Origin of the sequence: Streptomyces sp. ADI95-17 (assembly GCF_003846175.1) — a bacterium.
GTDB classification, from domain to species: domain Bacteria; phylum Actinomycetota; class Actinomycetes; order Streptomycetales; family Streptomycetaceae; genus Streptomyces; species Streptomyces sanglieri.
Map to the genome: position 1 here is coordinate 827,949 of NZ_ML123046.1, position 50,065 is coordinate 878,013.

Annotated in this window: 43 protein-coding genes, 4 pseudogenes and 1 riboswitch; of the genes and pseudogenes, 19 read left to right on the top strand and 28 right to left on the bottom strand. The window is 71.5% G+C overall.

Features of this window, described 5'->3' with window-relative positions:
• The first annotated feature begins 231 nt into the window (after positions 1-231).
• Both EES42_RS17470 and EES42_RS17475 read left to right on the top strand, forming a co-directional pair.
• A complete protein-coding gene (locus tag EES42_RS17470; RefSeq protein ID WP_093551072.1) occupies positions 232-459 on the top strand; it encodes an antitoxin in 228 nt (75 codons plus the stop codon).
• Entirely contained in the window at positions 456-827 is a 372-nt protein-coding gene (locus tag EES42_RS17475; protein WP_093551070.1) for a fic family toxin-antitoxin system, toxin component, read from the top strand. Before EES42_RS17470 ends, EES42_RS17475 begins: the two co-directional genes overlap by 4 nt.
• Before the next feature lie 76 nt (positions 828-903).
• Here the strand turns inward: EES42_RS17475 and EES42_RS17480 are convergent, their stop codons facing one another.
• From EES42_RS17480 to bioB, 4 genes are all read right to left on the bottom strand, one after another.
• Positions 904-1,581 carry a class I SAM-dependent methyltransferase gene (locus EES42_RS17480; protein ID WP_124719120.1) on the bottom strand — a complete coding sequence of 226 codons (678 nt, stop codon included), beginning with the start codon at positions 1,579-1,581 and terminating at the stop codon, positions 904-906.
• A gap of 78 nt (positions 1,582-1,659) precedes the next feature.
• Positions 1,660-2,349: a dethiobiotin synthase gene (bioD, locus tag EES42_RS17485; RefSeq protein ID WP_124719121.1), complete on the bottom strand. Its 690-nt coding sequence runs from the start codon at positions 2,347-2,349 to the stop codon at positions 1,660-1,662.
• A 1-nt stretch (position 2,350) separates the two neighbouring features.
• Entirely contained in the window at positions 2,351-3,655 is a 1,305-nt protein-coding gene (locus tag EES42_RS17490; protein ID WP_124719122.1) for an adenosylmethionine--8-amino-7-oxononanoate transaminase, read from the bottom strand.
• Positions 3,648-4,814 carry a biotin synthase BioB gene (gene bioB, locus EES42_RS17495; protein WP_124719123.1) on the bottom strand — a complete coding sequence of 389 codons (1,167 nt, stop codon included), beginning with the start codon at positions 4,812-4,814 and terminating at the stop codon, positions 3,648-3,650. The genes EES42_RS17490 and bioB overlap by 8 nt, the downstream gene beginning before the upstream one ends.
• A 142-nt stretch (positions 4,815-4,956) precedes the next feature.
• Between bioB and EES42_RS17500 the strand changes: the two genes are divergently transcribed.
• A complete protein-coding gene (locus EES42_RS17500; RefSeq protein WP_124719124.1) occupies positions 4,957-6,099 on the top strand; it encodes an 8-amino-7-oxononanoate synthase in 1,143 nt (380 codons plus the stop codon).
• On the opposite strand, the gene EES42_RS17505 is transcribed toward EES42_RS17500, so the two are convergent.
• Both EES42_RS17505 and EES42_RS17510 read right to left on the bottom strand, forming a co-directional pair.
• A complete protein-coding gene (locus tag EES42_RS17505; protein WP_124719125.1) occupies positions 6,092-6,298 on the bottom strand; it encodes a DUF397 domain-containing protein in 207 nt (68 codons plus the stop codon). The two genes, EES42_RS17500 and EES42_RS17505, sit on opposite strands and share 8 nt — an antisense overlap.
• A 24-nt stretch (positions 6,299-6,322) precedes the next feature.
• Complete coding sequence (locus EES42_RS17510) at positions 6,323-7,183, bottom strand: helix-turn-helix domain-containing protein (RefSeq protein ID WP_124719126.1); 861 nt, start codon at positions 7,181-7,183, stop codon at positions 6,323-6,325.
• 204 nt (positions 7,184-7,387) lie between these two features.
• Between EES42_RS17510 and EES42_RS17515 the strand changes: the two genes are divergently transcribed.
• Positions 7,388-7,819, top strand: a complete 432-nt coding sequence (locus EES42_RS17515; RefSeq protein WP_124719127.1) for an ATP-binding protein — start codon at positions 7,388-7,390, stop codon at positions 7,817-7,819.
• A 9-nt stretch (positions 7,820-7,828) separates the two neighbouring features.
• Here the strand turns inward: EES42_RS17515 and EES42_RS17520 are convergent, their stop codons facing one another.
• Positions 7,829-8,767 (bottom strand): LysR family transcriptional regulator, encoded by a 939-nt coding sequence (locus EES42_RS17520; RefSeq protein WP_124719128.1) that lies wholly within the window; start codon positions 8,765-8,767, stop codon positions 7,829-7,831.
• Positions 8,768-8,839: 72 nt separating this feature from the next.
• Here EES42_RS17520 and EES42_RS17525 point away from each other — a divergent pair, with 72 nt between their 5' ends.
• Positions 8,840-9,472 (top strand): LysE family translocator, encoded by a 633-nt coding sequence (locus EES42_RS17525; protein WP_124719129.1) that lies wholly within the window; start codon positions 8,840-8,842, stop codon positions 9,470-9,472.
• Between the two features lie 74 nt (positions 9,473-9,546).
• On the opposite strand, the gene EES42_RS17530 is transcribed toward EES42_RS17525, so the two are convergent.
• From EES42_RS17530 to EES42_RS17540, 3 genes are all read right to left on the bottom strand, one after another.
• The gene (locus EES42_RS17530; RefSeq protein ID WP_124719130.1) at positions 9,547-10,020 is read right to left on the bottom strand and encodes a C40 family peptidase; all 474 of its coding nucleotides are present in this window, start codon (positions 10,018-10,020) and stop codon (positions 9,547-9,549) included.
• A gap of 3 nt (positions 10,021-10,023) precedes the next feature.
• Positions 10,024-10,196: riboswitch (cyclic di-AMP (ydaO/yuaA leader) on the bottom strand.
• A 401-nt stretch (positions 10,197-10,597) separates the two neighbouring features.
• The gene (locus EES42_RS17535) at positions 10,598-10,906 is read right to left on the bottom strand and encodes a hypothetical protein (protein ID WP_124719131.1); all 309 of its coding nucleotides are present in this window, start codon (positions 10,904-10,906) and stop codon (positions 10,598-10,600) included.
• A 7-nt stretch (positions 10,907-10,913) separates the two neighbouring features.
• Positions 10,914-11,549, bottom strand: coding sequence for an ATP-dependent Clp protease proteolytic subunit (locus tag EES42_RS17540; protein WP_124719416.1), 636 nt, complete (start codon positions 11,547-11,549; stop codon positions 10,914-10,916).
• Between the two features lie 93 nt (positions 11,550-11,642).
• Between EES42_RS17540 and EES42_RS17545 the strand changes: the two genes are divergently transcribed.
• Entirely contained in the window at positions 11,643-11,927 is a 285-nt protein-coding gene (locus EES42_RS17545; RefSeq protein WP_124719132.1) for a type II toxin-antitoxin system Phd/YefM family antitoxin, read from the top strand.
• Between the two features lie 84 nt (positions 11,928-12,011).
• Here the strand turns inward: EES42_RS17545 and EES42_RS46175 are convergent.
• Positions 12,012-12,622, bottom strand: a pseudogene (locus tag EES42_RS46175) (ABC transporter permease); the annotation flags it as partial.
• 28 nt (positions 12,623-12,650) lie between these two features.
• On the opposite strand from EES42_RS46175, the pseudogene EES42_RS17560 reads away from it, so the two are divergent.
• The 7 genes and pseudogenes from EES42_RS17560 to EES42_RS17590 all read left to right on the top strand — a co-directional run bounded on the left by EES42_RS17560 (position 12,651) and on the right by EES42_RS17590 (position 17,974).
• Positions 12,651-13,271, top strand: a pseudogene (locus EES42_RS17560) (TetR/AcrR family transcriptional regulator).
• Positions 13,272-13,465: 194 nt separating this feature from the next.
• A complete protein-coding gene (locus EES42_RS17565; protein WP_124719135.1) occupies positions 13,466-13,768 on the top strand; it encodes an urease subunit gamma in 303 nt (100 codons plus the stop codon).
• 15 nt (positions 13,769-13,783) lie between these two features.
• Positions 13,784-14,095 (top strand): urease subunit beta, encoded by a 312-nt coding sequence (locus EES42_RS17570; protein ID WP_124719136.1) that lies wholly within the window; start codon positions 13,784-13,786, stop codon positions 14,093-14,095.
• Positions 14,088-15,809: an urease subunit alpha gene (locus tag EES42_RS17575; protein WP_124719137.1), complete on the top strand. Its 1,722-nt coding sequence runs from the start codon at positions 14,088-14,090 to the stop codon at positions 15,807-15,809. Before EES42_RS17570 ends, EES42_RS17575 begins: the two co-directional genes overlap by 8 nt.
• A 34-nt stretch (positions 15,810-15,843) precedes the next feature.
• Positions 15,844-16,506 carry an urease accessory protein UreF gene (locus EES42_RS17580; protein WP_124719138.1) on the top strand — a complete coding sequence of 221 codons (663 nt, stop codon included), beginning with the start codon at positions 15,844-15,846 and terminating at the stop codon, positions 16,504-16,506.
• A gap of 26 nt (positions 16,507-16,532) precedes the next feature.
• On the top strand, positions 16,533-17,210 hold the full coding sequence (ureG, locus tag EES42_RS17585) for an urease accessory protein UreG (protein WP_124719139.1): 678 nt from the start codon (positions 16,533-16,535) through the stop codon (positions 17,208-17,210).
• A complete protein-coding gene (locus EES42_RS17590; protein ID WP_124719140.1) occupies positions 17,207-17,974 on the top strand; it encodes an urease accessory protein UreD in 768 nt (255 codons plus the stop codon). The genes ureG and EES42_RS17590 overlap by 4 nt, the downstream gene beginning before the upstream one ends.
• Before the next feature lie 17 nt (positions 17,975-17,991).
• Here EES42_RS17590 and EES42_RS17595 read toward each other — a convergent pair whose 3' ends face one another.
• From EES42_RS17595 to gcvPA, 8 genes are all read right to left on the bottom strand, one after another.
• Complete coding sequence (locus EES42_RS17595; protein WP_206433490.1) at positions 17,992-19,041, bottom strand: NAD-dependent epimerase/dehydratase family protein; 1,050 nt, start codon at positions 19,039-19,041, stop codon at positions 17,992-17,994.
• Between the two features lie 64 nt (positions 19,042-19,105).
• Complete coding sequence (locus tag EES42_RS17600) at positions 19,106-19,825, bottom strand: lysophospholipid acyltransferase family protein (protein WP_124719141.1); 720 nt, start codon at positions 19,823-19,825, stop codon at positions 19,106-19,108.
• A gap of 70 nt (positions 19,826-19,895) precedes the next feature.
• Positions 19,896-21,113, bottom strand: a complete 1,218-nt coding sequence (locus EES42_RS17605) for a DUF4032 domain-containing protein (RefSeq protein WP_124719142.1) — start codon at positions 21,111-21,113, stop codon at positions 19,896-19,898.
• A gap of 104 nt (positions 21,114-21,217) precedes the next feature.
• Positions 21,218-21,859 (bottom strand): GntR family transcriptional regulator, encoded by a 642-nt coding sequence (locus tag EES42_RS17610; protein WP_124719143.1) that lies wholly within the window; start codon positions 21,857-21,859, stop codon positions 21,218-21,220.
• A gap of 49 nt (positions 21,860-21,908) precedes the next feature.
• Positions 21,909-22,655 carry an SDR family NAD(P)-dependent oxidoreductase gene (locus EES42_RS17615; protein WP_124719144.1) on the bottom strand — a complete coding sequence of 249 codons (747 nt, stop codon included), beginning with the start codon at positions 22,653-22,655 and terminating at the stop codon, positions 21,909-21,911.
• A gap of 43 nt (positions 22,656-22,698) precedes the next feature.
• Positions 22,699-23,844 carry an ATP-NAD kinase family protein gene (locus EES42_RS17620; RefSeq protein ID WP_124719145.1) on the bottom strand — a complete coding sequence of 382 codons (1,146 nt, stop codon included), beginning with the start codon at positions 23,842-23,844 and terminating at the stop codon, positions 22,699-22,701.
• Positions 23,841-25,439, bottom strand: coding sequence for an aminomethyl-transferring glycine dehydrogenase subunit GcvPB (gene gcvPB, locus EES42_RS17625; protein WP_241196429.1), 1,599 nt, complete (start codon positions 25,437-25,439; stop codon positions 23,841-23,843). The genes EES42_RS17620 and gcvPB overlap by 4 nt, the downstream gene beginning before the upstream one ends.
• Complete coding sequence (gene gcvPA / locus EES42_RS17630) at positions 25,436-26,827, bottom strand: aminomethyl-transferring glycine dehydrogenase subunit GcvPA (protein ID WP_124719146.1); 1,392 nt, start codon at positions 26,825-26,827, stop codon at positions 25,436-25,438. The genes gcvPB and gcvPA overlap by 4 nt, the downstream gene beginning before the upstream one ends.
• A gap of 225 nt (positions 26,828-27,052) precedes the next feature.
• Here gcvPA and EES42_RS17635 point away from each other — a divergent pair, with 225 nt between their 5' ends.
• From EES42_RS17635 to EES42_RS17655, 5 genes are read left to right on the top strand one after another with little or no spacing between them, the layout of a single operon-like run.
• The gene (locus EES42_RS17635; RefSeq protein WP_124719147.1) at positions 27,053-28,309 is read left to right on the top strand and encodes an ABC transporter substrate-binding protein; all 1,257 of its coding nucleotides are present in this window, start codon (positions 27,053-27,055) and stop codon (positions 28,307-28,309) included.
• A gap of 4 nt (positions 28,310-28,313) precedes the next feature.
• Positions 28,314-29,240 (top strand): carbohydrate ABC transporter permease, encoded by a 927-nt coding sequence (locus tag EES42_RS17640; protein WP_124719148.1) that lies wholly within the window; start codon positions 28,314-28,316, stop codon positions 29,238-29,240.
• Positions 29,237-30,094, top strand: a complete 858-nt coding sequence (locus EES42_RS17645; RefSeq protein WP_241196430.1) for a carbohydrate ABC transporter permease — start codon at positions 29,237-29,239, stop codon at positions 30,092-30,094. Before EES42_RS17640 ends, EES42_RS17645 begins: the two co-directional genes overlap by 4 nt.
• Positions 30,091-32,124 (top strand): beta-galactosidase, encoded by a 2,034-nt coding sequence (locus EES42_RS17650; RefSeq protein WP_124719149.1) that lies wholly within the window; start codon positions 30,091-30,093, stop codon positions 32,122-32,124. Before EES42_RS17645 ends, EES42_RS17650 begins: the two co-directional genes overlap by 4 nt.
• The gene (locus EES42_RS17655; protein ID WP_124719150.1) at positions 32,121-34,325 is read left to right on the top strand and encodes an MGH1-like glycoside hydrolase domain-containing protein; all 2,205 of its coding nucleotides are present in this window, start codon (positions 32,121-32,123) and stop codon (positions 34,323-34,325) included. Before EES42_RS17650 ends, EES42_RS17655 begins: the two co-directional genes overlap by 4 nt.
• A 148-nt stretch (positions 34,326-34,473) precedes the next feature.
• On the opposite strand, the gene EES42_RS17660 is transcribed toward EES42_RS17655, so the two are convergent.
• The 5 genes from EES42_RS17660 to EES42_RS17680 are packed head-to-tail and all read right to left on the bottom strand — an operon-like array spanning position 34,474 to position 44,598.
• Complete coding sequence (locus EES42_RS17660; RefSeq protein ID WP_124719151.1) at positions 34,474-38,538, bottom strand: hypothetical protein; 4,065 nt, start codon at positions 38,536-38,538, stop codon at positions 34,474-34,476.
• Between the two features lie 9 nt (positions 38,539-38,547).
• Positions 38,548-39,423 carry a carbohydrate ABC transporter permease gene (locus EES42_RS17665; RefSeq protein ID WP_241196431.1) on the bottom strand — a complete coding sequence of 292 codons (876 nt, stop codon included), beginning with the start codon at positions 39,421-39,423 and terminating at the stop codon, positions 38,548-38,550.
• Positions 39,420-40,382, bottom strand: a complete 963-nt coding sequence (locus EES42_RS17670) for a carbohydrate ABC transporter permease (RefSeq protein WP_241196432.1) — start codon at positions 40,380-40,382, stop codon at positions 39,420-39,422. Before EES42_RS17670 ends, EES42_RS17665 begins: the two co-directional genes overlap by 4 nt.
• Positions 40,379-41,686, bottom strand: coding sequence for an extracellular solute-binding protein (locus EES42_RS17675; protein ID WP_124719152.1), 1,308 nt, complete (start codon positions 41,684-41,686; stop codon positions 40,379-40,381). Before EES42_RS17675 ends, EES42_RS17670 begins: the two co-directional genes overlap by 4 nt.
• The gene (locus tag EES42_RS17680) at positions 41,683-44,598 is read right to left on the bottom strand and encodes an alpha-L-rhamnosidase (protein ID WP_206433491.1); all 2,916 of its coding nucleotides are present in this window, start codon (positions 44,596-44,598) and stop codon (positions 41,683-41,685) included. Before EES42_RS17680 ends, EES42_RS17675 begins: the two co-directional genes overlap by 4 nt.
• Before the next feature lie 315 nt (positions 44,599-44,913).
• Here EES42_RS17680 and EES42_RS17685 point away from each other — a divergent pair, with 315 nt between their 5' ends.
• Positions 44,914-46,512 (top strand): alkaline phosphatase D family protein, encoded by a 1,599-nt coding sequence (locus EES42_RS17685; protein WP_241196433.1) that lies wholly within the window; start codon positions 44,914-44,916, stop codon positions 46,510-46,512.
• A 146-nt stretch (positions 46,513-46,658) separates the two neighbouring features.
• Here EES42_RS17685 and EES42_RS17690 read toward each other — a convergent pair.
• The 4 genes and pseudogenes from EES42_RS17690 to EES42_RS17705 all read right to left on the bottom strand — a co-directional run.
• Positions 46,659-47,954 (bottom strand): annotated as a pseudogene (locus tag EES42_RS17690) (glycoside hydrolase family 6 protein); the annotation flags it as partial.
• 696 nt (positions 47,955-48,650) lie between these two features.
• Positions 48,651-48,809 (bottom strand): hypothetical protein, encoded by a 159-nt coding sequence (locus tag EES42_RS17695; RefSeq protein ID WP_107408259.1) that lies wholly within the window; start codon positions 48,807-48,809, stop codon positions 48,651-48,653.
• Between the two features lie 66 nt (positions 48,810-48,875).
• On the bottom strand, positions 48,876-49,826 hold the full coding sequence (locus EES42_RS17700; RefSeq protein WP_124719154.1) for a cytochrome c oxidase assembly protein: 951 nt from the start codon (positions 49,824-49,826) through the stop codon (positions 48,876-48,878).
• 111 nt (positions 49,827-49,937) lie between these two features.
• Positions 49,938-50,065, bottom strand: a pseudogene (locus EES42_RS17705) (6-phosphofructokinase); the annotation flags it as partial.

Here is a 50,065-nt window from a genome sequence, read left to right on the forward strand (position 1 = left end):
TCAATACGGAGCAATGTCCGAAATGAGATGATCTGGGCCATTTCTGTGCTGTTCGGGCGGGCCCCGCTCCTACTGCCCGGCCTAGGATGTGACGTGGCCCCTATGGGTGGCATCACATCCACAGCGCCATTTCGAGGGCCCCGGAGGGCATTCCGTGCCTGGGCGACCCGGATGTGCGGCGTCGGTGGGCTCCTCTTGCCGGTGCTAGCGCATGCGCGCTAGCGTGTTGATGTGCCCAAGACTCAGCTGAACGTGAGAGTGGACGAGGCGACCGCCGAGGCCGCGCGACAGCGCGCGCTGCAGAGGGGGATGAGCGTGAACCGCTACATAGAGGAGCTTGTGCGGCAGGACGCGGGGGAGGTCGGACATACCTTCGTCGAGGCCGCGGCCGACTTCATGAAGCAGTACGAGTCGGTGTTCGCCGAAGAGTTCGGCCCGGAGCGCAAAGGCACGCGTTGAACCTCCAGATCGACCTTTCCTGGCTGCTCATGGTGGCCGAGCACAAGACCCCCGGCGATCCGCAGGTGGTCGACTGGGGTGCGCTCGTGGCCGCCGTGGCCCGCCACGAGGCCGAGATCTTCGGCAGCCCCGTCTACAGCGACCCACATTCCCGGGCCGCCGCGCTCCTGCAGTTGCTGCTCCATGTCCCCGCGCTCGAACACTCCAACGCGATGTTCTCCTCGGCCGTCGCGTACGGCTACCTCGTCGCCTCCGGACTCAAGGTCATCACCTCGCCCGAGCAGGTGCGTGACCTGGCCCGGCTGGTGAAGGAGGGCAAGGCGGACGTCCGGGCCATCGCCGACGAACTCCGCCAGTGGAGCCTGTGACAGCCCCGCATCGAGCCGATGGGCCGGGTGCGGCACGCCGAGCCGATACGCCGGCGCGGCACGCCGAGCCGATACGTCAGCGCGGCACGTCCGGCCGGCGCGCCACCCCCAGCATGCAGGTCGACACGGGCAGCCGGATCCCGCACTCCGGCATCCTGACCCTGCGGTAAGCCTCCACCACGAATCCGGCTCTCTCGATGGCGGCCAGGGTGTCGCGCCCCGTATGACACCCGCCCGTCAGCAGCGGCCAGACCGTACGGTCCAGCACCCGCTGCGCGGCCGCCATGGCCCGGTCGTCGGCCAGCACATGCTCGAAGAAGCGCAGCTCACCACCGGGCCGCAGCACCCGCACGATCTCCGCGAGCGAACGCTCCACATCCCTTACGCTGCACAGCACCAGCGAGGCGACGGCCCCGTCGAAAGCCTCGCTCTTCACCGGCAGCGCCTCCGCCGCGCCCGGCACCACATCCACCGGGAGCCCGGCACGCAGCGCCGACCGCACCGCCAGCCGGCGCAGACTGCGCTCGGGTTCGATGGCCACCACCTCCGACACCGCGGGCGGGTAGTGCGCGAAATTCAGGCCATTGCCCGCACCTATCTCGATGACCCGCCCGGACAGGCCGGCCAACAGGTCCGAGCGCACCGCGGCCAGCCCCGCCCTGGTCTCCGCGACCACGCTCATCCGGGCGTAGAACCGGGCGAAGACGGGGTGGTGGACCGCGTCCCGTGGGATTCTCGTGCTGCGCAGACGCATGACGGGCCTCCTCGACCGGGCGCTCCGGCAGAAAGTACGGCTACCTAGATTCTCCCCCGTCCGGCGCGGCTCATCCGCTCATCCGGCCGACCGATTCCCACCCAGCTCCGCCGCGAGCCAACTCCGGGCCCGCACACGGAAGTCGGCGGGATCCAGGGCCCCCGCACCGGCCGGCACCGCACCCAGCAGCGGGGCGCCCGCAGCCACGGGCAGGTCCGCCAGATTGCAGCGCGCCGCGAGGTCCGGCTCGGCGGGCATGCTGCCCACCACCACACCGAGACACCCCAGTCCCCGAGCCCGCAGCGCCTCCGAGGTCAGCGCCGTGGTGTTGAGCGTGCCCAGACCGGCGGGCGTCACCACCAGCACCGGCGCGTCCAGCAGCCGGGCGGCGTCGGCGAGGGTCGAGCCCTCGTCGTCGAACCGTACGAGCAGGCCGCCCGCACCCTCGATCAGCACCAGGTCGTGCTCGGTCGCCAGCTTCTGCGCAGCGTCGGCGATCTCGTACGGTCGCACCGGCGGAAGACCCGCCCTGTGGGCGGCCGTGGCGGGCGCCAACGGCTCGGGGAACCGGGCCAGTTCGACCGCGGTGACATGGCCGCCCGCCAGCCGCGCCACCTCGGCGGCATCACCGGGCTCGCCGGGGGCCAGCCCTGTCTGCGCCGGCTTGAGCACCGCGACGCGGAGGTCCGAGCGCGCCGCCGCCACGGCCGCGGTCACGATCGTCTTGCCGATCTCCGTGCCTGTTCCCGTCACTACCAGAACCGTCATCTCAGCCCTCTCGCGCAGCCGCGCACACGGCGCGGCAGATCCGTGCCACATCCTCGTCACCGGTCACATACGGCGGCATCGTGTAGACGAGGTCGCGGAACGGCCGCAGCCACACCCCTTCCCGTACCGCCGCCCGGGTCGCTGCCGCCATGTCCACCTCATGATCGAGCTGTACGACACCGATCGCGCCCAGCACCCGCACATCCCGCACCCCGGGCAGTCCGGACGCCGGGGCGAGGCCTTCCCGAAGCCCGGTGCCGATCCGCTTCACCTCCCGCTGCCAGTCCTGGCCGAGCAGCAGATCGACGGAGGCGCACGCCACCGCGGCGGCGAGCGGATTGCCCATGAACGTCGGTCCGTGCGCGAGCACCGGCACCTCGCCGCTGGAGATGCCCTCCGCCACCCGGGAGGTGCACAGCGTCGCCGCCATCGTCAGATAGCCGCCGGTCAGCGCCTTGCCCACGCACATGACATCGGGGGAGACGCCCGCATGCCCGGCGGCGAACAACTCTCCGGTACGGCCGAAGCCCGTGGCGATCTCGTCGAACACCAGCAGCACCTCGTGCTCGTCGCACGCCTCGCGCAGCACCCGCAGATACGCGGGGGAGTGGAACCGCATCCCGCCCGCGCCCTGTACCACCGGCTCCACGATCACCGCGGCCAGCCGGTCGGCGTGCTCGGCGATCAGCTCCCGCAGATGCCGTACGTAGGCGGCGTCCGGCTCCGCGTCGAAACCGGCCGGCGGCTCGTCGGCGAAGACCTGGCGTGGCAGCACCCCCGACCACAGCTCGTGCATGCCGCCCTCGGGGTCGCACACCGACATCGGCTGCCAGGTGTCCCCGTGATAGCCGCCGCGCCAGGTCAGCAGCCGCTGCTTGGCGGGCCGCCCGGCCGAGCGCCAGTACTGCAGGCACATCTTGACCGCGACCTCGACGGCGACCGACCCCGAGTCGGAGAGAAAGACATGCCGCAGCGGCTCCGGGGTGATCTCGACCAGCCGGGTGGCCAGCCGCACGGCGGGCTCATGGGTGAGCCCGCCGAACATCACATGGCTCATCCGGCCCAGCTGATCACGGGCCGCCTCGTTGAGCACCGGATGGTTGTAGCCGTGCACCGCCGACCACCAGGACGACATGCCGTCGATCAACTCGCCCTGCCCGTGGGCCGGTTCGGCCAGCTTCAGCCGTACCCCGGACGCGGACTCCACGACCAGCGGCTCCTGACGGCCCGGCATCGGGCCGTACGGATGCCAGACGTGGGCCCGGTCCAGGGACCGCAGCTCGGCCGGGGAGAGAGCCTCAGGCATTGGGGGCGAGGTCCGTTCCCGCGCCGCGACGGCGGACCGCCACCAGGTCCGTGCGGGCGGCCGGCACCTCCGGTGACCCGGGCGCGGCCTCCCCGGGCGCCTCTCCGCACGGGGCGCAGCCGCCGTCGTGCGAACCGCAGCCGCCGCCGGACTCCGCACGGTGCGCGGGCAGCGTCGTCGTGCCCGCCCCCTCCACCTCGAAACCGGCGTCCGCGATCATGTCCAGATCCGCCTGACCCGCCTGACCCTCGCTGGTCAGGTAGTCGCCCAGGAAGATCGAGTTGACCAGATTCAGGGCCAGCGGCTGCATCGAGCGCAGATGCACCTCGCGCCCGCCCGCGAGCCGTACCTCCACATCCGGGCAGACGAAGCGGACCATCGCCAGAATCCGCAGACAGCGCTGCGGGGTGAGGTTCCACTCCTTGGCCAGCGGCGTTCCCTCGAACGGGATCAGGAAGTTCACCGGCACCGAGTCCGGGTCCAGTTCGCGCAGCGAGAAGACGACATCGACCAGGTCGGCGTCGCTCTCGCCCATGCCGGCGATCAGTCCCGAGCACGCCGAGAGCCCGGCGGCCTGCGCCTGGTGCACCGTCTCGACCCGGTCCGCATAGGTGTGCGTGGTGGTGATGTCCCCGTACGTCCCCTCGGACGTGTTGAGGTTGTGGTTGTACGCGTCGGCACCCGCCGACCGCAGCCGGTCGGCCTGCCCGTCGGAGAGCAGACCGAGGCAGGCGCACACCTCGACGCCCTCGTTCTGTTCCTTGATCGCCTCGATGGTCTCCGACACCCGGTCGACATCGCGGTCCGTCGGACCGCGGCCGCTCGCCACCAGACACACCCGCTTGGCCCCGCCCGCGACCCCGGCGGCGGCGGCCTTCGACGCCTCATCCGGTTTCAGCCAGGTGTACTTCAGGATCTCGGCCTTGGAGCCGAGCCGCTGTGAGCAGTACGAGCAGTCCTCGGGGCAGAGGCCCGACTTGAGGTTGACCAGATAGTTCAGCTTCACGCGCCGCCCGAACCACTGACGGCGTACCTTTCCGGCCGCGGCCACCACTTCGAGCAGATCGTCGTCGGAGGTCGCCAGTACGGCGAGGGCTTCTTCGCGGGTCGGCAGCTCGCGCCGCAGCCCCTTGTCCACCAGCGTGTTCAGGAGGTCCATGGCCAAGATCCTGGCCTACCGCACGGCTCCCAGCCAAGGAGGAACCGGACAACAGAGCCCGCCGAGGGTGTGTGTATTGCCACACCATGACCTGTTGCAAGCGCGGTTAGGGTCTGTGAGCTGCCTACAAAAGGGACCGCTCATGCCCTTCGACCCGTTCGACTGGATCGACGCCGAGGCGCGCCGCCGCGCGGACGCCGGACTCGTCCGTACCCTGCGCCCCCGGCCCGCCGCGTCCGGACTTCTGGACCTCGCGAGCAACGACTATCTGGGCCTGACGCGGCACCCCGACGTCACCGCCGCCGCGGCCGGGGCCGCGCGCGAGTGGGGTGCGGGCGCGACCGGGTCCCGGCTGGTCACCGGCTCCACCGCACTGCATGCCGAACTTGAGAGCGAGCTGGCCGAATTCTGCGGTTTCGAGGCGGCCCTGGTGCTGTCCTCCGGCTACGCGGCCAACCTGGCGGCCGTCACGGCGCTCACCGGCCATGGCTCGCTGATCGTCTCCGACGCGGGCAACCACGCCTCGATCGTGGACGGCTGCCGGCTCTCCCGCGCCGGAACCGCCGTCGTTCCGCACGCCGACCCCGAGGCCGTGCGCAAGGCCTTGCAGGCGCACCCGGGCCGGGCGCTGGCCGTCACCGACTCGGTCTTCTCGGTCGACGGCGACGCGGCACCGCTGCCCGAACTGGCCGACGTCTGCCGGTCCGAGGGCGCCGCACTGCTCGTCGACGACGCGCACGGCCTGGGCGTGCTGGGGGACGGCGGCCGAGGAGCGCTCGCCGCCACCGGTCTCGCGGGCGACGCGGACATCGTCACCACGCTCACCCTCTCCAAGTCCCTGGGCAGCCAGGGCGGAGCGGTCCTGGGACCGGCCCGGGTCATCGAACACCTCGTCAACACGGCCCGTACGTTCATCTTCGACACCGGCCTCGCGCCGGCCGCGGCGGGCGCCGCGCTGGGAAGCCTGCGGCTGCTGCGCCGCGAACCGGAGCGGGCCGGCCGGGCCCGCGCGGTCGCCGCGGCACTGTACGAGCAGCTCACCGGGGCCGGCCTGGCCGCCGTACGGCCGGACGCGGCCGTGGTCTCGGTGCGTGCCCCCTCGGCGGACGCGGCGGTGCGCTGGGCGGCCGACTGCCGCGCCGCCGGAATCGTGGTGGGCTGCTTCCGCCCCCCGTCCGTGCCGGACGGGGTGTCCCGGCTGCGGCTCACCGCACGGGCCGACCTGACCGAGGAGCAGATCGCCACCGCGGTGTCCGTGGTGCGGCGGACCGCCCCCGTCAGCTGACCGGACCCCGGCGCAGGCCGGCGACGAACGAGGTCCAGGCCGCCGCGGTGAACCTCAGCGGCGGCCTGGACACGTCCTTGGAGTCCCGCACGGCCAGCCGCTCGTCACCGAACGGCGCGGCCTCCACACAGTTGTTCATACCCGTGCTGCGGCTGCTGCGCCGCCACCGTAAGTCCTGCTGTGCGAGGCAATCCGACATGAGGCCCCCTCGGGCGGTCCGAAGTCACCGACCGTCGCGGTCGATCGCGGCGATCAGATCCAACGAGTGCTCCGGCGACAGCGCGTGAGCCTGCATCGTGCGGAAGGCCGTGCTGTACGCCTCAAGGTCTTCTTTCCGCTCCAGGTAGAGGCTACTCGTCAAATGGTCGAGAACGATCACATCCAGATCAGAAGTGCTCGGAAATGAGAAGATAACGAAAGGCCCGGTGAGCCCGGCATAGCCGCCCATCGAGAAGGGCAGCAACTGAAGTTGCACGTGGGGCAGTTGGGCCACTCGGGCCAGATGGCGCAGCTGTTCCCGCATCACCCGGCACCCGCCGACCTGGCGCCGCAGCACGGCCTCGTCGAGCACCGCGCTCAGCCGCAGCGGCGGATCGGTCCGCAGCACCCCCTGCCTGGCCAGCCGCACCTCCACCAGCGAGTCCAGCTGGCCGGCCGGCAGCCCGTCCAGTGACGCCCGCGTCACCGCACGCGCGTAGTCGGCCGTCTGCAACAGCCCCGGCACCACCGAGGTCTCCAGCGTGCGCGCGGTCCGCGCCTGGGACTCCAGACTGATGAAGTCGCGGTACTGGGGCGGGATCAGACCGCGATAGGCGTGCCACCAGCCGCTGCCGCCACCGCCCGCCGAACCCGCGAGCGTCGCCAGGAGATCCCGCAGCCGGGTGTCGTCCACGCCGTACGTGTCCAGCAGCCGGGTCACATCGGCCGGCTGCACCCCGCTCACCCCGGTCTCGATCCGGCTCACCTTCGACTGGTGCCAGCCGAGCATCCGCGCCGCGTCCCGACTGGTCAGTCCCGACGCGTGGCGCAGACTCCGGAGTTCCTCCCCGAGCTTGCGGCGTCGAACCGCAGGGCCGTGCTGCATCCGCGGCCTCCCTCCCTCTTCTGCCGAGCGGACAGTGTGCCGCCCACATCCGGTCTTGCGTGGCAGGGTTCACCGCTTCGAGCGACAGATATATGCATATCTTGGTGGATCGCCATCACAGAGGGCAGCATCAGTGGCAATCTGGCGCGAAGCGCAACCTGTACCGATCGCGGGTCGGTACGGGTGGGAAAGGGACGGCTCGCCATGGCAGACCATCAGGAAGCAAACGTCACTCTGCCGAGCGAGCCGGTCTCGGTCTCGGCAGCCCGCAGGTACGTGGCCCGGGTGCTCACCGAATGGGGCCTGGCCACCGACACCGATTTCGCCGACAGCATCCAGCTCATCGTCTCGGAGCTCGCGACCAACGCCGTCCAGCACACCTTCGGGCAGTCGCCCACATTCACCGTGGAACTCCGGCTGGAGCGGGAGGAGCAGCTGCACCTCGGGGTGACGGACAGTCACCCCCGCTGGCCCCGGCGACTGCCCGCCGCCGTCCAGCAGGACAACGGACGCGGCATGGTGATCATCCGCTGTCTGGCCAAGGAGTGCGGCGGCCGGCTCACCGTCACCCCCACCGCCGACGGCGGCAAGACGGTGTGGATCGCGCTGCCGTGGAGCATCCCCATGCAGAGCTGACCGACGCGTTCACCCGGCCTCGCCGCCCGGCCGCTGCGCCGACCCCGCCCGCCCGAACCCGCTGCGCAACAGGGCCTGGAGCGTCGCCGCGGCGGCGCTCGCCCGGTCACCGCGGTGCACCACCGAGATCGTCCGCCGGAAGGAAGGGGGATCCAGCCGCCGGACCGACAGCGGCGTCGGCGACATCGCGGCGACCATCTCCGGGACGACCGCCATCCCGATACCCGCACTGACCAGCGCGCACACCAGCGCGTAGCCGGGCGACTCGCAGACCACGGCGGGCGTCGCCCCGGCCTCGGCCAACGCCTGCTCGACCCCGCGGCGCGGCGGATGCGTGGGCGCGCTGCTGATCAGCGGCCGCCCCGCCAGTTCCGTCACCGGCAGTCTCCCGCTGCCCTCGGCGAGCATCTGCCCGACCGCAGTGATCAGGACCAGCTCCTCGACCAGCAGCGGTTCGGCGAAGACTCCGGCGGGCCACGGCGTCGCGGCGGCCGGCTCGTACACATGGGTCAGCGCCAGATCGACCTCACCGGCGGCCACCGCGGCGACGCCCCGGGGCGGTTCGTACTCGGTGACCGCCAGCTCCACGTCCGGGTGGGCACGCCGGAAGGCGCTCAGCACCGGCGGCAGCAGATGCACGCCCGCCGTGGTGAACGTGCCGACCCGCAGACGTCCGCCGGAGAGCCCGGAGAGGCGGGCCAGCTCATGACGGGCCTGGTCCATCTCGTCGAGGATGCGCCGGGCGCGTCCGGCCAGCAGCTCGCCCGCGGCCGTGAGCCGGGCCCCGCGGTGGTGCCGCACCAGCAGTGCCGCACCCGCCTCCCGCTCCAGCTTGGCGAGCTGCTGGGAGAGGGCCGGCGCGGTGTAGCCCAGGCGTGCGGCGGCCCGGGTGATCGAACCGGCCTCCGCGACCGCCACCAGCGCCGCCAGCCGTGTCGGGTCGTACATTAAGCGTTCCTTTTGGCAGACCCAGAAGATTGCAAGTACACGCTAAAGGCTCTGCCGGGTCAGGGTGGACCCATGGACGCACAACTGATCGCCTTCACCGGGGTCGCCGCAGGAATGGTCGCGCTGCCCGGCGCCGACTTCACCGTCGTCGTACGCAACGCGCTCGCCTCCCGCAGCGCGGGCGTGGCCAGCGCGCTGGGTGTGGCCGGGGGACTGCTGGTGCACACCGCCCTGGCCGTCGCCGGGCTCGCCGCGGTGCTGGTGGCGGTCCCCGCACTCCTGCGCACCGTCCAGCTGCTCGGCGGGGCCTACGTCCTGTACCTCGGCATCAGCGCCCTGCGCGCGGCACGGCGCGGCACCCCGGACGGGGAAGGCTCCGAGGACCGGCACGCGGACCGGGGACGCGTACGCGCACTGCGGCAGGGCTTTCTGACCAACGCGCTCAATCCCAAGGCGCCGGTGCTCTTCCTGAGCCTGCTGCCGCAGTTCGTCCCCGACGGGGAGCCGCCGCTGCCCAGGACCCTGCTGCTCGCGGCGATCGTCGTCGCGCTGGCGCTGGTCTGGTTCCCCGCCGTGGCGCTTCTCGTGGACCGGCTGGGCCGGTGGCTGCGCCGGCCGCGCACCGCGCGCGCCGTCGAGGGCGGCAGCGGCGTGGCGCTCACCGCGCTGGGCCTGGTGCTGGTGACCGGTCCGCTGCCGCACTGAGCGGGGAAGGGCCGGCCACCGGCCCCGGCCACCGGCCCCGGTCGGCGGTCCCGGACCGCCGACCGGGCCGCGCCTCAGCGGACCCGGCCGTAGTAGACGCTCTTGGTCCAGATCTTCTCCAGCCGCACCACGGCGCCGGTCCTCGGCGAGTGCCAGATCTTGCCCTTACCGGCGTAGATCCCCACGTGGTAGACACTGCGGCCGTAGTGGAAGAACACCAGATCGCCGCGCTGTCGGTGCGAGGCCGAGATGTGGCGGGTCCGGTTGTACTGCTGCTGGGCCGTGCGGGGGAGCTTCTTGCCGGCCTTCTTGAACGAATAGAGCGTCAGCCCCGAACAGTCGAAGCGGTTGGGGCCGGTGGCCCCCCACCTGTACGGCGAGCCCTTCTTCGACGCCGCGACGTTGAGCGCCTTCATCGACAGAGTCGCCGCCTGGGCGTCCGTCGTGGCGCCCGGGGCGAACATGGTGCCGCCGACGGCGGCGAGCGTGAGAACCGAGGCCGTACCGGCCCGGACGAGCAGAGACGGGACATGAACCTGCGCAGTCATGCGCAACCCTTCGTCAGCCGCCTGTGAAGGATGACCTGTCGGGTTCGGGCTGGCGAAGTTGCCCGGCCGCGTTCGGCGGCTTCACCCCGAGGGTCGACCGGTGTTCAGGTCGACCCGTTGTGCTCGGGTCCTCCACTCCTGCCGATCCACTTCTGTCGACCAGGCATCCGGACGGCGGCAGGACTCGGCGTCCGCCCGGACCGCCCCGCCGCGGTGGCGGGGGCTTGTCGTCCCAGGGATCTTGACTCACCGACTGCCGGATTTCCGAGCTGAAACAGGGATATGTGAGGCTCCTCACGACTGATCCGTTCAGGTGGACATGATGATTTCTGAGGCCCCGCCAATGATCCGGACCAGGTTCGTACCTGGGGCGGAAGGGTTGATTCCATTCACTGTCCACGCGGAAAACGCAAGTTGAACGGTCCCTCCTGAGGGGGACTTCCTACGCCGAACGAGCGAGGATTTCCGGTGGGGCCGTCGGGCGTGTCGAGTACGGGAGCCGGGTGACGGCCGCCGGGCGCCGGGACAGGGGGAGTTGGCCGGAACTCCCGTCGGGCGCGGGGACCGCGCCCGACGGTCAACTCGGCGGAGCCGGGGGTACGGTGACGCGCCCGGCCCGCCGCTCCCCGTCCAGCACCCGCAGCGCACGGGCGAGCGTGGCCGCGTGGAGCCGCGCCTCGCCGCGCTCGTGCATCAATGCGAGGGCGTCCCGCAGGGTGCGTGAGTGCGCGACAAGTGCCTGGGCGGCGCGCAGCGCGCCGTAGGTGTCGCTGCCGCGGGCCGGGTTGATCCGGCCGACCTGGTCGAGGACTTCGAGATAGCGGTCGATGAACTCCCCCTCGGCGCGCGTCAGTGCGGGCAGCGGAGGGAACTCCGGTGGTTGCATCGGGTGTTCACCTCGCGCCGTGCGGCGGCAGTGCGGAATTCCGGCTCTCCAGGACGTGGTCCACCAGCCCGTACGCCTTGGCGCCCGCCGCGTCGAGGATGAGGTCGCGTTCGGTGTCCGCGGTGATCTGCTCCTCGGTGCGGCCCGTGTGACGGACCAACAGGGCGGTGAGCATCGCGCGGACCCGTTCCAGTTCCCGCGCCTCGATCTCCAGGTCGGAGGGCTGCCCCTGCACCGGCTCGGTCAGTTCGGGCTGCTGTACGACGACTCTCGCGCCGGGCAGCGCGTGCCGTCGGCCGGGCGCGCCCGCGGCGAGCAGTGCGGAGGCGCAGGAGCCCGCCTGGCCGAGGCAGTAGGTCTCCACCTCGCAGTTGAGGTACTGCATCGTGTCGTAGACCGCGGACATGGCACCGAACGAGCCGCCGGGCGAGTTGATGTAGAGCGACACGGGCCGGTCCGGTGCGTCGTGCTCCAGGTACATGAGCTGCGCGATCAGGTCGCCGGCCGCGGTGTCGTCGACCGGGGTGCCGAGGAAGACGATCCGTTCGGAGAGCAGCTTGGAGTACGGGTCGAGGGTGCGGGTCCCGTTGGTCGTGCGCTCGGTGAACTCGGGCAGCACATGACGGGCGGTGGGGCGGAACAGCATGGCGATGCCTCTCCTGCGGGGTCTGCACGGGGGTCTGCACAAGCTTCCGTAAAAAATGTACAGGACGTACAGAAGGTTATGATGGGGAGCATGGCCCATGAGATTCCGGTGACGCAAGCCCGAGCTGAGCTCGCCGAACTGATCAACCGTGTTGTCTACGGCGGTGAACGCGTGGTCCTGACGCGGCACGGCAGGCCGCTGGTGGCGCTCGTCTCGGCCGCTGACCTGGAGCGACTGGAGAAGGAGGAGGCGGCCGTCGAGGAGCAGGTGATCAGCTCGGTCTCCTCGATCGGCTCTTCGGTGTCCGCTCCCGGCGAACGGCGGCGCTTCGGCATCGCGGCGGAGCACCGGGAGCACGGCGAGCCGGGCAACTGAGCCCCGCCCGGCGGCCCGCGACGCGGAGACGCCGTGTACCCCCGTCCGCTCGGACGGGGGCACGCGGCGCGTCCGGGCGGGAGGTCAGCCCGCCAGAGCGGGCTCGCGGGTGGGCGCGGGAGGCGCCGCCGAGGGCCGGGTGCGGCGCCGGCCGCCGATGAGTACGGCACCCGGTCCGAGCGCCGCCCACTGCGCGAGGGCGAGCAGCGGTCCGCCCGCGCCGCTGCCGTCGAAGAACGCGACCGAACGCAGCAGCGAGCCGCCCGCGCCCGGCGGCATCAGCTGACCGATCGCCCCGACCGGCCCGGGGAACAGCTCCGGCGCGCAGGTCACGCCCGAGAAGGGGTTGCCGAGCAGCACCATCAGCACGGCGCCCGCCCCGATGCATGGCGGGCCGATGAGCGCGGCGAGCCCCGCGACCGTCCCGCCGATGCCAGCACGGTGAGTCCCGGCGTCCCGGCCTCCGCCCACCAGTTGCCGGTGATCACGCCGAGTCGGCCGGCGGTGAGCGCCGTCGCGCCGAGCCCGGCCGTCACGGTCACCCCGGTCAGGGTCAGCGCGGCCCGCCCGCCGCGCGGCCGCAGCAGTGTGACCGCCGAGCCCGGAAGCACACCGGCGATCGCCGGCGGAAGGAAGCTCGCGCCGAGGACGCTGCCGCGCGGATCCGTGCCGGGCGCCGCCACCACATCCGTGACCCAGAGGGCGAGCATTACCACCAGGGGGATCAGGCGCGTATCCCAGGAACACCTGGACGCCCGCCGTCGGCAGCTCATCGACGGAGCGGCGCGCTGCTTCGCGCGCGACGGCTTCCACGGCGCGTCGGTGCAGGGCGTGCTGAAGGAGGCCGGACTGTCGGCCGGGGCGGTCCACCGCCACTTCAGCGGCAGGAGGACCTGATCGCGGCCATCGCCGACGAGGCGTTCACCAGCATCCGCCGGGCCTTCCGGGAGGCCGCGAACACCCCCCGCCGCCGGCTCCGGACGTGCTGCTGGGCCGGGTGCTGCGCGGTCTGTTCTCCGTGGAGCTGTGCGGTCCGGACGGGCGGGCGGTTCGCCCCACTGATCGTGCAGGTGTGGGCCGAGAGCATGCGCAACGAGCACCTGGCCGCCACCTTCGAGGACGGATACGGCGCCATGCGGCTCGTCCGGACGGACGTGGTGGAGGGGTGCCGCGAGACAGGGATCCGGCGGGCGGACGTACCCGCCGACCATGTGGCGCGGACGATGATGGCGGCCACGCAGGGGGTTCTTCGCCCAGCCGGCGCTCTTCGGCGACGCCGATCCGGCGGTGCTGGAGAACGGCATGCGCGGCCCGATGGCCATGGACCGGCCGGAGACCGGCTGACACGCGGGAATTTACCCGCCGGAATCGACGTGCCGGAAATGTCGCGCCGGAGTTAACGCGCCGGAAAAACTCCGGCCCTAGTGTGCGGCGTCTCGCGCGAGTCAGCGGTTCGCCGTTCAACGGCCGTGTTGGGCACGGCCGATGCCTCGCAGCGCCCAGGGACGGCACTGGGCACCGGACTGTGAGGTGGACGCATGAGACTGACCCCGCACGAACAGGAACGCCTGCTCATCCATGTCGCCGCCGATGTGGCGCGACAGCGCCGGGCGCGCGGACTGCGGCTCAACCACCCCGAGGCGATCGCGCTGATCACCGTGCACCTGCTGGAGGGTGCCCGCGACGGCCGTACCGTCTCCGAGCTGATGGCGTCGGGCCGTACGGTGCTCGGCCGCGACGACGTCATGGACGGGGTGCCCGAGATGATCCACGACGTCCAGGTCGAGGCCACCTTCCCGGACGGCACCAAACTCGTCACCGTCCACGACCCGATCGTCTGAGGGGAGGCACCACCGATGATTCCCGGCCAGATCCTGTACGCGGACGGGCCCGTGCCGTTCAACGAGGGGCGCCCCGTCACCCGACTCACCGTGCTCAACGCCGCCGACCGGCCCGTCCAGGTCGGCTCGCACTACCACTTCGCCGAGGCCAACCCCGGCCTGGACTTCGACCGTTCGGCCGCGCACGGACGGCGGCTGAACATCGCCGCCGGCACCGCCGTGCGCTTCGAACCCGGCATCCCGGTCGACATCGAACTGGTCCCGCTCGCCGGACGGCGCATCGTCCCCGGTCTGCGCGGCGAGACCGGAGGTGCCCTCGATGGCTGAACTCGAACGTGCCGTGTACGCCGACCTGTTCGGCCCCACGACCGGTGACCGTATCCGGCTGGCCGACACCGATCTGCTCGTCGAGATCGAGGAGGACCGGTCGGGCGGCCCCGGACTCGCCGGTGACGAGGCCGTGTTCGGCGGCGGCAAGGTCATCCGCGAGTCGATGGGACAGTCCCGCACCACCCGCGCCGAGGGCGCCCCGGACACCGTCGTCACCGGCGCCGTGATCATCGACCACTGGGGCGTCGTCAAGGCGGACATCGGCATCCGCGACGGCCGGATCACCGGGATCGGCAAGGCCGGAAACCCGGACACCATGGACGGCGTCCACCCCGACCTGGTCATCGGCCCCGAGACCGAGATCATCGCGGGCAACGGCAGGTTCCTCACCGCCGGGGCCATCGACGCCCACGTCCACTTCATCTCGCCGACCCTGATCGACCAGGCACTCTCCTGCGGGATCACCACCCTGGTCGGCGGCGGCACCGGACCGGCCGAAGGTACCAAGGCCACCACCATCACCCCGGGACCCTGGCACCTCGCCCGGATGTTCGCGGCGCTGGACGCGTACCCCGTCAACATCGGCCTGCTCGGCAAGGGCAACACCATGTCGCGCGAGGCCATGCACTCCCAACTCCGCGCCGGCGCACTCGGATTCAAGATCCACGAGGACTGGGGCGCCACCCCCGCCGTCATCGACGCCTGCCTGGGCGTCTGCGAGGAGACGGGCGCCCAGCTCGCCATCCACACCGACACCCTCAACGAGGCCGGATTCGTCGCCGATACCCTCGCCGCCATCGCCGGGCGCTCCATCCACGCGTACCACACCGAAGGCGCCGGCGGCGGACACGCACCCGACATCATCGGTGTCGTCTCCCAGCCGTACGTCCTGCCCAGCTCCACCAACCCGACCCGGCCGCACACCGTCAACACCATCGAGGAACACCTCGACATGCTGATGGTCTGCCATCACCTCAACCCGGCCGTGCCGGAGGACCTGGCCTTCGCGGAATCCCGGATCCGGCCCTCCACCATCGCGGCCGAGGACATCCTCCACGACCTCGGGGCCATCTCGATCATCTCGTCCGACTCCCAGGCGATGGGCCGCATCGGCGAGGTCGTCCTGCGCACCTGGCAGACCGCCCATGTGATGAAGAAGCGCCGCGGAGCACTGCCCGGAGACGGGCGGGCCGACAACCGGCGAGTGCGTCGCTATGTCGCCAAATACACCATCAACCCGGCGGTCGCCCAGGGGCTCGACCGGGAGATCGGCTCGGTCGAGCCGGGCAAGCTCGCCGACCTGGTGCTGTGGGAGCCGGCGTTCTTCGGCGTCAAGCCGCAGACCGTGATCAAGGGCGGCCAGATCGCCTACGCGCAGATGGGCGACGCCAACGCCTCCATCCCGACTCCGCAACCGGTGCTGCCCCGACCGATGTTCGGCGCGGTGGGCCGCTCGCCGGAGGGCAACTCCTTCAACTTCGTGGCCGATGCCGCCGTCCGGGACGGGCTGCCGGAGCGCCTCGGTCTCGGCAAGCGGTTCGTGCCGATCCGCAGTACGCGCGGCGTCACCAAGGCGGACATGCGGGAGAACGACGCGCTGCCGCAGGTTCACGTCGACCCCGACAGTTTCGCCGTGACGATCGACGGCGAGCCGGTCGAACCGGCACCGGCCGCCGAACTGCCCATGGCCCAGCGCTACTTCCTCTTCTGATGCGCGGCACACCACGCTCGGGACGGGGCGTGCAATGAGCCGCGCGGCGCTGCTCGTCCTCGCCGACGGCCGGTTCCCCGCCGGTGGCCACGCCCACTCCGGCGGCGCCGAACCGGCCGTGCGGGCGGGCCGGATCCGTGACGCCGAGGACCTCACCGAGTTCTGCCGGGGCCGTCTGCACACCACCGGACTCACGGCCGCCGCACTCGCCGCGGCGGCCGCCCACGGCCATGACCCGATCGCGCTCGACGAGGCCGCCGACGCCCGCACTCCGTCACCAGCACTGCGCGCCGTCACCCGCAGACTCGGCCGGCAGCTGATGCGGGCGGCCCGCGCCACCTGGCCGAGCCCCGAACTCGCCGTGCTCGCCGGGGCCCGGCCGCGCGGCGCCCACCAGCCCGTCGTCCTCGGCCTCACCGCACGCTCGGCGGGGCTCGGCCCCGAGGACGCCGCACACTGCGCCGCCTACGAAACCGTCGGCGCACCGGCCACCGCCGTCGTCCGCCTGCTCTCCCTCGACCCCTTCGAGGCCACCGCCGTCCTCGCCCGCCTCGCACCCGAACTCGACCGGATCGCCGTACGGGCCGCCGCGGCCGCGCACGGAACCATCGACGCGCTGCCCGCCGCCTCGGCGCCCCTCCTGGACATCACCGCCGAGGCACACGCGGCCTGGCCAGTCCGCCTGTTCGCCTCATGAACCCGCACGAATCAGGAGCCGCATCCATGCATCTCGACCATGCCCACCACGGCCCCGCCGCCGTGAGCGCCGATTCCGCCCGCCCGGACGGCACCCGGCGCGCCCTGCGTATCGGGCTCGGCGGACCGGTCGGCTCCGGCAAGACCGCGACCGTCGCCGCCCTCTGCCGGACCCTGCGCGACGAGCTGTCCATCGCGGTGGTCACCAACGACATCTACACCCGTGAGGACGCCGCCTTCCTGCTCCGTGAGGCCGTCCTGCCGCCCGAACGCATCCAGGCCGTCGAGACCGGCGCCTGCCCGCACACCGCGATCCGCGACGACATCTCCGCCAACCTCGAAGCCGTCGAGGACCTGGAGGACAGCATCGCCCCGCTCGATCTGATCCTGGTCGAATCCGGCGGCGACAACCTCACCGCCACCTTCTCCAAGGGCCTCGTCGACGCACAGATCTTCGTCATCGACGTGGCCGGCGGCGACGACATCCCGCGCAAGGGCGGCCCCGGCGTCACCACCTCCGACCTGCTCGTCATCAACAAGACCGACCTCGCCCCCCATGTCGGCTCCGACCTGGAAGGCATGGCCCGCGACGCCGGAGCCCAGCGCGGGGAACTCCCCGTCGCCTTCACCTCCCTCAAGAGCGAGGACGGTGTGAAACCCGTCGCCGACTGGGTCCGCGGGCAGCTCGCGGCCTGGACCGCATGAGCGTCCGGGCCACCGCCCGGATCACCGCGGCCCTGGACGGCCGTGGCGTCACCTCGCTGCCCGTGCTGGCGGGCGACGGACCGCTCGCCCCGCGCCGCACCCGGACCCCGACCGGGTCCGGCGCCCGGGTCACCGTCGTCGGTGCCATGAGCGCGCCGCTCGGCGGGGACCGGCTCACCATCGTGACGCGGGTCGGCGAAGGCGCCCGGCTCACCGTCGACTCGGCGGCGGCGACCGTGGCCCTGCCCGGGGAGGGATGCGAACCTGCCACGTACGAAACCGAGTTGAGTGTGGGGGAGCGGGCGGAGCTGCGCTGGCTGCCGGAACAGTTCGTCTCGGCGCACGGCAGCGTTCTGCACATGACCACCCGGGTCCGGCTCGCCCCCACCGCACGCCTGGTGCTCCGCGAGGAACAGATCCTCGGCCGTCACGCCGAGACCACCGGCACCCTCATCAGTCGCCTCACCGTGCACCGCGCGGGCCGGCCGCTCATCGACCAGCAGCTGGCGTACGGGCCGGGCGCCCCCGGCGGCTGGGACGGTGCGGCGGTCCTGGGCGGCCACCGGGCCGTGGGTCAACTCCTCGTCGTAGAACCGGCGTTCGACGAGAGATACCCCGAGGCGCGATTGCTGGGGGACACCGCCGTGCTCACCCCGCTCGCCGGCCCGGCCGTGCTGGTCACCGCCCTTGCCGCCGATGCGCGCCGACTGCGCGGCGTCCTGGACGAGGCGCTGAACGAGCTGCTCGACGCCCCCGCGGGGTGAACCCCACGGGCACCGTCTCACCCCCTCCGGTCGTACGCCGCCAGCCAGGCGTCCTCCGCCGCGTAGTCGAAGAGCTTCTTCCCGTACGACCGAAGCATGGCGGGGAAGGCCGCTGTCCAGTCCTGGCCCACAAGCCGTGCGGCGATCCACTCGACCGTCTCCGGGAGCGACTGCACATAGCCGGTGACCGGCCGGTAGCCGAGCTCACGCTCGGCGGCCGTCATGTCGTACACGATGGGGTGGTGGCTGCTCCAGGGCGTCCCGCCGACGCCGTCCTCCCCGGGCGGGCCCGCCGACAGCACCGTCGAGGTGCTGCGGCCGAGCACCGCGTCGACGGCCTCGCCGATCTCCGTGACCGTCGGCGCCTGCGGATCCCCGGCGTTCAGCACCCGCGAACCCGGCCGCAGCGCGGCGAGCCGGATCAGCTCGGCCAGGTTGGAGACATGGACCGGGTGGAAGCGGGACTCGCCACCGAACGCGAGCACCCGCCGGTCGCGGCCGTCCACGAGCCGCTTCACGAAGAACAGCTCACGCGGCGAGCGGCAGTGCTTCCCGTGGATCGCCCCGGCCCGCAACAGCGTCACCGGCAGCGCGTCCCCGGCCGCCAGCAGATCCCGCTCCAGCTCGATCTTCCGCGTGGCGTACGTCATGCCGCCGGCCGGCACGGTGCGCTGCGACTCCGGGATCGGCACCGGATAGTGCGGAGCGCCGTCGGGTTCGCCCTGTGTGTCGAAGCTGCGGCCCCGGTCGTCCTCGTACGTCGCACCGCTGGAGATCACCACCGCCGAACCGATCCGGTCCGCGAGACCGGTCAACTGGCGGGCGTGGCCCGCGTCGTAGGCCACCATGTCGACCAGTACGTCACAGCCGTCGCCCAGCGCCGCCGCGAGCGCCCCATCGGCGTTCCGGTCCAGGGCGGTCGTGCGCACCGCTCCGTCCCACCCGGCGTCCCGGCCGCCGCCGAGCGAGGCGGCCGTCACCTCCCAGCCGTCCTCGACGAGCGACCGCACCGCCACCCGCCCGATCTGTCCCGTCGCACCCAGCACCCATGCGTTTCCTCTGCTCATGGGACCGACGCTAGGTCCGGCCGGGCGCCCGGACCCGCGAAGTTCACCGAGCGCGGATCCGCTGTCAGCGTCGCAACTTCGGGAACTTCTTGGACTGTGCCGCCTCTTCGGCCTGCGCGGCCTTCACCTTGCCCGCGTACTCGTCGACGTACTCCTGACCCGAGAGCCCCAGGATCGCGTACATGATCTCGTCGGTGACCGCCCGGACCGCCGCCTTCTGGTTCTCCAGCCCGGCGTAGCGGGAGAAGTCCAGCGGCTCACCGAAACGGATGGTGACGCGCTTGATGCGCGGGACGACCTGTCCGGGCGGCTGGATCTCGAACGTACCCACCATCGCGCACGGCACCACGGGCACCTGCCCCTTGATCGCCATGACGGCGACGCCCACCTTGCCCTTGTAGAGCCGGCCGTCGTGCGAGCGGGTGCCCTCCGGGTAGATACCAAGCAGTTCGCCCCGGCTCAGCACTCCGAGCCCCTCCCGGATCGCCGCCTGCCCGGCCTCCTTGCCGGAGCGGTCCACCGGGATCTGCCCGATGCTGCGGAAGAAGGCGGCGGTCAGCCGCCCCTTCACACCCGGCCCGGTGAAGTACTCGGCCTTGGCGAGGAAGGTGATGCGCCGTTTGAGGATCGCGGGCATCAGGAAATGATCGGAGAACGACAGATGGTTGCCGGCGACGATGGCCGCGCCGTCCTCCGGGATGTGCTCCAGACCCTCGATCCTGGGACGGAAGAACAATCGGAGAATCGGCCCGATGAAGACGTATTTGAGCACGTAGTAGAACACGGGGCGGCTCCTAGGGCCTCTCGTCTGGATCATCCCTGGGCTCGCCAGGGCACAGCTCCGGGAGGGCAGCCTATGTGCAGCCGTCGTCCGCTGCAGCCGTCTTCCTGACGTAGTCCTCGACCGCCGCGTCGAGCCCGATGTCGTGCTGGGCCTGCTCGGACAGGTACCAGCGGTGTTCGAGGAGTTCGTGGTAGAGCTCGGCCGCGTCCATCCGGGCGGGTACGTGGTCGCGCGCCGCGCGCACGGTGGGCCGGAAGATCTCCCGGACCCAGCGGTGGGCCAGCACCTCGGTGCGGGCGCCGTGCCGGTCACCGGGGGCGTAGTCGTCCTGGGTGGCCATCCAGCTCTCCAGGTCGCCCAGGAGCCGTCGTGCCTGGTTCTCCTCCGCGTCCATCCCGGTGAGCCGCAGGAGTTGGCGCTGATGGTGGCCGGCGTCCACGACCTTGGGCACGAACGTGACCGTGTCACCCTGGTCCGAGTGCGAGATCTGCATCTCGGCGACGTCGAAACCCAGGTCGTTGAGGCGGCGGATCCGGCGCTCCATGTAGTGGTGCTTGCCCGCCGGATAGACGGAGGTGCGGGTCAGCTCCGTCCACAGCGCCTGGTAGCGCTCCTCGATCTCCAGGCCGAACGCGATCGGGTCGATGGACGGATGCAGCGCGCCGGCCGCCTCCAGATCGAGCATCTCCCCGCTGATGTTGACCCGGGCCAGCTCGATGTCGTATCCGCGCTGCCCGTCGCTCAGCCGGGGGTGCAGCTCACCGGTCTCGGCGTCCACGAGATAGGCGGCGTACGCGCCCGCGTCCCGCCGGAACAGGGTGTTGGACAGTGAGCAGTCCCCCCAGGCGAACCCGGTCAGATGCAGCCGCACGAGCAGGACGGCCAGGGCGTCCATCAGACGGTGCACCGTGCCGGGGCGCATGGTCGTCTCGAACATCGACCGGTAGGGCAGCGAACCGCCCAGATGCCGGGTGATCAGAACCGGTTCCAGGGGCGAGCCATCGGCCTCGGTGCGGCCGGTGACCACGGCGAGCGGGTCCACGGCGGGTATCCCGAGCCGGTCGAGCGTACGCAGGAGTTCGTACTCGCGCAGCGCCGGCCGCTGGGCCAGCTCCTTCACGGCCACGGTCTCCTCGCCGGCTCGCGCGTAGCGCACCACGTGGCGGGAGATGCCGCGGGGGAGCGGCACGAGGTACTCGTCGGGCCACTGCTCCAGGGGGATGTGCCAGGGCAGTTCGAGCAGGAGGGCCGGGTGTTCGGGGTTGGTGGCGCTGATCTGCAGAGTCATGCGGTCACGGTCCCTGGGTCGAGCGGCGGGTGCACCGTGATCGGACCCCGAAGGGGCGGTGCGGGTCAAGAGCCGGTGCCGGACCCGCACCACCACCCGTGGCATCAGTCCTTCAGGTGCTCCAGGATCCGGTGCATCCCGCTGTTCCAGTTCTCCTTGAGCGCCGCGACGGCCGCGTCGAGGTCGCCGCGTTGCAGGCACTCGGCGATCCGCTCGTGCTCTTCCGCGGAACGCTCCAGGATGTCCTGGTCGCCCAGGGCCACCCGCTCGTAGCGGTGCATCGTCACCTTCAGGGAGGTGATCAGCTTCATCAGGCGGTCGTTGGTGCAGCCGGACAGCAGCAGGTCGTGCCACGCGTCGTCGTAACGCTCTATGACGTCGTGCGGCGCCTGCGGGACCGAGAACGCGCGGGCCTCCTCCAGGAGGCGCGGCGCCGTCGCCGCCAGGTGCTCGGGATCGCTGGACTCCAGCGCGAGCGCCTCCAGCGTCGCGACGATCGCGGACAGGTCGCGGAACTCCTGGGCGCTGAGCGGCGTGAAGCGGAAGCCCTTGCCGCGCTCGCTGGTGATGACGCCCTCACGTTCCAGCGTGATCAGTGCCTCGCGCAGCGGAGTACGGCTGACGCCGAGCTCGGTGGCGAGCTGCCCCTCGTTGATCGGCGAGTTGGTCGCGATCGTGCCGCGCCCGAGGCGCTTGATCAGTTCCTCCTTGACCTGTTCGCGCAGCGGGCGGTTTTCGATTGGCATGTGAGGCTGCCCTCCCCTTCGGTCCGGTCGATTATCCGCTACCGGCACATCACGCGGTACCGGCGCCGTCGACGGGGATGATCGCCCCGCTCAGGAACGCCGAGGCGTCGGAGGCGAGGAACGCCACGGTCTGTGCGATGTCCCGGGGCTGCCCGATCCGGCCGAGCGGCCGGTCCGCGGCGTCGGCGTAGAACGCGTCGGAGCTCTCGCCGAGCTGGCGGGCCTCCTCGGCGAGCATCCCGGTCGCGGTGTCGCCGGGGCAGACACAGTTGACGCGGATGTTGTCGGGGCCGTGGTCGATGGCCATGGCGCGGGTCATGTTGACGACGGCGCCCTTGGACGCGCAGTACGAGACGGCCCGGCCGCCGCCGCGGATGCCCCATCCGGAGCCGGTGTTGACGATGGAGCCGCCGCCCCGGGCCGCCATCCCCGGGATGACCAGGCGGCTCATCAGCATCACCGAGCGGATGTTCACGGCCATCACCAGGTCCCAGTCGTCCTCGGTGATCTCGCAGACCGTGGAACGGCGGATGATCCCGGCGTTGTTGAAGAGGACGTCCACACCGCCGAACAGCTCCTCGGCCGTCCGCACGACGGCCTCGCAGTCCTCGCGCCGTGACACGTCGCAGCGTACGAAGGTTCCTCCGGTGTCCTTCGCGGTGCGTTCACCGCCGTCGGTGTCGATGTCGGCGATCACCACGCGGGCGCCGAGCTCGGAGAGGACCTGGGCGGTGGCACGGCCGATGCCGGCTCCGCCGCCGGTGACGATCGCGCGCTTGCCGTCGAGGGAGATCATCCTGGGCTCCTTGTGTCCTGGGTCGGGTGTCCGGGTTACGTGGTCACATGGCCAGGCGGTACAGCGAGGTGCGCCGCCTGCCGGTGATGACGGGAAGGTGGCCGGACAGCTCCGCGTCGAGCGCGTCGTCGCCGGTGTCGAGGAGTAGCGGGCGGCCGCCGAGCGCGGCCAGTTTGGCTTCCGTGCACAGCACCAGCAGGTGCTCGCGGCCGCCCGCCGCGCGCAGCACGCGCGGCGAGATCTGCTGGTTGCCACGGCCGAGGAGGAACCCCTGGCCGCCGATGGGGGAGAGGGCGAGCCAAGCAGGGCCGAGTGCCAGGAGGGTGTCCTCGCGGGCGTCGCGGGCCACGACCCGGGGCGGGTGGCCCGGCCGCAGGGCGAGCGCGTCGACCCCGGTGAGCGAGACGTCCGCGCCGAGCGCGGCCGCGACCGCCCGGGTGGTGCTGCCGGGGCCGAGCACCAGCAGCCCTTCCCCGACCCGCTCGGCGACCTCGGCCGCGATGCCGCCGACCGCCTCGGGCGAGACGGTGGTGCTGCCGGTCTTGCGCTGCTGCACCCGGACCGGGACGTCGGGGACGGGCAGCCACCCGTGGAGCCGGGAGGTGACACGCCCCTCGGCCAGAGCGTCCTCGTCGCGGTCCATCACCTCGGCGTCCCGCAGCCGGACGCCGCCCGTGCGGCCGAGCCAGGCCGCCGCGACCTCGCCCGCGGCACGCGGGCCGACGGCGAAGACGGCCGAGTGCATCTTGACGCCGGTCGGTACGCCGAGGACCGGGCAGTGCACGTTGCCGAGGGCGCCGAGCACATCACGCGCGGTGCCGTCGCCGCCGGCGAAGAGCAGCAGTCCGACGTCCTCGGCGACGACCGCCCGCACCGCGGCGGCGGTGTCCGCGGCCGTGGTGTCGCGGCCGGCCGCGGCGGCGTACACGATCCGGTCCGCGAGCCCCGCGGCGGCGACGGAGTCGGCGCCCAGGGGACCGGCGGCGGTGACGACGAGGAGTCCGTCCCGAGCCGGCCCGCCCGCACGCGCCGCCAGTTCACCCAGAGCCGCGGCCGCACGCGCACCCGCCTGCGGGCGCGCGCCCAGCGAGAGTGCCACGCGCGGCCGGTCCGGGCCGTCGGTGCCGCCCAGACCCACCCGGCCGCCGAGTCCGGCGACCGGGTTGACCACCAGACCGATCCGCGTCACCGGCCGGCCTCACCGAGCACCTTGCGGCGGTAGGCACGCCAGGAGACCGCCCAGGTCGCCGGGTCGTCCAGCGCTTCCGGGCGTACCCGGTGGATCGTCGAACGGTGCGGAGCGGTGCGTACGGTCTCCGGGTCCTCGTACGCCTCGCGGGCGATCTCCGCGAGGATCGCCGCGTACTCGTCGAGGTCGGCGCGCGTGTAGGACTCGGTCGGCTCCAGCGTCATGGGCTCCGGCACCACGTACGGGTGGTGGCTGGTCCAGTAGTGCGTGCCGAAGTCCGCGGCGCGCAGGCCGAGGTCCTCGGAGTGCAGGCCGGTGTCCTCGTGGAGCTTCTCCCAGCTGTAGCGGACCTGCTCCACGCGTGGGCGCCCGGCCGCGTACGGCACCGAGACACCGGGGATCTGCCGGACCTTGTGGAGCAGATAGTTGTTGTTGAGCACGGCCGTCTCGGCGGCGGCCCGCAGCCCCTCCGCACCGAGCGACATGATCCACGCGTAGGCGCGGACCAGGTTCGGCACGACGCCGTAGAACGGCCGCATCTTGCCGACCGACTCGGGCCGGTCGTCGTCCAGCCGGTACATTCCGGTCGCCGGGTCGAACTCGACGGTGGGGCGCGGGAGATACGGGGCCAGCTCCTCGGTGACCGCACAGGCACCCGCCGCCGGGCCGCCGCACGCGTGCGGGGTCGAGAACGTCTTGTGCAGATTGAAGTGGCACAGGTCGAAGCCCGCGTCCCGCGCCCGGGTGATGCCGAGGATGCCGTTCGCGTTGGCCTGGTCGTACGAGCACAGGCCGCCCGCCTCGTGCACGATCCGTACGAACTCCTCGATGCGCGGGTTGTAGATCCCGGTGTCCTCGGGGTTGGTGATCAGGAGCGCCGCGGTGCGCGGGCCGACCGCCGCTCTCAGCGCCTCGATGTCGGGGTAGCCGTCCGCGTCCGGGTGGAGGGTGATGACCTTGAACCCGGCCGTCTTCGCGCAGGCGGCGTTGGACGGGTGGGAGAAGATCGTCGTGATGATCTCGTCGCGCCGGTCCAGCTCGCCGCGCGCGGCGAAGTGGGCACGGATCATGGCGACGTTGGTGTAGATCGCGGCGGAGCCCGCGCCCGGCTGGAGCGAGACCCGGTCCATGCCGGAGATCTCCTTCAGCAACTGCTCCAGGCTGTGGATGATCCCGAGGACGCCCTGGACCGTGTCCTCGTCCTGGAGCGGGTGCAGCGCCGCGATCCGGGGGTCGCGGACGAACTGGTCGTTGACCTTGGGGCTGTACTTCATGGTGCAGGTGCCCTGGCCGACGTCGATGTTGAGATCGGCGCCGAGATTTTCCTGCGACAGGCGCAAGTAGTGTCGCAGCACCTGCTGCTGGGACATCTCCGGCAGCGCGGGCGGCTCGGCGCGGCGCAGGGCGGCGGGAATCGCGGGCATCGGGACGGACGGGTCCGCGGCCGGCACGAGGACGCCCCGCTCGCCCGGCGAACCCAGTTCGAAGATCAGCTTCTCGTCCCAGGACGCCTGCTGGAACCGGCGCAGCCGGGGCTTCGGAGCGATGCGCGCCTCCTCGGGGGAGACGGACACGGGCGCGTGCGAGGCGGTCACTTGACGATCTCCTTCAGGGTCGCGGCGAGCCGGTCGATGTCGGCCCTGGTGTGCACTTCGGTGACGCAGTACGCGGCTTCGTGGGTGCCGGTCGGCGTGGAGCCGAAGATGCCCCGCTCCTTGAGTTCGGCGCGGATCTCGGCGGCGGTCCTGCCGCCCGTGTAGCGGACGGTGAAGTCGGCGAAGTGCAGGGCGTCGCCGTACGGGACCTCGATGCCGGGCACCTCGGCGAGGCTGCTGCGGGCGTACGCGGTCAGCGCGAGGATCGTCTCGCCGATCTCCCGCATGCCCTGCGGTCCCATCAGCGCGAGATAGACCCCGGCACCGATGCCGTGCAGAGCGGCGGCGGTGCCGACCCACTCCTTGCCCTCCTCGCGCAGCGCGAACGAGGTCCGCTCGTAGGCGACGTCACCGAATCCGTACTCGCCCTCGACGCTCGTGGGCACCAGCCCGAACAGCCGTGACGGGTACTCGGCGACCAGCCTCTCCTCGTCGTGGGTGGCGATGAAGCCCGCGTTGCCGCCGCCGAAGCTCTGGTGCAGGCCCAGCGGCTGGATGTCGCCGCACGCGATGTCGGCGCCGTACGCGGAGGGCGGCGCGAGCACGCCGAGCGTGAGCGGATTGCAGCCCACCACGTACAACGCACCCGCCTCGTGGGCGAGTTCGGCGAGGCGGGGGAGCGCCTCGTCGACGATTCCGAGCGCGGACGGGGTGTCCGCGTACACCGCGGCGGTGTCGCCCGCGGCGAGCGCCTCGCGCACCGCGCCGAGGTCGGCGCAGCCGGTGTCCGGGTCTACCGGGATCACCGTCACGTCGTGGTCGGGGCGTACGTAGTCACGGATGCGGGAGAGCTTGTCGGCGTCGATCGCGGTGGCGACGAGCACCCGGCGGCGGCCGGTGATCCGGCCGGCCATGCGCAGCGCGGTGCCCGAGGCCTGGAAGCCGTCGTACACCGGGACGTTGACGATCTCCACGTCGAGCAGCTCGGCCATCATCGACTGGTACTCCCACAGCGCCTGGAAGCGTCCGTGGTCCTCGTAGGGCTCGCCCGCGTACGCCGTGAGGAACTCGCTGCGGTTGACCACCTCGTCCACGACCGCCGGTACGTGGTGCTGGTAGCAGCCGGAGCCGAGAAAGCTGAGCGCCTGCCGCGTCGATGTGTTGCGGCCGAGCAACTCCTCCATGTGGCGGGTGAGTTCGGCTTCCGAACGCAGTGGGGCCGGCAGGTCGAGGGGGCGGTGCAGCCGGATGCCGTCCGGGATGTCGGCGTAGAAGTCCTCGACGCCCGCGGCGCCGATCTCCTCCAGCATCGCCTGCCGTACGGCAGGCACGGCGTTGGGAATGTAGGGATGGGCGTAGGTGTGGACGGAGTCCTGGGGTGACGTCATGCCGCGCCTTTCGCGTGAGCCGGCTCGGTCGGGTCAGTCATGACCACAGCAACAAAAGTCTTTGGCTGTACACCTCTTGACGGCAGGCTCCGTCATTCAGTGTTCTGAATACAGCATTAGGCATTCAGGCTCCAGGAGGCAAGAGTGTCAACGAGACCCACCCGACGGGTTGTTCTGGCCACAGGTTTCGCGACCGCGGCATCGTCCCTGGTCAGTGGATGTGCCATGGGCGGGGCCGGCGGCGGTGAGGCCCGGGACATCGGCGGCAGGAAGGACGACGAAGAGGGCAAGGTCAGCGGAAAGATCACCGTCTGGTCGTGGGACGTGGCAGCCAAGGCCATGAAGCGCCTCGCCGTCGACTTCGAGAAGCGCCACCCCGGCACCACCGTCGACATCGTCGACATCGGCTACGACAACGCCTACGACAAGATCACCGTGGGCCTGCGCGGCGGCTCGGGCCTCGCCGACGTCCTCACGGTCGAGGGCAGCTACATGCCGCGCTACATCGGCAACTTCCCGAGCGGCTTCTACGACCTGACGAGCCTCGGCGGCCGCTACGGAGGCGACTTCGACCGCGCCGCGTGGCGCACCGTCACCGGCAAGGACAGCGCGGTGTTCGCCCTGCCCTGGGACATCGGCCCCTGCGCGCTCTACTGCCGCACGGACCACTTCCGTGCCGCCGGAGTCGACCCCACGTCGCTGCTGACCTGGGACGACTATGTGGCGGCGGGCGTCCGTATCAAGAAGGCCACCGGCCGCAAGCTGCTCATCATGGACTCCACCGACGCCGGAATCCTGCCGATGCTGCTCCAGCAGCAGGGCCAGTCCTACTTCAAGGGCGGCCGGGTCGCCGTCGACACACCCGAGGCCGTCAAGGCCCTCACTCTGATGAAGACCCTGCACGACAAGGGGCTCGTCGACTACGAGAAGGGCTGGGACGGGCTCGTCACCGGCACCAAGGAGGGCAAGGCCGTCACCACGCCCACCGCAGCCTGGTGGACGGGCACGCTCACCGACGAGATGCCGGAGCTGAAGGGGAGGTTCACCGTGGTGCCGCTGCCCGGATTCACCGCGGACGGCACCCGCACCTCCAACATCGGCGGCTCCACCCTCTGCGTCCCCGCACAGAGCAAGAACCCCCGCCTCGCCTGGGCGTTCATCCGGTTCCTGCTCACCGGCAGGGCGAACCAGGTCTCCATGCTCAAGCGCGAGGGTCTCTTCCCCGCCTACCTGCCCGCGCTCGACGACCCGTACCTGAGCGCGAAGCAGGAGTACTTCGGCGGACAGGCGGCCCTCGACGTGTTCGCCCGGCTCGCCCGCAACATCCCGCCGGTCGAGAACAACAAGGACGACGCGAAGGCCTCCGACATCATGGTCTCCGCCGTCACCGGCGTGATGCTGCGCGGCAAGGACCCGCGCGCCGCCCTCGACTCGGCCGCGCGGCAGCTCGCCACCGCCACCGGCCGCGAAAGGGTGAAGTAGCCCGATGGCCGTCCACACCACCTACGACCGGCCGGTCGCCCCCGCCCGCGCGCCGGCCGCGGCACGCCGCAGACGCCGGCGCCCCACCGCCTGGATGTTCGCCGGGCCCGCGGCCGTCCTCTTCGTGCTCTTCTTCGCCTACCCGCTGGGCGCCAGCCTCCTGCAGAGCTTCACCACCGAGGACGCCGGAGCCACCCGCTGGGTCGGACTCGACCAGTACCGGCGCATGATCCACGACCCCGCGTTCCTGGAGTCCCTGTTCAACACCGGGGTCATCCTCGTCGTGCAGGTCCCCGTCATGATCGGCCTGGCCCTCGTCCTCGCCGTCCTGCTCAACCAGTCCTGGCTGCGCTTCCGCGGCACCTGGCGGGCGGTCTACTTCCTGCCCGCCGTCACCACACTCGTCGCCTACGCCGTCGTCTTCCAGGTCCTCCTCAAGACCGACGGCGGCCTCGTCAACCAGATCCTCGGCGCCGTCGGCATCGGCCAGGTCGACTGGCTCAACAACCCCACCTGGGCCCGCGTCTCCCTGATCGCTTCCCTGACCTGGCGCTGGACCGGCTACAACGCCGTCATCCTGCTCGCCGGACTCCAGTCCATCGGCAAGGAGCAGTACGAGGCCGCCGCCATCGACGGCGCCACCACCTTCTCCACGTACACCAGGGTGATCCTGCCGCAGCTGCGCCCCGTCGTCCTGTTCTGCGTGATCACCTCCACCATCGGAACACTCCAGCTCTTCGACGAGAACTACGTCCTCACCCGCGGCGGCCCCGACGACGCCACCCTCACCCCGGTCGTCTACCTCTACAAGACCGGCTTCCAGCAGCTCGACTTCGGCTACGCCGCCGCCATCGCCTGGGTGGTCGTCGCCCTCATCGCCGCGATCTCGGCCCTCCAGTACATCGCCTTCGGAAGGGAGCGTCGCCGGTGACCGCCCTCCAGCAGGCCCCCGCACGCGTCCACCCGGTCCGGCGCCTGGGCCGCTACGCGGTACGGCTGCTGCTCGCCGCCGGTGCCGTCGTCAGCCTGGTGCCGTTCCTCTGGATGGCGATCGCCGCGACACACTCCACGTCCGACCTGTTCCATTCACCGCCGCCGTTCCTGCCCGGCGGCCGGCTGCTCGACAACCTGGCGCGGCTCCAGGACACCATCGGCTTCGGCCGGGTCCTCCTCAACAGCGTGGGCATCGCCGTCGTCCACACCGCGCTCAGCTCACTGATCTCCGCCATGTGCGGCTACGGACTCGCCAAGTACCGCTTCCGCGGCCGGGGACTGCTGCTCGGCGTCGTGCTCGCCACCATGATGATCCCGTTCCAGGTACTGCTCGTGCCGCTGTTCCAGATGATGGCGAGCGTCGGCTGGATCGACTCCTACCAGGCGGTGATCCTGCCGTTCCTGGCGAACTCCTTCGGCATCCTCCTGATGCGGCAGAGCTTCGTCGACTTCCCCGACGAGCTCCTCGAATCGGCCCGGATCGACGGCTCCGGCGAGCTGCGCACCTTCTACCAGGTGGTGCTGCCGTGCGTGCGCCCGCAACTCGGCGCCCTGGTCATCTTCACGTTCATGGCGCAGTGGAACAGCTTCATCTGGCCCCTGCTCATGCTCAACTCGGAGGACAAATACACCGTGCCCGTCGCGCTCAACACCCTCACGGGGCTCTCCCACGTCGACTACTCCGGACTGATGCTCGGCTCGCTCCTCGCCACGCTCCCGCTGATGCTCCTCTTCCTGTTGTTCCAGCGGCAGTTCGTGGCCGGACTGCTCGGCGGGGCGGTGAAGGGATGAGCCGCGCGACCCGCGTCCCGGGCATCCTCTACGGCGGCGACTACAACCCCGAGCAGTGGCCCGAGGACGTCTGGGCCGAGGACGCCGCCCTGATGCGCGAGGCCGGGGTCACGATGGTGACCGTCGGCGTCTTCTCCTGGGCCCGGCTCCAACCCGGCCCGGACACCTGGGACTTCGGCTGGTTCGACCGGCTCCTCGACCTGCTGCACGCCCACGGCATCGCCGTCGACCTGGCCACCGCGACCGCCTCACCGCCCGCCTGGCTGGTGCGCGCCCACCCGCGGATCCTGCCGGTCACGGCAGACGGCGTACGCCTCGAATTCGGCTCCCGCCAGCACTACTGCCCCTCCTCGCCCGAGTACCGAGCCGCCGCACTCCGCCTCACCCGCACCCTCGCCGAACGCTACGCACACCACCCGGCGCTCGCCCTGTGGCACATCCACAACGAGTACGGCGACCACATCACCGAATGCTTCTGCGCCCGCTCGGCCGACCACTTCCGCACCTGGCTCACCGACCGCTACGGCACCGTCGAAGCCCTCAACCACGCCTGGGGCACGGCCTTCTGGTCCCAGCGCTACGGCAGTTACGACGAGATCGAACCACCCCGCACCGCACCCGGCCCCGTCAACCCGACACAGCTCCTGGACTGGCGGCGCTTCTGCTCCGACGCCCTCCTCGAATGCCACCGCGCCGAACGCGAGACACTGCGCGACATCAGCCCGGACATCCCGGCCACCACCAACTTCATGTCGATGTTCAAGGCACTGGACTACTGGAAGTGGGCGGAGCACGAGGACCTCGTCTCCGACGACGCCTACCCCGACCCCGCCGACCCGCAGGCCCACGTCAATGCCGCCCTCAACTACGACCTGATGCGCTCCCTCAAGGGCGGCCGGCCCTGGCTGCTCCTCGAACAGGCACCGTCCGCCGTCAGCTGGCGGCCGGTCAACGTCCCCAAGAGGCCCGGACTGCAACGCCTCTGGTCGCTCCAGGCGCTGGCCCGCGGCGCCGACGGCATCATGTACTTCCAGTGGCGCGCCTCCCGCGCCGGCGCCGAGAAGTACCACAGCGCCCTGCTCCCGCACCGCGGCACCGCCTCCCGGGGGTGGCGAGAGACCGTCCGCTTCGGCGCCGAACTCGCCCGGCTCGGCGAAATCACCGGCACCACCACCCCGGCGGACGTGGCGATCGTCCTGGACTGGGACTCCTGGTGGGCCCTGGAGGCCGAGGACCACCCCTCCGCCCGGATGCGCTGGCGCGACCTGCTGCGCCCCTGGTACACGGCCCTGCACACCCGTGCCGTCTCCGTCGACTTCGTGCCCCCGCACGCCGTCCTCGACGGCTACCGGGCGGTCCTCGCACCCAACCTCCACCTGCTGCGGCCCGAGCACGCCGCACGCATCGCCGCCTACGTACGCGGCGGCGGTCACTTCGTCTGCGGACCGTTCAGCGGTGTCGTCGACGGCCACGACCACATCCACGACGGCGGCGCACCGGGACCGCTGCGGGACGTGCTCGGTGTGTCCGTCGACGAGTTCTGGCCGATCCCCGACGGCGCCGGGGTACCCCTCGCCTCCGGTGCACGGGCCACCCTGTGGAGCGAGTGGATCGAGCCCGAGGGCCCCGACACGGAGACCGTCGACACGTACGCCGCCGGCGAGCTGACCGGCCGCCCCGCCGTCACCCGCCACCGCTACGGCACCGGCACCGCGTGGTACGCCGGCGCCCATCTCGGCGACGGCATCGCGGCCGTGCTCGACGAAGCGCTGCGGGCGGCGGGTGTGCGCCCCGTGCTCGACGTACCCGAGGGCGTCGAGGCGGCCGTGCGCGCCGGCGCACAGGGCACGTACCTCTTCGTCCTCAACCACGGCGACCACGACACCCGCACGCCACTGACCGGCCGCTACGGGGCCGGCGGCACCGATCTGCTCACCGGAGCCGCCGTCCGCGACCACCTCGACCTCGGCCCGCTCGGCGCCGCCGTCCTGCGCATCGCCACCGAATCCCCCGAAGGGACCGCGAAATGACCCGCCGGAGACACCGACACAGCACCGCCCACCGTCCCCTGAGCGCCCTGACCGCACTCCTGCTGGCCGGCGGCGCCCTCGCCGTGCCGCAGACGGCCGCCGCCCACGGACACCCGAAACCACCGCCCGCCTACGCCGATGTCCTGGACCTGCACGGCACCCCCACCACCGCCCAGCCCGGCGACGGCGAGGACAACAACCCCGTCACCGTCTTCGCCGACCGGGGCGCCTGGCACGCCTACGCCCTGCCGGACGCCGGTGACAAGGACGCGTACGGCGGCTTCTCCGGGCCTCTCTACATCGCCCAGGAATACCCCTGGTGGCTCAGCAAGTCCTTCAGCCGCATCCGCCTCACCGAACACGGCCGCACCCTGGACCTGGCCGCCGGCGGAGCACCCCGCTCCACCTCGCTCCCGGGCCGGCTCGTCCAGTCCTACGACCTGGGCCGCGGCCTGCGCCTCACTCTCGAACTCCGCTTCGCCACCGACCGCACCGCCCTGGTCAGGGCCGAGGTCCGCAACACCGGCCCGGCCCCCCGCACACTAGGTGCCGACTGGACGGGCAGCCTGCTGCGGCCCGCCGACAAGCCGATGCGCGACGCGCCGTCGCTGACCGCCACCGGCTCCGGCGTCGGGGTCGACTTCGCGAAGGTCCGCGAGACCTGGGACTACCTCACCGACGGCACGGAACGCTTCGAGGTCACCCACAAGGACCGCGTCCGCACGACCGTGGACGGCGACACGTACCGCACCGAGGCCGCGAAGCCGGTGACCCTGGCACCCGGCCGCTCGCACAGCTTCGACTGGACCGAGTCCTACACCTTCACCGCCGCCGAGCGAACCGAGGAGCGGGCGAGGGTCCGCGACGTACTGGCCCGCCCCGCCTCCGTGGTGTCCGCGTCCGACGCGCGCTGGCGCGGCTATGTCGCCGGGGTGACCCGGGGCGTTCCGGCGGACCGGCGGCGCACGGCCGTGAAGTCCCTCCAGACCCTCGTCACCAACTGGCGCAGCGCGGCGGGACAGATCAAGCACGACGGCATCACACCGTCGATCTCCTACAAGTGGTTCACCGGCGGCATCTGGGCCTGGGACACCTGGAAGCAGGCGGTCGGCACGGCACGCTTCGCGCCCGACCTGGCCCAGTCGCAGATCCGCTCCATGTTCGACTGGCAGGTACGCCCGGACTCCAGGACCCGCCCCCAGGACGCCGGGATGATCCCCGACGTCATCTTCTACAACGACCCCGAACGCGGCGGCGGCAACTGGAACGAACGCAACTCCAAGCCCCCGCTGGCCGCCTGGGCCGTGTGGGAGGTGTACGCGAAGAGCGGGGACCGGGCGTTCCTGCGCGAGATGTACCCGAAGCTCGTCGCGTACCAGGACTGGTGGTACCGCAACCGGGACCACGACCACAACGGCCTCGCCGAGTACGGCGCCACCGTCGATCCGGCCAACGACTCCCCCGAGGAGCGACGCCTCGCCGCCGCCTGGGAGAGCGGCATGGACAACGCACCGCGCTTCGACGCCGGTCTCGGCACCGGCATCGTCACCAACAAGGCCGCCGACGGAACGCTCCTCGGCTACTCCATCGACCAGGAGTCCGTCGACCTGAACTCGTATCTCGCCGCCGACCAGGGCTACTTGGCGCGGATAGCGGGCGCGATCGGCCGCGGCGCCGACGCCAGGCAGTGGAAGCAGCGCTCCACCGCGACCTCCGCCGCGGTGCGCAACACGATGTACGACCCGGCGGACGGCTGGTTCCACGACATCGCGCTCGGCACCGGCGCACCGCTCACGGCCCGCGGCCGCGGTATCGAGGGCGCCGTCCCGCTGTGGACCGGTACCGCTTCCGCGGCTCAGGCCCGCGCCGTGCGCGACAGACTGACGGACCCGGCGGAGTTCGCCACGACCGTCCCCTTCCCGACCGTGGCGAAGAGCTCGCCCTACTTCTCACCGACCGCGTACTGGCGCGGCCCCGTCTGGTTCGACCAGGCCTACTTCGCCCTCGGCGGCCTGCGCCGCTACGGCTACGGCAGGGACGCGGAAGCCCTGACGGACCGGCTCCTCACCCATGCCTCCGGCCTCGCGGGCGACGGCCCGATCATGGAGAACTACGACCCGACGACCGGGGCGCCGCTCAACTCACCCAACTTCAGCTGGTCCGCGGCGCTGTTGCTGCCGATGCTGACGGGCGACCAGTAGAGGGGCGGACGGCAGCGGTCCTCGGTACGCGGACGACCGGGACCTCCCGGCGACGCGGCGCGCCCTGGACCTCCCCGGCCTGGCCGGGCAGGGCTGAACCACGGGGCAACGCCGGGGACCGGACACGACGGCCCCGGGCGTTGCCCCGTCACCCCCGCCCGGTCCGCAGCCTCACCGGACCGAACAGGCCGCTGACACGCTGCCCGGCGAAGACGAAATGGGTCGGGCTCGTCGCGTCCAGGTGGGGTGCCAGCGTCCCGAACACGGTGATCTCCACGGCGTTGTCCCCCGGCACGACCAGACCCGTCAGGTCGAACACGTACGGGGAACACACCCGCACCCCCGCGGCGACGCCGCCGACCCGGACCTCCGCCGTCCCCCGGACCCGCCCGAGGTCCAGCGACACCCGTCCCGCGACAACACCGCCCGGCACGTTCACCACCCGGCCGTACCGCACCCCGCCGCTGTACTCGGCGAGGCCCTGCCCCTCCCAGTCGCCGAGCCGGATCCGCCCGGGGCCGACCGTGCAGCGCACCGGACCGGCCAGCGCGGCGCCCCCCTCGTACCCGGGGCGGGTCCGGATCCGCAGCGCCGCAGTCACCGGACCGCCGCGGTCCCCGTACGGCAGCTCCACCGTCACGGTGCGCACCCCGCTGGCATCGGGGACGCCCATGGCGGCGAGACACTCCGAGCCGTCCACGTACACCGTGATCCCGCCGTGCACCTGCGCCGTCAACCGGGTGGTACCGGGCGGGAGTTCGAACCAGAACCACTCCACACCGCCCCGGCTCCCCGGAACCGCGAACGAGACCGGCACCACCGTGCCGTCGTCGGCCTCCGGGTCCAGCCACGCGGCCCCCGGCAGCGGATGCGGGCGGCGGCGCAGACACAGCGCGGCAGGGTCACCCACCGGCGCGCGCCGCACCCCGACCGGCCCGCGACCCTGCGGCCCTTCCGCCCACCAGCGGGCGTCACTGTGCAGCATCGCGACGGGTTCACCGTCCTTGCCTTCGAGGACCGCGTCCACCAGGACCGCGCGCTCACCGCCCCCGGACGTCTCGACCGTGATGTCGTTGTCACCGATGTGCAGGGCGGCCGTCACATCGTGCCGTCGTACGCGTGGCACCGCGTGCTCGGCGTACGGGTCGAATCCGCCCTGTCCGCCGATGAGCCGGCCATTGATGCGCAGCGCGCAGGGCACCTGGGCGGCCACCTGCACGACGGCGCGGGCGGGGAGCGCGGTCAGCTTCAGCGTGGTGCCCATCGTCCCGGGCGCGTGGATCCACTCCGGGCGCCCGTAGCGCCGGGGATCGCGCACCAGCGCCAGATGCGCCCGCAGATCACAGTCCTGATCGGGCGTCAGGTCCAGTTCCAGCAGATGAGGTCCGGCGGTCGTCCGCACCGGGCCCAGCGCGAGATGGCCCCCGTCGTCGAGCGCCACGGGCACACCGTCGAGCCGGACCCGCTTCACCGCCCCGGCCCCGATCGCGAGATGCCCGTCGAAGTCCTCGCCCAGGTGGATCCCCGTGCGCAGCCGCACCACTTCTCCGGCGACCGCCCGGCCGATGTGCATGAATTCCTCCGGCACATGCCCCTTCGGTCCCAGGACCGCGCGATGCACCGGGTCCTTGCGCACGCCCAGGCTCTCGGACCATTCGAGCACCGACGGGCCGTCGCGGCCCGGCCCCTCGCCCAGGACCAGCGCGCGGGGACCGAACGTCGCGTGGACCGTGGCCCGCGCCGGTCGGCCGGGGCCGGAGGGCGCCGCGGCCCAGCCGTCCCGTACGCCGTCCTCGCCGGGCTCCTCCACCCGGTGCCGGAAGGTCCGGCACTCGGTGACGGCCGGGCCGGTGGGCGGACCGGTCGCGGGGCGGGCGAAGTCGCCCCAGGTGTTGTCGAGCGTCGGGACGAGCACCATGTCCCAGTCCGCGTCCGGGGGGATCTCGACGGCGGTGACGTACGACGGCCAGGCGCCGGAAACCACGGGTGGGGACGGCTCCCGGTCCTCGGCCGGGAAGACCAGTACGGCCGCCGGGCCCGTATCGAAGGGGACGTCGACCTCGACGGCCCGGGTGTCGTCGGCGACGGGCAGCACCGGCAGCCTGCGGGGAGCGCCGCCGAACGGGTCCACCAGGACGGCCGGGCCCGAAACATCCCGCACCCGCACCCGGGCGCGCCTTACGTAGCGGCCGGGGTCGAAGTCGTAGCGGGCGTCCAGCCAGCCCAGCGCCGCGCCCCGCTCGTCGGGGGCCGCGACGTCCGCGCGGGTCGCCCGAGGGGTTGCCGCGGTCAGGAACACCACGGTGACGCCTTCCACCCGCCGCGCGAGCGCGGGGACCGGCGCGTGTACGGCCGGCCGTACACCGCCCAGAGCGGCGGCGAGCGCACCGGCCGGGTCGTCGGTCAGGGGCACGCGCACCGCCCGGCCGTCCGCGAAGCACTCCCGCAGCGCGTCCGCGGCCGTGGCCGCACCGGATCCCACGGCCCGCTCGGGCAGCTCGCCCCAGGCGATCAACTTCCCGCCGGCCGAGGCGAATTCCGCCAGCCGCTCGGCCGTCTTCGCTTCGAGGACGGTGCACGCGGGCAGCACGATCGTCGAGTACGCCTCGCCCGCCACCCGCAGCCGTACGCCGTCGTCCGACAGTGAGACACGGGCGCGGGCCAGCGACGCGTCGTCGATGACATCGGCGTCGAGACCCAGCTGGTCCAGCAGCCCCGGCCGGGTGTGGAACCAGGCCATGTCGCCGACGAGTTCGAGATAGGCCCACTGGGCGTGGGCCGCCGCCTCGTCGACACCGTCCAGGGCGGTTCCCGCCTGGGCGGTGGTGGTGGGCAGCAGGACCGCGACGTCGCACAGATGGTGACCGAGGCTCAGGACCGCGCAGAGCCGGGTCACGGCGTGGGCGAAGACACGGTGGTGGCGCCAGTACGGCTGGCGCCAGTCGGTTCCGGGCGGCGCCCACTCCCACCAGCCGCCCTTGGTCGTGTAGTAGACGGCATGCGGGTTGTAGAGCGTCGCCCCGGCACGCAGCCAGGGGAGCAGCCAGTCGAAGGTCTCCTCCAGGGTGCCGCCCCAGCCGGTCGAGTGGAAGGCCTCGACCCAGGTGCGGGGACGGCCGTAGAGGTGGGCGAGTGAGGAATGGATGCGGGCGTCCCCGTGATGGTCGGAGCCGGGCGCCGAGAACCAGCGGTGGGTGCGCGCGTAGTCGGCGTACAGCTCCACGCCCGCGACCGGGTGTCCGGCGCGGGCTGGATCCTGCTGGTCGCAGCCGATGAGCAGCCCGTGCCGCTCGTGCCAGGCGGCCAGCGGCCGGAAGAACGCGTCCTCGGCCAGTTCGGCACGGGTCAGGTGGTAGTCGCGGCGGATCCGGTGGACGTCCGGATCCGCGCAGTCGTCGTACAGGGCGTCCAGCCGCTCGGTGAGGTCGTAACCGCGAAGTCGCAGAAAGGCGTCGGTGAACCCCGTGGACCAGGTCGGCAGGGACGGCAGTTCGTCCTGGAACGAGCCGACGACGACGGTCCCGAGCCGGTCGCCGAGCCGGCGCTCGAACTGCCCGTGCACCCGGTTCAGCAGTGCCGCGCACGCCTCGGTCCCGAGATAGTCGAAACCGAGCGCCTCGTGATGATGGAGCGTCAGACGCCATCGGCCGGTGCCGGGCGCCCGTACGCCCCCGTCGGCCACCGGCACCGCGACCGCCGGGCCGGTGGTCCGGCCGTCGTCGTCGACCGGTTCGGCACGGCCCGCGAGTGGCCGGCCGTCCGGCGGGCACCGAAGCTCACCGGCCCGTGCCGCCGAGGACTCGACCACGGCCCGCACCCGGCCGAGCCGACGGCCGGCGAAATCGGGCCGCTCGTCGACGAGGCGTGCCTGGAGATCCGCGCCGGAGAAGCCGAACTGGTCGTAGAACCAGAGCCCGGTCCCCAGCTCCCGGGCGTCCTCGCACACCCCGTCGAGCAGCTCCCACCACGCGTCGGACAGAAACGGCGGGTCGTCGGCGTCCGAGCCGAACAGCGGGCCCGACGGCGCCAGGTTGAGGAGCACCAGATTGTGCACCCCGCCCTGGGCGAAACGCTCCAGCTGCGCCCGCAGCCGCGCCCGGTCGAGCCGCTCCCCGCTCCACCACCAGATCGCGACGGGCGAGAAGGCGCGCGGGGGCGCCGCGAGGACCGCCGCGACGCTCGGTGGGAGGAGCGGATCACCCGGGTGTGTCATGCGAGGTCCTCAGCCCTTGAGGCCGCCCGCGAAGCCCTTGATCACATAGCGCTGGAGGACCACGAAGACGATCAGGATCGGCAGTGCGGCGAGCACCAGTCCGGCGAAGACGAGCCCGTAGTCGGAAACGTACTGGCCGACGAACGCGAAGATGCCCACCGGCACGGTCTCCTTGTCGGAACCGCCCAGATACAGCAGCGGAGTGAAGAAGTCGTTCCAGATGAACACCGCGTTCAGGATGATCACCGTGCCGGTGATGGGGCGCAGCAGCGGGAAGACGATCCGGGTGAACGCCTGCCGGTGGTTGCAGCCGTCGATCAGCGCGGCCTGGGCGTAGTCCTGCGGCAGCGCACGGATGAATCCGGTGTACAGGAAGACGGTGAACGGCAGTTGGATGCCGGTGTAGAAGAGCACCATGCCCTGGTACGTGCCGAGCCAGCCGAGATCGTCGACGAGCTTGTACAGCGGGATCATGCCGAGCTGGAACGGCAGCACGATGCCCAGCAGGAACAGGATGTACAGCCCGTAGCCGAGACCCCGGGCGCACCGCGCGAGGTAGTAGGCCCCGGTGGAACCGACGACGATCAGGAGCAGCAGACTGACGACGGTGATGACCGTGCTGTTGAGCAGCGCGGGCCCCAGCGACGCGGAGGACCAGGCGTCGCCGAAGTTGCCGAAGGTGGGCGGCGAGGGCAGCGAGAGGGGCGATTCGGCGATCTGCCGGGGGTCCTTCATCGCCAGGGTGATCAGGGCGTACACCGGGAACAGGAAGACGACGGCGACGGCGATCATGACGAGTTCGAGGGCGTACTGCCCGTACCGCGGTCTGCGGCCCCCGCGGCCGGCCTTCCGGTCCGCCGGTCCGCGGGCCGTTGTGACGCTCACGCGGTGACCTCCCTCGCACGCAGATAACGGAGCTGGACCAGGGAGACCGCGGCGACGAACAACGCGAGGACCAGGGCCACGGCGGTGCTGTAGCCGAACTTCCCGTAGACGAACGCCTCCTTGTACAGGACGGTCGACAGGGTCTCGCTGGACGTGCCGGGTCCGCCGTTCGTGGCGGCGTAGACCTGGTCGAAGAGTTTGAGTCCGCCGATGGTCGACAGCATCAGGTTGATCGTCAGCGCCGGGGCCAGGAGCGGCCAGGTGACATAGCGGAAGCGCTGCCAGGAACCCGCCCCGTCGATCCTCGCGGCCTCGTGGAGTTCGGCGGGCACGCCCTGGAGCCCGGCCAGGAAGACGACCATCGAGTAGCCCGCGTACTGCCACACGACCATCGCCGCGACGGACCACAGGGCGAGCGAGGGATTGCCGAGCCAGTCCTGACGCAGCCCGCCGAGTCCGACGGCGCCGAGCAGTCCGTTGAGCCCGGCGCCGTTCTCCGGGTTGTAGACGTACTTCCACAGGATCGCGACCATGACGGGGCTGACCACGGCCGGTGCGAAGAAGATCAGCCGCAGCACCGCACGGGACTTGATGTTGGTGTGCACACCCAGCGCCAGCAGCAGTCCGATGCCGTTCTGGACGACGACCACGGCGATGGTCAGGAGCAGGGTGTTGGTGACGGACTCCAGGGCCCGGCTGTCGTCGAGCAGGGCGCGGAAATTGTCCGTGCCGGTGAAGGAGAACCCGCCGATGCCGGACCAGTCGGTGAAGGCGTACATCACCCCGGCGAGGCTCGGGTAGAGCACGACGACGGCGTAGACGACGAGGGCCGGGACGACGAAGAGCCAGGGCGGGACGGTGTGGTCGCGGCGCCGGGCGGGCCGGCCCCGCCCCGGCCGTGGAACGTCCCCGGCCTCTGTGACCACGCCGGGGACGGTCTTCTGGGGGGTGCTCGTCACGATTTCTTCCCGTAGGCCTCGTCCATCTGTCCCAGGGCGCCGTCGACATCCGTCTTCCCGGCGAGCAGATTCTGCACGGCGGCGAAGTGGGCGGGCTGCACCTCGGCGTTGGGCCAGCTCTGGTCCATGAAGGGGACGGCCCGGTTGTCGTCGATGATGGGCAGGAAGCCGGAGAGGACCGGGTCGATCCTCGTCGAGGCATTGCGCTTGAACGGGATCGCGGCCACGGACTGTGCCCAGCGGTCGACGTTCTCCTGCTTCCCCAGGAAATCTATGAACGCCTTCGCCCCGGCCGACTTCCTGGACCGCGCCGAGACACCGAGCCCGACGACGATGCCCGCCGGGATCCACAGCTTCGCGGGGTCGTCACCCCCGGGGAAGGGGAACATGCCGAGGTCGTCCGGAGTCCGGGTGGCCTGGCGGAAGGCGGCGAGCACGGCGGAGACCTGGACGGCCATGGCGGCCTTGCCGCCGGCGACCATCGAGGTCTGCTGCTCGTACGTCGTTCCGTTGGGGTTCTCGTTGAAGAAGCCCCGGTGCTGGAGCTCCTGGTACTTGCCCATGGCGTCGGCCCACCCGGAGCCGCGGAAGTGCGCCTTGCCGGAGGCCATCTCGGCGTCGAACCCGGGGTTCTTCGCGTAGACGGCGTTGGGGACCAGCGCGTACGTGATCAGCTGGGTGACCCAGGGGGTCTGTGCGCCGAGTGCGATCGGGATGATGCCCTTGGCCTTCAGTTTGGCGCAGACGTCCAGGAGCTCGCTCCACGTCCGGGGCGGTTCCACCCCGGCCTCGGCGAAGGCCTTCTTGTTGTAGATGGCGCCGATGGCGCTGCTGCCCGCCGAGTACAGATACGTTTTTCCTTCGCGCCGGTAAGCGGGGTGGAAGTTCGCCGGGACCTGCTTGGTCCACGCCTGGTCGCTGAGGTCGGCGAGCAGCCCGGCCTTGGCCAGCTCGACCATGGACATGGCGCTGCCACTGCCCGGATAGAGCACATGCACGTCCGGGGCGTTGCCCCCGGCGAGCTGGGTGCGCAGCACCGTCTGCACCTGGTCCGTGGGTGCGAAGGAGGTGGCGAACGTGTCGTCGGGATGGGACTTGCGGTAGAGGCCGACGAGTTCCTCTATCGGTTTCTGCTGGTCGGCGACGCCGACGACGCGCAGCTTGCCGGAACCGCCGCCGGAGTCCGAGCAGGCGGTCAGGGTGGGCGGCAGGGCGGCGAGCGCCGCGACCCCGCCGCCGATGCGGAGAAATCCCCGGCGGCCGACCGTGCTTCGGGCCGGCCGGAAGCGAGAACCCGTCGTCATGGTGTGTCCTCCTCGTACGAACGGGCGAACGAACGTTTCGTCGCCGGTCCTGATGTGCGTCGGCTCGGGGTGAGCGACAGCGGCGGTTGCGCCCCGGGCGGCCCCGCGGGGCGGTCCACCGGGGGAAGGGCCGCGGTGAAGCGGTAGGAGCCCGAGGACACCCGGTGGACCACGTGGTCGGGGGCGGTCGCGATCAACGTGATGTGGCGGTCGTCGGCGCTCGGCACCAGGCCCGATTCGCGGACCGAGCCGGGGTCCGCGGTGGGCACGTACACATCGGCGGTCGCGCCGGGCGGCACCTGGACGCGCAGGGCGATCCGGTCGCCCTGCCGCTCCCAGGTCACCCTCACGGTGCCGCGCACGGACTCGTGATGGGCGCTCGCGTGGCGCAGGCCGCCGGGCCGGGGCCGGATCCGCAGCTTCCGGTAACCCGTGGAGTCCGGCGCCTGGTCCAGGCCGGCGACACCCCGGTAGAGCCATTCGCCGATCGACCCGAGCGCGTAGTGGTTGAAGGAGTTCATCGACGGTGCCCGGAATCCCGTGCCCGGGGTCCACCCGTCCCAGCGTTCCCAGATCGTGGTGGCGCCGTGCCGCAGCGGGAACCGCCACGACGGCACCTCGTCACGGCGCAGCAGGGCGTGGGCGAGGTCGGCCCGCCCGTGGTCGTCGAGGACGGGCGCGGCGAGCGCCACCCCGAGGAAGCCCGTCAGCAGGGCCGGCCCGGCCGACTCGACGAGTTCGGCGAGTCGTCGGGCGGCCGCCTCGGCGAGCCCGGCGGGCAGCAGATCGAAGGCGAGCGCGACGAGATACCCGGTCTGGGTGTCACCCGCGACGCGTACGGACAGGCCGTCCGCGGCATTCCGGGACGTGACGAACTGCTCGGTGAACGTACGGCGGATGTCGTCGGCCAGCCGGTGGTAGCGCTCGCCGGCCTCCTTCCGCCCGAGCACGTCGGCGGCCTGCGCCGTGAGCCGGGCACTCTGCGCGAAGTACGCCGTGGCGATCACGTCGCGCGGGGTGGGGGTGCCAGGGGCGAGCCAGTCGGAGAAGTGCGGGCCCACCCGGTCGCGCCAGATCAGACCGGGGTTGTGACGATGGATCAGGTCGACCCAGGCGCACATGCCTTCCAGGGCCCGGGAGAGGAATCGCGGGTCGTCGTAGACGCGGTAGAGGTGCCACGGGATGATCACCCCGGCGTCGGCCCAGCCGGGTGCCCCCTCGTCGGCGACGCCCACGAGACGCGGGGCGACATTGGTGAAGCCGCCGTCGGGGGTGCGGGCGTCGTCGACATCGCGCAGCCACTTGGTGAAGAACGCGGCGACATCCGCGTTGAGCGCCGCCGTGGGCAGGAAGACCTGCGCGTCGGCCAGCCAGCCGAGCCGCTCGTCGCGCTGCGGGCAGTCCGTGGGCACGCTCACGAAGTTCGAACGCTGCCCCCACGCCACACAGTCGTGGAGCCGCCTCAGCTCGGCGTCCGAGCAGTCGAACTCCCCGGCCCACGGGGTGTCGCTGTGCAGCGCCACCGCGACGACATCGGCCTCGGCCGGCTCGGGCACGCCGCTGATCTCCGCGTACCGGAACCCGTGATACGTGAAGCGCGGCTCGAACACGATGTGCTCGCGCCCGTCCCCGACCAGTACATCGGTCGCCGCGGCGGTGCGCAGGTTGGCCGTGTACAGCCGCCCCGCCCCGTCCAGCACCTCGGCGTGACGGATCACCACCCGGGCCCCGGCCGCGAGCCCGCGCACGCTCAGCCGTACACGTCCGGCGAGGTTCTGGCCGAAGTCGACGATGTGCGTACCGGGGGAGACGCGCGTCACCGAGCAGGGGCGCAGTTCGGTCATCGCCCGTACGGGCTCGTCGGCGGAGGCCACCAGCAGGCGGTGATCGGCGTCCGTGACCTGGGCCCGGGGCCAGCCGGAGTCGTCGAAGCCGGGCAGCTCCCAGCCGTCGGCGCAGCGCCGGAGGTCATGGCACTCGCCCATCAGCAGATCCGCGTGGCGGACCGTCCCGGTGCCGGTGCGCCAGGTTCCGTCGGTGACCACCACCGAACCCCGGCCGTCCGCCCCGGTCAGGTGGAGTTCGGCCAGGAACTGGGGGTACGAGCCGTAGTGGGCCCCGGCCCGGCGCGGCTCGAAGCCGACGAACCCGCTCCACCAGCCGTCCGCGACGGTGGCCGCCAGGACGTTCTCGCCGTCCCGCAGCGACGCGGTCACGTCGTACGTCTGGTACTGCACGCGGTGGTGGTAGTCGGTCCAGCCGGGTGCGAGTTCGGCGTCGCCGACCCGTTCGCCGTTGAGCCGGACCTCGTACAGGCCGCGCGCGCTGACGTACAGCCGGGCGCGGGTGCCGGCCGATGCGGTGAAGGACCGGCGCAGCACCGGGCACGGGGCGAGCCCGTGGTCGTCGAGGGCGAACTCGCCCTCGGTGGGCGCGTCCATGACATCGATTGGGCGCGGATCGTGGGTGATCCACGAAGCCCGCCATTCGTCGGTCCGGGTGAAACCGGTCTCGAACCACGAGGTTTCCTCGGCGGGCGTGTCCGTCCCGGCCGGCCACACGGAGACCCGCCAGTGCAGGCGCGTGCGGCTTCCGAGCGCAGGCCCCGCGTAGTCGACGGCCGTGGCGACGGGATCGGCCACCCGGCCGGTGTCCCAGAGGAGCCGGCCGCCCCCGTCCAGGTCCCCGGCGTGCTCGGCGACGCGGACCCGGTAGGCCACCGGGTCGTCGCCACGGACGTCGGAGGCCAGCCGCCAGGAGAGCCGGGGCGCGGGTTCGTCGATCCCCAGCGGGGTGGTGCGGTGCTCGCACCGCAGGGCGTACGGGCGCAGCCTCCGGGCCTCCGGACGGCCGGTCACCGGCCCTTCCGAGGGGCGGCGGGCGGGGACACCCGCTGCCGGGGGACCGGACACGAACACGTCCTTCCGTCGCACCGAATTTCCCGATGTGAAATCTAACGTTAATTCTGTGGCGTGGAGACTATGAGTCGCTCTCAGGGGTGTCAAGGGTGTTGCCGACACGTCCTCGGTCGCGTCGGAGAAGGGCTGATGTCCCCTCAACTAACCGCCTGTGAACGGCAATATGACCACTCGTAGGTGGTCTTGTGGCGTGTGTTTCCTCTGTGATATCCAGCCTGTGATTACCACATGGACGGGCGTGAAATCACGCGCCGATCCCATCTCGTACCGGACGGAATTCCGCCCGACGAAGGGACGAGTTTCATGCAAATGAACAGTGCGTCAGGTGGTACCGGAGGCTTCGGAAGACGGGTGATGCTCGGCGGCACGGTCGGCATGGCCCTGGCCGCGTCCGGCCTGTCCGCAGGCCGGGCCTGGGGCGACACGCCCCTCCACGAGGACCCGTTCACCCTCGGCGTGGCGTCCGGCGACCCGTGGCCGGACGGGGTCGTACTGTGGACCCGTCTCGCCCCCCAGCCCCTCGCGCCCGACGGCAGCGGCGGCATGCCGCCGTACGCCGTCGACGTGCAGTGGGAGGTCGCCCGCGACGACCGCTTCCGGTCCGTCGTACGCCGGGGACGGACCCGCGCGGTGCCCGAGCTCGCCCACTCCGTCCACGTGGAGGTCTCCGGACTCCAGCCGGACCGGCACTACTACTACCGCTTCCGCGCCGGCCGTGTGCTCAGCCCGGTCGGCCGCACCCGCACCGCGCCCCCGCCGCACAGCCGCCCCAGGGAGCTGGACTTCGCCTTCGTCTCCTGCCAGGCGTGGTTCGAGGGCTTCTACACCGCCTACCGGCACCTCGCCGAGGAGGACGTCGATCTGGTCCTGCACCTGGGCGACTACATCTACGAGAACGCCATCGACGCCATGGGAGGCGTGCGCAACGTCCCCGTCGCCGCCGAGCTGCGGCCCGAGCCGATGAACCTCGTGCAGTACCGCAACCGCCACGCCCTGCACCGCTTCGACCCCGACCTCATCGCCGCCCACCAGGCCCACCCGTTCGCCCTCGTCTGGGACGACCACGAGGTCGAGGACAACTGGGCGCGCGACAAGTCCAAGGCCGACACCGAACCCGACCAGGACCCGGCGGTCTTCCGCGAGCGCGCGGCGGCCGCCTTCCAGGCGTACTACGAGCACCTGCCGCTGCGGCTGCCGAACAAGCCGAACGGCTTCGAGGCACGGATGTACCGCCGGCTGCGCTACGGGCGGATGGCCACCTTCCACATCCTCGACACCCGGCTCTTCCGCGACGACCAGCCCTGCGGCGACGGCACCAAGAGCGGCTGCGACGAACGGCTGACGCCCGGCCGCACCATCCTCGGCCCCGAGCAGGAACAGTGGCTGCACAGCGGTCTCGGGCGCTCCGACACGACGTGGAACATGATCTCCCAGCAGATCCCCGTGACCCAGGTCGACACCGACCCCGGCCCCGGTCAGGCATTCGTGATGGACTTCTGGGACGGCTACGTGGACGCCCGCCGACGGCTGTTCAAGGAGCTCACCGACCGCAGCGTGAACAACCCGGTCGTCCTCACCGGCGATATGCACCGCCACCTCGCCGCCGACCTCAAGCAGAACTTCGACGATCCGGACTCACCGACACTCGGCGTCGAATTCGTCGGCTCGTCGATCTCCACCACCAAGGACGGGATGGACCTGGACCCCTCCGGGGTCAAGCTGCTCGCGGCCAACGAGCACATCAAATTCACCAATTTCCAGCGCGGATATGTGCACTGTTCGCTGACCCGGGACAGCTGCCGTGCCGACTTCAAGGTGCTCCCGTACGTCACCACCCCCGGCGCACCCATCTCGACCCGGACCTCCTACGTGACCGAGGCCGGCCGCCCCGGGCTCCAGGAGGCCTGAGGGAACACCGGACGTCCCTCTGCCGGGAGAGCGGCAGAGGGACGGATCGTGCGGTGACGGTTTCCCGCCGCCCGCTCGGGTGGGCGGCGGGAAACCGGGTCAGGCGGCGCAACCGCCCGACGGGGGTGTGCCGGGGGTCACGCGCTTCCACCGTCCAGCGGCGGGTAGGCGTTGCGCACCAGTTCCTGGAACTGCGCGGCGAACCAGTGGCCCGCGAGCGGGGCGTCCGGCAGGGCGCCGGACAGGTTGTAGCCGTTGCGACCGTTACCGGTGTATGTCGGGTCGCACATCCGGTCGAAGCCCTTGCCCTCGTCGTTGTCGATGGGCGCGCTGTTGCCGTCCGACTCGCCCGGCGGCTTCGCCCAGACGTAGGCGTCGACACCCGGTTCCGGGGCGGCGGTCGGCCGCTCGCCGATGCCCGCGCCGCTCTGGTTGCACCAGTTGCCGGCGTGGATGCGCCGGTCGACCCGGCCGCCGTCGACATAGGCGTCGACACCGGTCAGCGGGCCCGCACCGGTGGGCCGGGCCGAGCCGCCCCAGCCGTTGCGGGCCGTGTCGACCAGCATACCGATGTCCTGGGCGAAGCCCTGGCGCACCAACTCCGAGCGCAGCGCCTGGGCGAACGACAACTCATCGACGTAGAAGTTCCAGTCCACCCATTTGGACTGGCGCACCGTCGTGCCGTTCACCGCGTCGGTGACCTTGAAGTGGGGCTCCTTCAGCGCCGAGTAGTTGGCCGTGTTGACGATGAAGCCGTGGACGTCGGCGACCGTCGCCCCCTCCGTGGTCGCGGCCTTCTTGAACTCCTGCGCGGCCGGCACGAAGTTGGAGTCCCAGCCCAGCCACCCGTGGTGGGCGGCGTCGACGTAGTTGTAGACGTTGGGGATCGCGCCCAGGGTGTGCAGGGCGTAGCCGACACCCTTCTCGTAATTGCCGTTCGCCTTCATCGTCGCGCAGGCCTCGGTGGAACCGGCGGTGCCGCCGGCGTTGGTCACCAGATTCGGCAGCGAGTCCGGCTCGATGAGGGTGACGATACGCAGGTTCGTGTAGGCCGGGTCGGAGAGGATGTCGGCGATGGGGTCGATGTACTCGGCCTTGTACCGGTCGATCTCCGTGGGCCCGAGTTCACCGTTGGAGGCCAGCGCGGCACAGTCCCGGCCGGGCAGGTCGTAGACGACCATCTGGAACAGGTCGGCGCCCTGGTCCAGCGCCGTGTCGAGGTGCTCGCGCAGCCCCATCGCGTCCCCCGTGCCCCCGATGGCCGCGATGCGGTCCATCCAGACGAACGAGGGCTCGTCGGCGATGGCACCGCCGCCCGGCTCGGCGGCGGCCCTGGCGGACCAGTCGGGGTTCACGTACGGGGTGGCGCCCGCGTAGGGGTTGTCGACCCGGGCCGCGGCCGACGCCGGTGCGGGAAGGGCCACAGTCAGCGCCGCGCCCATCGTGAGGGCGGAGAGTGCGCCGAGCTTTCGGCGTAATCCGTGCGAGGTGGTGCCTGTTCGTTTCATTGCGGCTCCAACTTTTCTCTCGGGTGCCCGCAGGAGGTCGGCCCGCGGGGTTCAGGGGTGCGCTGTGCCGGGGCAACGGCTCCGTCGGTGCGCGCTGCCGCGCAACCGGGCTCCGCCGACGAGGGTGGCGAGCGTCGGTGCGTCCTGGGGGAAGGGGCGTGGGGGAAACGGGGAGCGGAGCGCGTATTGCGGTGGGGCTGTGGCACGAACCGGGGTGCTCGGGGCCCGGTGTCACGGACGCTCCCGCCGCCGGGACAGCGGTCGTCGTCGTGTGCAAGTCTTGACGGTGGGAGCGCTCCCACCGTGGCGTGGTGATGCGCACCTGTCAAGAGTTGAAGCGCAATCGCAGCTCGGGTCCGCCGGGGTGAGGGCACGGGCGGACCGGCTCGGCGGCAGACAGCCGCAGGTAGCAGCGGGGTTCCCGGAGTCGGGGGCCGCATGTGTCTTCCACGATCCGCCGCACGGCTCAGCGGGCGGTGGGCGAACCCTTCACGCGCGGGTGGACGGCGCGATCGAAGGGGGACGTCCCGGCGCCGGCCGGGACGTGAAGGCAACCGCGTGCCCTGACGTGATGTCGCCGGTGCCGGACGCCCGGCCGAGGGTGGTCAGGGTGTGTGTGTGTGTCACGGGTCAGGACTCGCGTGTCGCCGCCATCCCCAGGGTGATCAGGCCGAGCACCACCCAACCGAACCAGAGCCAGCCGCTGCTCCCCAGCGCCACCGTGTAGGCGGTGACCACGACCAGGGCCGTCAGCGTGAGCACTCCCATGGCCTTCGTGGATCCGGACATGCCCGCACCCTCCTCACCGGCCGCACGGCCGTGGATGCCATCGTCACCCCTGAGGCATGCCCACCGCTACTGTCCGCGCGCCTGCAATGAGGCGAGATAGGCGTTGTACGCCTGCAACTCCTGGTCGCCGTCCCGGTCGGCCGCCCGGTCGGAGCGCTTCGCCGTCCGCTGCTCGGAGCGGTACCACTGGAAGACCAGCGCGATCAGCACCAGCACCGACGGGATCTCACTGAAGGCCCAGGCGATACCGCCCGCCCAGCCCTGGTCACTCAGCGCGTCGATGCCCAGTGAGGCCGGCGGATTCTCGTACGTCTCCACCATCGGTGTCGTCGCCATCATCAGCGCGATGCCGAAGAACGCGTGGAACGGCATCCCGGCGAACAGCTCCAGCATCCGCATCACATAGCCGGGCCGGTGCGGGCCCGGATCGACGCCCATGATCGGCCAGAAGAACACCAGGCCGACCGCGAGGAAGTGCACCATCATCGCGATGTGACCGGTCTTCGAGCCCATCAGGAAGTCGAAGACCGGGGTGAAGTACAGGCCGTACAGGCTGGCGATGAAGAGTGGAATCGTGAAGACCGGATGCGTGATGATCTTCATGTACCGGCTGTGCAGCAGCTTGAGCAGCAGCTCGCGCGGACCGGTACGGCCACGGCCCGCGACCGGCAGCGCACGCAGCGCCAGGGTCACCGGAGCGCCCAGCAGCAGCAGGATCGGCGACAGCATGCTGATCACCATGTGCTGCACCATGTGCACGCTGAACATGACCATGCCGTAGTCGTTGAGCTTGGTGCACATCACCAGGGCGATACTCAGCACGCCGACGACGAAGAACACGATCCGGCCGGCCGGCCAGCTGTCCCCGCGTCTGCGCAGCCGCAGCACGGCGTACGCGTACAGGCCGATGCCGAGAAGGCAGCCGACGAGGAAGAACGGGTCCGCGGAGAATTGAAGCCCACGTCCCAGCGTGAACGGCGGCAGATCCATGTTCATGCCATGCCCGCTGTGATCCATCTGTTCACTCCTGCTGGGGGCGTCCCCGTTTCGTGCCGGTTGTCCCGACCAGAGTAGAACTGCCCCCGGCCGCAGCTGCGGCCGGGGGCAGTCCGTAGGACGAGGTGTCGCTCAGAGCACGCACTCCGCCTCGGCGTACCGCTCGGCCGGGACGGTCTTCAGCGTCTCCACGGCCTCACCCAGCGGGACCATCACTATGTCCGTGCCGCGCAGCGCCGTCATCATGCCGAATTCGCCGC

Bases quoted from the DNA above. Each gene is read 5' to 3' on its own strand.
- EES42_RS17480 (WP_124719120.1), bottom strand. From the start codon at position 1,581: ATGCGTCTGCGCAGCACGAGAATCCCACGGGACGCGGTCCACCACCCC.
- bioD (WP_124719121.1), bottom strand. From the start codon at position 2,349: ATGACGGTTCTGGTAGTGACGGGAACAGGCACGGAGATCGGCAAGACG.
- EES42_RS17490 (WP_124719122.1), bottom strand. From the start codon at position 3,655: ATGCCTGAGGCTCTCTCCCCGGCCGAGCTGCGGTCCCTGGACCGGGCC.
- bioB (WP_124719123.1), bottom strand. From the start codon at position 4,814: ATGGACCTCCTGAACACGCTGGTGGACAAGGGGCTGCGGCGCGAGCTG.
- EES42_RS17500 (WP_124719124.1), top strand. From the start codon at position 4,957: ATGCCCTTCGACCCGTTCGACTGGATCGACGCCGAGGCGCGCCGCCGC.
- EES42_RS17505 (WP_124719125.1), bottom strand. From the start codon at position 6,298: ATGTCGGATTGCCTCGCACAGCAGGACTTACGGTGGCGGCGCAGCAGC.
- EES42_RS17510 (WP_124719126.1), bottom strand. From the start codon at position 7,183: ATGCAGCACGGCCCTGCGGTTCGACGCCGCAAGCTCGGGGAGGAACTC.
- EES42_RS17515 (WP_124719127.1), top strand. From the start codon at position 7,388: ATGGCAGACCATCAGGAAGCAAACGTCACTCTGCCGAGCGAGCCGGTC.
- EES42_RS17520 (WP_124719128.1), bottom strand. From the start codon at position 8,767: ATGTACGACCCGACACGGCTGGCGGCGCTGGTGGCGGTCGCGGAGGCC.
- EES42_RS17525 (WP_124719129.1), top strand. From the start codon at position 8,840: ATGGACGCACAACTGATCGCCTTCACCGGGGTCGCCGCAGGAATGGTC.
- EES42_RS17530 (WP_124719130.1), bottom strand. From the start codon at position 10,020: ATGACTGCGCAGGTTCATGTCCCGTCTCTGCTCGTCCGGGCCGGTACG.
- EES42_RS17535 (WP_124719131.1), bottom strand. From the start codon at position 10,906: ATGCAACCACCGGAGTTCCCTCCGCTGCCCGCACTGACGCGCGCCGAG.
- EES42_RS17545 (WP_124719132.1), top strand. From the start codon at position 11,643: ATGGCCCATGAGATTCCGGTGACGCAAGCCCGAGCTGAGCTCGCCGAA.
- EES42_RS17565 (WP_124719135.1), top strand. From the start codon at position 13,466: ATGAGACTGACCCCGCACGAACAGGAACGCCTGCTCATCCATGTCGCC.
- EES42_RS17570 (WP_124719136.1), top strand. From the start codon at position 13,784: ATGATTCCCGGCCAGATCCTGTACGCGGACGGGCCCGTGCCGTTCAAC.
- EES42_RS17575 (WP_124719137.1), top strand. From the start codon at position 14,088: ATGGCTGAACTCGAACGTGCCGTGTACGCCGACCTGTTCGGCCCCACG.
- EES42_RS17580 (WP_124719138.1), top strand. From the start codon at position 15,844: ATGAGCCGCGCGGCGCTGCTCGTCCTCGCCGACGGCCGGTTCCCCGCC.
- ureG (WP_124719139.1), top strand. From the start codon at position 16,533: ATGCATCTCGACCATGCCCACCACGGCCCCGCCGCCGTGAGCGCCGAT.
- EES42_RS17590 (WP_124719140.1), top strand. From the start codon at position 17,207: ATGAGCGTCCGGGCCACCGCCCGGATCACCGCGGCCCTGGACGGCCGT.
- EES42_RS17595 (WP_206433490.1), bottom strand. From the start codon at position 19,041: ATGAGCAGAGGAAACGCATGGGTGCTGGGTGCGACGGGACAGATCGGG.
- EES42_RS17605 (WP_124719142.1), bottom strand. From the start codon at position 21,113: ATGACTCTGCAGATCAGCGCCACCAACCCCGAACACCCGGCCCTCCTG.
- EES42_RS17610 (WP_124719143.1), bottom strand. From the start codon at position 21,859: ATGCCAATCGAAAACCGCCCGCTGCGCGAACAGGTCAAGGAGGAACTG.
- EES42_RS17615 (WP_124719144.1), bottom strand. From the start codon at position 22,655: ATGATCTCCCTCGACGGCAAGCGCGCGATCGTCACCGGCGGCGGAGCC.
- gcvPA (WP_124719146.1), bottom strand. From the start codon at position 26,827: ATGACGTCACCCCAGGACTCCGTCCACACCTACGCCCATCCCTACATT.
- EES42_RS17635 (WP_124719147.1), top strand. From the start codon at position 27,053: ATGGGCGGGGCCGGCGGCGGTGAGGCCCGGGACATCGGCGGCAGGAAG.
- EES42_RS17640 (WP_124719148.1), top strand. From the start codon at position 28,314: ATGGCCGTCCACACCACCTACGACCGGCCGGTCGCCCCCGCCCGCGCG.
- EES42_RS17650 (WP_124719149.1), top strand. From the start codon at position 30,091: ATGAGCCGCGCGACCCGCGTCCCGGGCATCCTCTACGGCGGCGACTAC.
- EES42_RS17655 (WP_124719150.1), top strand. From the start codon at position 32,121: ATGACCCGCCGGAGACACCGACACAGCACCGCCCACCGTCCCCTGAGC.
- EES42_RS17660 (WP_124719151.1), bottom strand. From the start codon at position 38,538: ATGACACACCCGGGTGATCCGCTCCTCCCACCGAGCGTCGCGGCGGTC.
- EES42_RS17675 (WP_124719152.1), bottom strand. From the start codon at position 41,686: ATGACGACGGGTTCTCGCTTCCGGCCGGCCCGAAGCACGGTCGGCCGC.
- EES42_RS17685 (WP_241196433.1), top strand. From the start codon at position 44,914: ATGAACAGTGCGTCAGGTGGTACCGGAGGCTTCGGAAGACGGGTGATG.
- EES42_RS17695 (WP_107408259.1), bottom strand. From the start codon at position 48,809: ATGTCCGGATCCACGAAGGCCATGGGAGTGCTCACGCTGACGGCCCTG.
- EES42_RS17700 (WP_124719154.1), bottom strand. From the start codon at position 49,826: ATGGATCACAGCGGGCATGGCATGAACATGGATCTGCCGCCGTTCACG.